This is a genomic window from Mycetocola sp. 2940 (assembly GCF_040548835.1).
Taxonomy (GTDB): Bacteria; Actinomycetota; Actinomycetes; order Actinomycetales; family Microbacteriaceae; genus Mycetocola_A.
In genome coordinates this window covers 56860-114530 of record NZ_JBEPSK010000007.1, presented here as the reverse complement: position 1 = coordinate 114530, position 57671 = coordinate 56860, and the positions used below count along the sequence as shown (strand labels likewise).

Annotated in this window: 50 protein-coding genes (2 of these 50 only partly in view); 25 read left to right on the top strand and 25 right to left on the bottom strand. The window is 67.4% G+C overall.

The features are described from left to right. From ABIE24_RS11725 to ABIE24_RS11715, 3 genes are all read left to right on the top strand, one after another. A protein-coding gene (locus ABIE24_RS11725; RefSeq protein WP_354499838.1) for an adenosine deaminase crosses the window boundary here: on the top strand, positions 1-44 show its final stretch. 1087 nt of this gene lie to the left of the window's left edge; only the last 44 of its 1131 coding nucleotides appear in the window; its start codon lies off the left edge, out of view; its stop codon occupies positions 42-44. A gap of 76 nt (positions 45-120) precedes the next feature. Beyond that, a complete protein-coding gene (locus tag ABIE24_RS11720; protein WP_354499836.1) occupies positions 121-567 on the top strand; it encodes a PTS sugar transporter subunit IIA in 447 nt (148 codons plus the stop codon). Positions 568-587: 20 nt separating this feature from the next. After that, the gene (locus ABIE24_RS11715; RefSeq protein ID WP_354499834.1) at positions 588-860 is read left to right on the top strand and encodes a PTS sugar transporter subunit IIB; all 273 of its coding nucleotides are present in this window, start codon (positions 588-590) and stop codon (positions 858-860) included. A gap of 3 nt (positions 861-863) precedes the next feature. On the opposite strand, the gene ABIE24_RS11710 is transcribed toward ABIE24_RS11715, so the two are convergent. Then, positions 864-2552, bottom strand: coding sequence for a phospho-sugar mutase (locus ABIE24_RS11710; protein ID WP_354499831.1), 1689 nt, complete (start codon positions 2550-2552; stop codon positions 864-866). After that, complete coding sequence (locus tag ABIE24_RS11705) at positions 2552-3385, bottom strand: purine-nucleoside phosphorylase (RefSeq protein ID WP_354499829.1); 834 nt, start codon at positions 3383-3385, stop codon at positions 2552-2554. Before ABIE24_RS11705 ends, ABIE24_RS11710 begins: the two co-directional genes overlap by 1 nt. Positions 3386-3557: 172 nt before the next feature. On the opposite strand from ABIE24_RS11705, the gene ABIE24_RS11700 reads away from it, so the two are divergent. Further along, entirely contained in the window at positions 3558-4994 is a 1437-nt protein-coding gene (locus ABIE24_RS11700; protein WP_354499827.1) for an NAD(P)H-quinone dehydrogenase, read from the top strand. A 429-nt stretch (positions 4995-5423) separates the two neighbouring features. Here ABIE24_RS11700 and ABIE24_RS11695 read toward each other — a convergent pair whose 3' ends face one another. Together ABIE24_RS11695 and ABIE24_RS11690 are read right to left on the bottom strand one after the other, a co-directional pair. Continuing rightward, positions 5424-7193 carry an acetyl/propionyl/methylcrotonyl-CoA carboxylase subunit alpha gene (locus ABIE24_RS11695; RefSeq protein WP_354499825.1) on the bottom strand — a complete coding sequence of 590 codons (1770 nt, stop codon included), beginning with the start codon at positions 7191-7193 and terminating at the stop codon, positions 5424-5426. 79 nt (positions 7194-7272) lie between these two features. Next, positions 7273-7920 carry a Maf family protein gene (locus ABIE24_RS11690; protein ID WP_354499823.1) on the bottom strand — a complete coding sequence of 216 codons (648 nt, stop codon included), beginning with the start codon at positions 7918-7920 and terminating at the stop codon, positions 7273-7275. Positions 7921-7977: 57 nt separating this feature from the next. On the opposite strand from ABIE24_RS11690, the gene ABIE24_RS11685 reads away from it, so the two are divergent. From ABIE24_RS11685 to ABIE24_RS11670, 4 genes are read left to right on the top strand one after another with little or no spacing between them, the layout of a single operon-like run. Then, positions 7978-9246, top strand: coding sequence for a class I SAM-dependent RNA methyltransferase (locus tag ABIE24_RS11685; RefSeq protein WP_354499821.1), 1269 nt, complete (start codon positions 7978-7980; stop codon positions 9244-9246). Positions 9247-9295: 49 nt separating this feature from the next. After that, positions 9296-9952, top strand: coding sequence for a response regulator (locus tag ABIE24_RS11680; RefSeq protein ID WP_502916273.1), 657 nt, complete (start codon positions 9296-9298; stop codon positions 9950-9952). Continuing rightward, complete coding sequence (locus ABIE24_RS11675) at positions 9942-11255, top strand: sensor histidine kinase (protein ID WP_354499817.1); 1314 nt, start codon at positions 9942-9944, stop codon at positions 11253-11255. Before ABIE24_RS11680 ends, ABIE24_RS11675 begins: the two co-directional genes overlap by 11 nt. Further along, positions 11252-12286 (top strand): DUF8320 family protein, encoded by a 1035-nt coding sequence (locus tag ABIE24_RS11670; protein WP_354499815.1) that lies wholly within the window; start codon positions 11252-11254, stop codon positions 12284-12286. The genes ABIE24_RS11675 and ABIE24_RS11670 overlap by 4 nt, the downstream gene beginning before the upstream one ends. Before the next feature lie 208 nt (positions 12287-12494). Here ABIE24_RS11670 and ABIE24_RS11665 read toward each other — a convergent pair whose 3' ends face one another. Both ABIE24_RS11665 and ABIE24_RS11660 read right to left on the bottom strand, forming a co-directional pair. Beyond that, positions 12495-12773 carry an acyl-CoA carboxylase epsilon subunit gene (locus ABIE24_RS11665; RefSeq protein WP_354499813.1) on the bottom strand — a complete coding sequence of 93 codons (279 nt, stop codon included), beginning with the start codon at positions 12771-12773 and terminating at the stop codon, positions 12495-12497. Further along, entirely contained in the window at positions 12770-14386 is a 1617-nt protein-coding gene (locus ABIE24_RS11660; RefSeq protein ID WP_354499811.1) for an acyl-CoA carboxylase subunit beta, read from the bottom strand. Before ABIE24_RS11660 ends, ABIE24_RS11665 begins: the two co-directional genes overlap by 4 nt. A gap of 99 nt (positions 14387-14485) precedes the next feature. Between ABIE24_RS11660 and ABIE24_RS11655 the strand changes: the two genes are divergently transcribed. Continuing rightward, a complete protein-coding gene (locus ABIE24_RS11655) occupies positions 14486-15280 on the top strand; it encodes a biotin--[acetyl-CoA-carboxylase] ligase (RefSeq protein ID WP_354499809.1) in 795 nt (264 codons plus the stop codon). Between the two features lie 247 nt (positions 15281-15527). Continuing rightward, positions 15528-16082: a PH domain-containing protein gene (locus tag ABIE24_RS11650; protein ID WP_354499807.1), complete on the top strand. Its 555-nt coding sequence runs from the start codon at positions 15528-15530 to the stop codon at positions 16080-16082. On the opposite strand, the gene ABIE24_RS11645 is transcribed toward ABIE24_RS11650, so the two are convergent. After that, on the bottom strand, positions 16046-16570 hold the full coding sequence (locus tag ABIE24_RS11645; protein ID WP_354499805.1) for a GtrA family protein: 525 nt from the start codon (positions 16568-16570) through the stop codon (positions 16046-16048). The genes ABIE24_RS11650 and ABIE24_RS11645 overlap by 37 nt on opposite strands. A gap of 151 nt (positions 16571-16721) precedes the next feature. Between ABIE24_RS11645 and ABIE24_RS11640 the strand changes: the two genes are divergently transcribed. From ABIE24_RS11640 to ABIE24_RS11630, 3 genes are read left to right on the top strand one after another with little or no spacing between them, the layout of a single operon-like run. Continuing rightward, positions 16722-17855 (top strand): 5-(carboxyamino)imidazole ribonucleotide synthase, encoded by a 1134-nt coding sequence (locus ABIE24_RS11640; RefSeq protein WP_354499804.1) that lies wholly within the window; start codon positions 16722-16724, stop codon positions 17853-17855. Between the two features lie 17 nt (positions 17856-17872). Then, complete coding sequence (gene purE / locus ABIE24_RS11635; RefSeq protein ID WP_354499802.1) at positions 17873-18382, top strand: 5-(carboxyamino)imidazole ribonucleotide mutase; 510 nt, start codon at positions 17873-17875, stop codon at positions 18380-18382. Then, positions 18379-19743 (top strand): LCP family protein, encoded by a 1365-nt coding sequence (locus tag ABIE24_RS11630; protein ID WP_354499800.1) that lies wholly within the window; start codon positions 18379-18381, stop codon positions 19741-19743. Before purE ends, ABIE24_RS11630 begins: the two co-directional genes overlap by 4 nt. A gap of 24 nt (positions 19744-19767) precedes the next feature. On the opposite strand, the gene ABIE24_RS11625 is transcribed toward ABIE24_RS11630, so the two are convergent. Next, positions 19768-20904: a glycosyltransferase family 4 protein gene (locus ABIE24_RS11625; RefSeq protein ID WP_354499798.1), complete on the bottom strand. Its 1137-nt coding sequence runs from the start codon at positions 20902-20904 to the stop codon at positions 19768-19770. A gap of 250 nt (positions 20905-21154) precedes the next feature. Here ABIE24_RS11625 and rfbA point away from each other — a divergent pair, with 250 nt between their 5' ends. The 3 genes from rfbA to ABIE24_RS11610 all read left to right on the top strand — a co-directional run bounded on the left by rfbA (position 21155) and on the right by ABIE24_RS11610 (position 24762). Beyond that, a complete protein-coding gene (gene rfbA / locus ABIE24_RS11620; RefSeq protein ID WP_354499797.1) occupies positions 21155-22027 on the top strand; it encodes a glucose-1-phosphate thymidylyltransferase RfbA in 873 nt (290 codons plus the stop codon). 66 nt (positions 22028-22093) lie between these two features. After that, on the top strand, positions 22094-24088 hold the full coding sequence (locus ABIE24_RS11615) for a cell wall-binding repeat-containing protein (protein WP_354499795.1): 1995 nt from the start codon (positions 22094-22096) through the stop codon (positions 24086-24088). Positions 24089-24129: 41 nt separating this feature from the next. Continuing rightward, a complete protein-coding gene (locus tag ABIE24_RS11610) occupies positions 24130-24762 on the top strand; it encodes a DUF4352 domain-containing protein (protein WP_354499793.1) in 633 nt (210 codons plus the stop codon). Positions 24763-24773: 11 nt separating this feature from the next. Here the strand turns inward: ABIE24_RS11610 and ABIE24_RS11605 are convergent, their stop codons facing one another. From ABIE24_RS11605 to ABIE24_RS11585, 5 genes are all read right to left on the bottom strand, one after another. Beyond that, complete coding sequence (locus tag ABIE24_RS11605; protein ID WP_354499792.1) at positions 24774-25649, bottom strand: glycosyltransferase family 2 protein; 876 nt, start codon at positions 25647-25649, stop codon at positions 24774-24776. A gap of 43 nt (positions 25650-25692) precedes the next feature. Then, positions 25693-26550, bottom strand: coding sequence for a glycosyltransferase family 2 protein (locus tag ABIE24_RS11600; protein ID WP_354499790.1), 858 nt, complete (start codon positions 26548-26550; stop codon positions 25693-25695). Positions 26551-26553: 3 nt separating this feature from the next. Then, positions 26554-27750 (bottom strand): ABC transporter ATP-binding protein, encoded by a 1197-nt coding sequence (locus ABIE24_RS11595; protein WP_354499789.1) that lies wholly within the window; start codon positions 27748-27750, stop codon positions 26554-26556. 43 nt (positions 27751-27793) lie between these two features. Further along, entirely contained in the window at positions 27794-28696 is a 903-nt protein-coding gene (locus tag ABIE24_RS11590; protein ID WP_354499787.1) for an ABC transporter permease, read from the bottom strand. Between the two features lie 102 nt (positions 28697-28798). Further along, complete coding sequence (locus ABIE24_RS11585; protein WP_354499785.1) at positions 28799-29950, bottom strand: glycosyltransferase family 2 protein; 1152 nt, start codon at positions 29948-29950, stop codon at positions 28799-28801. 239 nt (positions 29951-30189) lie between these two features. Between ABIE24_RS11585 and ABIE24_RS11580 the strand changes: the two genes are divergently transcribed. Beyond that, positions 30190-32157: a LasA N-terminal domain-containing protein gene (locus ABIE24_RS11580; protein ID WP_354499784.1), complete on the top strand. Its 1968-nt coding sequence runs from the start codon at positions 30190-30192 to the stop codon at positions 32155-32157. A 19-nt stretch (positions 32158-32176) separates the two neighbouring features. On the opposite strand, the gene ABIE24_RS11575 is transcribed toward ABIE24_RS11580, so the two are convergent. From ABIE24_RS11575 to ABIE24_RS11560, 4 genes are all read right to left on the bottom strand, one after another. Next, entirely contained in the window at positions 32177-34129 is a 1953-nt protein-coding gene (locus tag ABIE24_RS11575; RefSeq protein ID WP_354499782.1) for a glycoside hydrolase family 99-like domain-containing protein, read from the bottom strand. A gap of 25 nt (positions 34130-34154) precedes the next feature. Further along, a complete protein-coding gene (locus ABIE24_RS11570; RefSeq protein WP_354499780.1) occupies positions 34155-34988 on the bottom strand; it encodes a rhamnan synthesis F family protein in 834 nt (277 codons plus the stop codon). Next, positions 34978-35238: a hypothetical protein gene (locus ABIE24_RS11565; RefSeq protein ID WP_354499778.1), complete on the bottom strand. Its 261-nt coding sequence runs from the start codon at positions 35236-35238 to the stop codon at positions 34978-34980. Before ABIE24_RS11565 ends, ABIE24_RS11570 begins: the two co-directional genes overlap by 11 nt. Before the next feature lie 102 nt (positions 35239-35340). Continuing rightward, entirely contained in the window at positions 35341-36699 is a 1359-nt protein-coding gene (locus ABIE24_RS11560; RefSeq protein WP_354499776.1) for a glycosyltransferase family 4 protein, read from the bottom strand. A gap of 118 nt (positions 36700-36817) precedes the next feature. Between ABIE24_RS11560 and ABIE24_RS11555 the strand changes: the two genes are divergently transcribed. Continuing rightward, entirely contained in the window at positions 36818-38683 is a 1866-nt protein-coding gene (locus ABIE24_RS11555; protein WP_354499774.1) for a hypothetical protein, read from the top strand. On the opposite strand, the gene ABIE24_RS11550 is transcribed toward ABIE24_RS11555, so the two are convergent. Then, entirely contained in the window at positions 38660-40189 is a 1530-nt protein-coding gene (locus ABIE24_RS11550; protein WP_354499773.1) for a DUF2142 domain-containing protein, read from the bottom strand. The genes ABIE24_RS11555 and ABIE24_RS11550 overlap by 24 nt on opposite strands. Positions 40190-40366: 177 nt before the next feature. Between ABIE24_RS11550 and ABIE24_RS11545 the strand changes: the two genes are divergently transcribed. Further along, on the top strand, positions 40367-42853 hold the full coding sequence (locus ABIE24_RS11545; protein ID WP_354499771.1) for a glycosyltransferase: 2487 nt from the start codon (positions 40367-40369) through the stop codon (positions 42851-42853). Here ABIE24_RS11545 and ABIE24_RS11540 read toward each other — a convergent pair. Next, the gene (locus tag ABIE24_RS11540; protein WP_354499769.1) at positions 42825-44429 is read right to left on the bottom strand and encodes a DUF2142 domain-containing protein; all 1605 of its coding nucleotides are present in this window, start codon (positions 44427-44429) and stop codon (positions 42825-42827) included. The genes ABIE24_RS11545 and ABIE24_RS11540 overlap by 29 nt on opposite strands. Positions 44430-44531: 102 nt before the next feature. Between ABIE24_RS11540 and ABIE24_RS11535 the strand changes: the two genes are divergently transcribed. The 4 genes from ABIE24_RS11535 to ABIE24_RS11520 all read left to right on the top strand — a co-directional run bounded on the left by ABIE24_RS11535 (position 44532) and on the right by ABIE24_RS11520 (position 49563). Further along, positions 44532-45929, top strand: a complete 1398-nt coding sequence (locus tag ABIE24_RS11535) for a hypothetical protein (protein ID WP_354499767.1) — start codon at positions 44532-44534, stop codon at positions 45927-45929. A gap of 109 nt (positions 45930-46038) precedes the next feature. Beyond that, a complete protein-coding gene (locus ABIE24_RS11530) occupies positions 46039-47223 on the top strand; it encodes an acyltransferase family protein (protein WP_354499766.1) in 1185 nt (394 codons plus the stop codon). Beyond that, complete coding sequence (locus tag ABIE24_RS11525) at positions 47220-48299, top strand: NAD-dependent epimerase/dehydratase family protein (protein WP_354499764.1); 1080 nt, start codon at positions 47220-47222, stop codon at positions 48297-48299. The genes ABIE24_RS11530 and ABIE24_RS11525 overlap by 4 nt, the downstream gene beginning before the upstream one ends. Beyond that, complete coding sequence (locus tag ABIE24_RS11520) at positions 48289-49563, top strand: lipopolysaccharide biosynthesis protein (protein ID WP_354499762.1); 1275 nt, start codon at positions 48289-48291, stop codon at positions 49561-49563. Before ABIE24_RS11525 ends, ABIE24_RS11520 begins: the two co-directional genes overlap by 11 nt. Here ABIE24_RS11520 and ABIE24_RS11515 read toward each other — a convergent pair. Genes ABIE24_RS11515 through ABIE24_RS11505 form a run of 3 tightly spaced genes read right to left on the bottom strand, consistent with a single transcriptional unit; the run spans position 49463 to position 51521 of the window. Further along, positions 49463-49858, bottom strand: coding sequence for a DUF2304 domain-containing protein (locus tag ABIE24_RS11515; protein WP_354499760.1), 396 nt, complete (start codon positions 49856-49858; stop codon positions 49463-49465). The genes ABIE24_RS11520 and ABIE24_RS11515 overlap by 101 nt on opposite strands. After that, the gene (locus ABIE24_RS11510; protein WP_354499758.1) at positions 49855-50595 is read right to left on the bottom strand and encodes a glycosyltransferase family 2 protein; all 741 of its coding nucleotides are present in this window, start codon (positions 50593-50595) and stop codon (positions 49855-49857) included. Before ABIE24_RS11510 ends, ABIE24_RS11515 begins: the two co-directional genes overlap by 4 nt. 20 nt (positions 50596-50615) lie before the next feature. Further along, positions 50616-51521 (bottom strand): glycosyltransferase family 2 protein, encoded by a 906-nt coding sequence (locus ABIE24_RS11505; protein WP_354499757.1) that lies wholly within the window; start codon positions 51519-51521, stop codon positions 50616-50618. Positions 51522-51684: 163 nt separating this feature from the next. Between ABIE24_RS11505 and ABIE24_RS11500 the strand changes: the two genes are divergently transcribed. Both ABIE24_RS11500 and ABIE24_RS11495 read left to right on the top strand, forming a co-directional pair. After that, positions 51685-52821: a glycosyltransferase family 4 protein gene (locus tag ABIE24_RS11500; protein WP_354499755.1), complete on the top strand. Its 1137-nt coding sequence runs from the start codon at positions 51685-51687 to the stop codon at positions 52819-52821. Positions 52822-52839: 18 nt separating this feature from the next. Beyond that, positions 52840-53826 (top strand): glycosyltransferase family 2 protein, encoded by a 987-nt coding sequence (locus ABIE24_RS11495; RefSeq protein ID WP_354499754.1) that lies wholly within the window; start codon positions 52840-52842, stop codon positions 53824-53826. A 17-nt stretch (positions 53827-53843) separates the two neighbouring features. On the opposite strand, the gene ABIE24_RS11490 is transcribed toward ABIE24_RS11495, so the two are convergent. The 3 genes in view from ABIE24_RS11490 to ABIE24_RS11480 are tightly spaced (each overlapping or abutting the next) and all read right to left on the bottom strand, a layout consistent with a single transcriptional unit that may run on beyond the window. Further along, positions 53844-55160 (bottom strand): O-antigen ligase family protein, encoded by a 1317-nt coding sequence (locus ABIE24_RS11490; protein WP_354499753.1) that lies wholly within the window; start codon positions 55158-55160, stop codon positions 53844-53846. Then, entirely contained in the window at positions 55157-56521 is a 1365-nt protein-coding gene (locus ABIE24_RS11485; RefSeq protein ID WP_354499751.1) for an O-antigen ligase family protein, read from the bottom strand. The genes ABIE24_RS11490 and ABIE24_RS11485 overlap by 4 nt, the downstream gene beginning before the upstream one ends. Beyond that, positions 56518-57671: the 3' portion of a glycosyltransferase gene (locus ABIE24_RS11480; protein WP_354499750.1), read on the bottom strand. 403 nt of this gene lie beyond the right edge of the window; 1154 of the gene's 1557 nt are visible here — the last part of the coding sequence; its start codon lies beyond the right edge, outside the window; its stop codon occupies positions 56518-56520. The genes ABIE24_RS11485 and ABIE24_RS11480 overlap by 4 nt, the downstream gene beginning before the upstream one ends.

The following is a 57671-nucleotide window of genomic DNA, read 5'->3' as shown; positions in this document are numbered from 1 at the left end:
CGATCTCGGCAGGCTTTGAAGATGCCGAAAGATACCGCGCCTGAGCGCAGCAAAGCCGTGGGGCGGCCGGTCGAGCCGGTACTCTGAACTTCTGCCCCCACCCCTGAAGTGAGTCCCACGATGAGCCTGCCCCCTCTCCCGAATGCCGCCATCGATCTCGGCGCCACGGCCGGGAACTGGCGTGACGCCGTGCGGCTCGCGGGCGCAGCCCTCGTGCGGAGCGGGGCCACGGAGGAGTCGTACACGGAGCGGATGGTCGAGGTCATCGACGAGTTCGGCGCCTACGTCGTCATCGCACCGGGTCTGGCCCTGGCGCACGCCCGGCCCGGAGCGGATGTCACCCGTGAAGGACTCTCGGTCGTCACCCTGGCCGAACCGGTCTCCTTCGGGCATCCGCACAACGACCCGGTCAGCGTCATCCTCGGCCTCGCCGTCGCCACGCCCGACAGCCACGTGACCTCCGTCGCCGAACTCGCCAACGTGTTCAACGACGCGTCAGCGATCCCCGCGATCGCGTCAGCCACAACTCCCGACGAAGTCCGCCGGGTGCTATCTGCGCAGGACTGAACTGCAGCCTGGAGGGACAAATGAAGATCGTCGCGATCTGCGGTGCGGGTGTCGGAACATCCGGCATCCTCAAGGTGAACGCCGAACGGGTGCTCAAATCGTTGGACATCGAGGCCGAGGTGACCGCGTCAGACGTGGCGGGCGTCGCCGTCGCCGCAGCTGACGCCCAGGTCATCCTCACATCGCCCGAACTCGTCGACAAGATCGGCAAGACCTTCGCCGACATCGTCGTGATCGAGAACTACTTCGACCTGCAGGAGCTCACCGAGAAGATCGAGAAAGCCCTGGGCTGAGCTCTACGCGGTCGCCGCCGCTGCGATCGCCGCCAGGTCCGCCTTCACCGCGGCGAGAACCTCGGATGCCTCGTCGCGGCGGTCGTTCGGACGCTGGACGTCGAGGTAGAACTTGATCTTCGGTTCGGTGCCGCTGGGGCGCGCCATGACGCGGGAGCCGTCCGCCAGCCGGAACCGGAGCGCATCCGTCGGCGGGAGGCCGTCGAACCCGTCGCGGAGGTCGTCGATCTGCGACACGGCGACACCGCCGAGCCGGCCGGGCGGGTCGGCACGGAGGTAGGCCATGATGTCGGCGATGTCGGAGAGGTTCGTCACGCGCAGCGACAGCTGGTCGCTGGCGAAGTATCCGAATTTCTCGGCGAACGCCTCGAGTGCCCGCTCAACAGTGATGTTCTGCGCCTTGAAGAAGGCGGTCATGGCGAGGAAGTCCAGGGCAGCCGAGATCCCGTCCTTGTCACGCACCGTTCCCGGGTTGACGAGGTAGCCGAGCGCCTCTTCGTAGCCGAAGATCAGGCCGGGCACGCGGGAGACCCACTTGAACCCGGTGAGCGTTTCGACGAAGTCGAGCGAGTATTCGCGGGCGACGGCGGCGAGAGCGGGGGAGGACACGATCGAGCAGGCGAGTACGCCGCCCGGGTTCTCCTGTTCCGCGTTGAGCACCGCCGCGCGCCAGCCGAGAAGCGCACCGACCTCGTTGCCGCTGAGCTGCCGGTAGCCCTCCGGACGGTCCGCGTCGGGAACGGCGATCGAGAGCCGGTCGGCGTCGGGGTCGTTGGCGACGATCAGTTCGGCGCCGTACTCACGGGCGAGTGCGTAGGCGAGGTCGAGGGCGCCGGGCTCCTCGGGGTTGGGGAACGCGACGGTGGGGAACGCCGGGTCCGGCTCCTGCTGTTCGGCGACCGAGTGCGGCGTCGTGAGCCCGGCCTTGTGCGCGACGCGGGAGAAGGTGTCCCAGCCGACTCCGTGCAGGGCCGTGTAGACGACGTTGAGCTCGACCTGATGGACCGGGATGCCGGCGACGGTCGCGTCGATGTAGGCGTCGACGACCGCTTCCGATGCGGTCTCGTAGCCGCTCCTCGGCAGTTCGAGCACGCTGGTGGATGCGGCGACCCGGAGGATGTGCGTCTCGATCTCGGCATCCGTCGGCGACACGATCTGCGAGCCCTCGTCGTCGCCGCCGAGGTACACCTTGTAGCCGTTGTCGGCGGGCGGGTTGTGGCTGGCGGTGACCATGACGCCGGCCGAGGCATCGAGGTGGCGCACGGCGAAGGCGAGCACCGGTGTCGGCAGCAGCCGCGGAAGGAGGATCGCACGGATGCCGGCACCCGCCAGAATCTCGGCGGTGTCGGTCGCGAAGACCTGCGACTTGCGCCTGCCGTCGTAGCCGATGACGACGCTCGGGGTCGTGCCCGGGCTGTGCTCGAGCAGGTAGGCGGCGATGCCGGCGGCGGCCTGGCCGACGAGGACGCGGTTCATCCGGGCGGAACCCGCCTCGATGCGCCCACGGAGCCCAGCGGTGCCGAACTCGAGCCGCGAGTCGAACCGGCTGTGCAGATCGTCGAGGGCCGGTTCGCTTCCGCCCTCCGCGTCGCGGATCAGGGTTTCCAGTTCGGCGCGGGTTTCGGCATCCGGGTCCTGGGCGAGCCACGCGTGCGCGACGGTGAGGATGTGGCCGGTGCTGGCTTCGGTCATCACAGGGCACCGACGATCCGGGCGAGCAGCGCGCTGATGACCGGTTCGGCATCGCGCCCGGCGTCGAGGACCTCGAGGTGGCTGAGCGGTGTCGACTGGATGCCTGCGGCGAGGTTCGTGATGAGGGACAAGCCGAGGACCTCCATGCCGGCCTGGCGGGCGGCGATCGCTTCGAGCGCCGTCGACATGCCGACGATGTGGCCGCCGATCGCCTTCGCCATCTGCACCTCGGCCGGGGTCTCGTAGTGCGGGCCGCGGAACTGGCAGTAGACGCCCTCGTCGAGATCCGGCTCGATGCTGTGCGCGATCGCCCGCAGCCGCGACGAGTACAGGTCGGTGAGGTCGATGAAGGTCGCGCCCTCGAGCGGCGAATCGCCGGTGAGGTTGATGTGGTCGCTGATCAGCACGGGGGTGCCCGGGGACCAGGACTCGCGGATGCCGCCGGCACCGTTGGTGAGGATCATGGTCTCGGCCCCCGCCGCTGCGGCGGTGCGCACACTGTGCACCACCCGGCGGACGCCATGACCCTCGTAGTAATGGGTGCGCGCGCCGATGACGAGGGCCCGTTTGCCGTTCGGCAGCAGCACCGACCGCAGCGTGCCGACATGCCCTTCGAGGGCCGGCCGGGAGAATCCCTCGATCTCGTGCGCGGGGATCGTCGCGGTGGTCTCGCCGATGAGCTCAGCCGCCTTGCCCCATCCCGAACCGAGCGTCAGCGCGATCTCGTGCCGTTCGACCCCGGTCCTCTCCGCGATCTGGGCCGCTGCGCGCAGCGCGATGGCGAACGGATCGGCGGTGGGATCGTCGAGCGGGTTGGGGGGTGCGTCAGACATTCCGACATTCTATTCAGCAGGCCGGGCGTCCTGCCGCACCTTGACAGGATGCCGCGATCCGCCACACGCCTGGGCACGCCGGCGCCGGTCGCGCCCGGATCCGCACGAAGACGCGGTTCTCGTCCATCCCCTCCGTTTTGGTGACGGTGTTATGGGCTGCGACAATGGAGCAATGACCTACGAGTTCGAGCGCAAACACCGGATCGCTGTACTCGGAGGGGGCCCCGGCGGCTATGAGGCCGCCCTGGCAGGCGCGCAGCTCGGCGCCGACGTCACGCTGGTCGAACGCACCGGCGTCGGCGGCGCGGCCGTCATCACCGATGTTGTGCCGTCGAAGAGCCTCATCTCCACCGCTGAAGCGACGAACGCCGTGCGCGGCGCGAGCGAACTCGGTGTGCAGTTCTTCGCCCGCACCGAGACCGGCAAGCCGATCAAGCCGGAGGTCACCGTCAACCTCGCCGCCGTCAACAAGCGGCTGCTCGGGCTGGCCAGGCACCAGTCCGAAGACATGCGGGCCAACCTCGAAGACGCCGGTGTCCGCATCGTCAATGGCGACGGCCGGCTCGACGGCCGGGACGCCGTCATCGTCTCGACCGAGGCCGGCGGCCGCGGCACCGACTTCGACCGGATCGAAGCCGACACGATCATCGTCTCCGTCGGCGGCAGCCCCCGCAAGCTGCCCGCCGCGATGCCCGACGGCGAACGGATCCTTGACTGGACCCAGCTGTACAGCCTCGCCGCTGTGCCCGAACACCTCATCGTCGTCGGCTCGGGCGTGACCGGCGCTGAGTTCGCCTCCGCCTACCGGGCCCTCGGGTCCGAGGTCACCCTCATCTCCAGCCGCGACCAGGTGCTGCCGGGCGAGGACGCCGACGCCGCCGCCGTGATCGAGAAGGTCTTCAAACGCAGCGGGATGACCGTGCTGTCGAAGTCCCGGGCGTCGAGCGTGACGCGGACCGAGAACGGCGTGATCGCGACGCTGTCGGACGGCCGGACGGTCGAAGGCAGCCACTGCCTCATGGCGGTCGGCGCGATCCCGAACACCGCGGGCCTCGGTCTTGAAGAAGCCGGCGTGCAGATGACCGAATCGGGTCACATCCGGGTGAACCGCGTGGCGCGCACCTCGATCCCGAACATCTACGCGGCCGGTGACTGCACGACCTTCATGCCGCTGGCATCCGTCGCCTCGATGCAGGGCCGATCGGCGATCTTCCACGCCATGGGCGACGCCGTGAACCCCACCGAACTGCGCAACGTGGCCGCGAACATCTTCACACAGCCCGAGATCGCGACCGTCGGCTGGACCCAGAAGCAGATCGAGGACGGCATCGCCCAGGGCGAGATCTACAAGCTGCCGCTCAAATCGAACCCGCGCGCGAAGATGCTCGGCATCAAGGACGGTTTCGTGAAGCTGTTCGCCCGCACCGGGTCAGGCACCGTCATCGGCGGCGTCATCGTCGCCCCCAAGGCGAGCGAACTGATCTTCCCGCTGGCCATCGCCGTCGAGCACCGGCTCAACGTCGACGAGATCGCGCGGGCGTTCGCGGTCTACCCGTCGCTCACCGGCAGCATCACGGATGCCGCGAAGGCGATGCACATCGTCAACTGACCGTCGCGGGGCGGGCTCGGTCGGATGGATTGTGTGCCGCGCCGGTGTGGAGTTCCGTGGGGCGGCGTGTCGCCGAATCCATCCGTTTGGCGGGCTCCGCAGCGGCTGGGCGGGTGTTCCGGGATGCTCGGACGGATGGATTGCGTGCCGCGCCGGTGTGGAGTTCCGTGGGGCGGCGTGTCGCCGAATCCGTCCGTTTGGCGGGCTCCGCAGCGGCTGGGCGGGTGTTCCGGGATGCTCGGTCGGATGGATTGCGTGCCGCGCCGGTGTGGAGTTCCGTGGGGCGGCGTGTCGCCGAATCCATCCGTTTGGCGGGCTCCGCAGCGGCTGGGCGGGTGTTCCGGGATGCTCGGACGGATGGATTGTGCACCACGCCGGTGTGGAGTTCCGTGGGGCGGCGCGCCGCCGAATGTGTCCGCCTGGCGCTGTTCAGGCGCTCGTGATGGTGAGCAGCTGGTGCCCGCTCGACACCGTCGCGCCGACCACGACGTTGATGTCGCCGATCGTGCCGTCCTTGTGCGCGGTGATCGGCTGCTCCATCTTCATGGCCTCGAGCACGACGACGAGGTCACCCTTGACGACGTGCTGGCCGTCCTCGACGGCGAGCTTCACGATCGTGGCCTGCATCGGGGATGCGACCGAGTTCCCGGTGGCGGAGCTCACCGTGCCGGTCCCGCCGCGCCGTCGAGGCGCAGGGGCGAGGGAGCGACGGGCGTCGCCGGTGCCTGGCGCGATGTTCGTCGGCAGGCTCACCTGGATGCGCTTGCCTTCGACCTCGACGACGACGCTGTGGCGCGTCGACGTTGTACGGGAGCCGTCGAACTCGCCGTCCCAGGGCTCGATGTCGTTGACGAACTCCGTTTCGATCCAGCGGGTGTAAACGCCGAAGGTGCCGTTCTCGGCGGTGAACGCCGGGTCGCGCACGATCTTGCGGTGGAACGGGATGACGGTCGGCAGGCCCGAGACCTCGAACTCGTCGAGGGCGCGACGTGAGCGTTCGAGCGCCTGTTCGCGGTCCTTGCCGGTGACGATGATCTTGCCGAGCAGGGAGTCGAAGGCGCCGGAGATCTCGTCGCCCGCGGTGACGCCGGAGTCCAGGCGGATGCCGGGGCCCCCGAAGGTCTTGAACACGTGGATCGGGCCGGGCTGCGGCAGGAAGCCGCGACCGGGGTCTTCACCGTTGATGCGGAACTCGATCGAGTGGCCTTGCGGGATGGGGTCCTCGTAGTCGAGGATGCCGCCCTCGGCGAGCCGGAACTGCTCCCGCACGAGGTCGATGCCGGTGATCTCCTCGGAGACCGGATGCTCGACCTGCAGGCGGGTGTTGACCTCGAGGAACGAGACCGTGCCGTCCTTGCCGATGAGGAACTCGCAGGTTCCCGCCCCGACGTAGCCGACCTCCTTGAGGATGGACTTGGACGCGCTGTAGAGGAGCTCGTTCTGCTCCTCAGTGAGGAACGGCGCCGGTGCCTCTTCGACGAGCTTCTGGTGGCGGCGCTGCAGCGAGCAGTCACGGGTGGAGACGACGACGACGTTGCCGTCGACATCCGCCAGGCACTGGGTCTCGACGTGGCGCGGCTGGTCGAGGTACTTCTCGACGAAGCACTCGCCGCGGCCGAATGCCGCGATCGCCTCGCGGGTGGCCGAGTCGAACGCCTCGGCGACCTCGTCGCGCTCGCGGGCGATTTTGAGCCCGCGGCCGCCGCCGCCGAAAGCCGCCTTGATCGCGACCGGCAGTCCGTGCTCGTCGACGAACGCGAGCACTTCGTCGGCGCCGGAGACCGGGTTGAGCGTGCCGGGGGCGAGAGGGGCGCCGACCTTCTGGGCCACGTGGCGGGCGGAGACCTTGTCGCCGAGCTTCTCGATGGCCTCGGGCGACGGGCCGATCCAGATCAGCCCGGCACCGATAACGGCACGGGCGAAGTCAGCGTTCTCGGCGAGGAAGCCGTAGCCGGGGTGGATCGCATCCGCGCCGGAGCGGCGGGCGATCGACAGGATCTTGTCGATGACGAGGTAGGTGTCGGCGCTCGTCGAGCCGTCGAGGGCGAACGACTCGTCGGCCAGTCGTGCGTGCATGGCGTCGCGGTCCTGGTCCGCGTACACCGCGACCGACCCGATCCCGCTGTCGCGCGCTGCACGGATCACTCGGACGGCGATTTCGCCCCGATTGGCAATGAGGACCTTGGATATACGCGACACAGTTCCTTAGCCTATTGCCCCCAGCCCCCGGCTTTTTGGTCAGTGCCCACAGAAATCGTCGGAAAAGCACTGCGGATGCCTACAAAGCGCCGCGGCGGTTCCACAGTGACGGCCAGTCGAAGCCCAGTTGCCGGACCAGCGAGCGGAGGGTCGGGAGCGACAGCCCCACGACGGTGGACGGGTCGCCGGCGATCCGTTCGATGAACGGCGCGCCGAGGCTGTCGATCGTGAACGCGCCGGCCACCTGGAGCGGTTCGCCGGTGGCGATGTACGCGTCGATCTCCGCGTCGGTGATGTCGCTCGCGAAGGTGACGTCGGCGGATGCCACGGCGCCGACCGCACCGCCGGCACTGCCGTCCCGGCGGTGGTCGATCAGCCAGTGGCCGGAGTACAGGCGTCCGGTCCGGCCGCGTTGCTCGTGCCACCGCTCGCGTGCCGCCTCGGGCGTGTGCGGTTTACCGTAGATGGTCCCGTCGACGACGAAGACGGAGTCGCCGCCGAGGATCAGTCCGTCCTCCCCGTCGAGGTCGCGCCAGACTGATTCGGCCTTCGCCCGCGCGAGCAGCGCGACGATCTCCTCAGCGCTGAGCGGCGACCTGGACGCGGTCTCGGCGGCGGCCACGACGGCATCCTCGTCGACGTGAGACGGCATCAGGACCGGTTCGATTCCGCTCTGCCGCAGCAGCATGAGTCGGGCGGGAGAGGTGCTGGCGAGGTAGAGCTGCATACGGGTCCTTCGGCTGCTGCGCGAGCGAGCCTTCCTCATTCGTGGGACGATTTCAGTGTGAACGCACAATCGAACAACCCAGCAGATGTCGAGCTCGAGATAACCAACGTAGCCCACGGCGGTGTCTTCGTCTCACGGCTCGAGGGGCGCGTGGTCTTCGTCGCCGACACGGTGCCGGGGGAGCGGGTTCGCGCTCGGATCACGGAGTCGTCGAAGAAGAGTTTCTGGCGCGCCGAGACCGTCGAGGTGCTGGATGCCTCCCCGCACCGCCAGTCGCATGTCTGGGCGTCTTCCTCCATCGACGTTCCCCCCGCCGATCGTGCGGGCGGGGCCGAGTTCGGCCACATCGAGCTGTCGCACCAGCGCGAGCTCAAGCGCCAGGTGCTCGCCGACTCCCTGCAGCGGTTTGCGGGGGTCGACAGTGACGTCCAGGTCGAGGCCGTCCCAGGCGACGACGAGCGGGACGGGCTGGCCTGGCGAACCCGGGTGAGCCTGCACGTCGACGAGGACGGTTTCGTGGGCCCGTACGCCGCCCGCAGCCACCGGGTGATCCGGGTCGGCGACCTTCCGCTCGCGACCGACGAAGTGGCATCCGCTGCCCCCCTCGAGCAGCAGTTCCGCGGTGCGGAGTCCGTCGACATCGTCGCGCCGAGCAGCACCCGGAGCGCGCGGATCGTCGTCCGTGAACCGGTGAAGAAGGGCGTGAGCCCGGCCAACCGTCGTGAGCAGACCATCATCGAGCGCGTCGGCGACCGTGACTTCTTCCTCGACGAAGGCGGGTTCTGGCAGGTGCACCGGTCGGCGGCTGAACTGCTGACCGGACTCGTGCAGTCCACCATCGACGAGGCCCTGTTCGACCCGCGCGCCGCGAACCTCGACCTCTACGGCGGAGTCGGCCTCCTCGCCGCTGCCGTCGGCGACAAGTTCGGGAGCACCACCCGGATCACGAGCGTGGAGTCCTCTGCCCGAGCCACCGACCATGCCGCCGAGAACCTCTCGGACTGGGTCGGCGCGCAGAGCATCACCGCACGGGTCGACGCCTACCTCCGCGGGCTCGTCGCACAGTCGAGCGCCGCGGAACGCGCACGACTCGCCGCCGGGACCGTCGTTCTCGACCCGCCGCGCTCCGGGGCAGGCAAGGAGGTCGTCGCCAGCCTCGCCGAACTGCGGCCCGCGCAACTGGTCTATGTGGCCTGCGACCCGGTGGCCCTCTCCCGCGACATCGGGCTGTTCGCCGCGGAGGGATACTCCCTGACCGCGCTGCGCGCATTCGACCTGTTCCCGCACACCCACCACATCGAGTCGATCGCGCTCCTCACCCGATGAGGGCGTCACTTCCACCGAAAGCGCCCGCGGGCAGCCTACGATGGGCACTGTGGTGCGAATAGCGGTTATCGATGATCATGAGTCAGTCCGGATGGGCCTGACGGCCGTCTGCGAGTCCGCGGGGCACACCGTCGTGCACAGTGTGTCCAGCGTCCGGGAGTTCGTCACCGAGGCCGCCGGGGTCCCCTGCGACGTCGTGGTGCTCGACCTGAACCTCGGCGACGGCAGCAACATCACCGACAACGTGCGCGCCGTCCACGGCTCCGGCTCCGCCGTGCTCATCCACTCCATCGCCGACCGGGTGGCGTCGGTCCGGGAGGCGCTCGCCGCCGGTGCGGCAGGCGTCATCCCCAAGTCGGCGCCGACGGATGCCGTCGTGGCCGCGATCGAGACCGTCGCGAGCGGCGAGGCGCTCAACAACCTCGAATGGGCGAGCGCGATCGACGCGGACGGCGACTTCAGTCGTGCGCAGCTCGGGCGCCGGGAGCGGGATGTGCTGCACCTGTACGCCTCCGGCCTGCCGATGAAGGATGTCGCGGTGCAGCTCGGCATCGCTCCGTCGACGGTCAAGGAGTACCTCGACCGGATCCGCGGCAAGTACGTGGAGATCGGCCGGCCGGCACCGACGAAGGTCGACCTGCTCCGTCGTGCGGTCGAAGACGGCATCCTGCCCGAACTCAACCCAGGCTCCGGTGATGACCACTGACCAGCAGCGGTCGGGGGCGATCTTCTCGCCCATCCCGCGCGGTCATGTTCTCGACAATCTCGACCGGGTCGCCAGGGACGCCGCCGACACGCAACCACGGTTCAGCGTCGCGCGGATCGAAGGCCTGATCGCCCGATCGATCAGCCTGATGGCGCTTGTCTTCGGCGCGCAGACCCTCAGCATCGCCCTGGGCGGAGCAGTCGTCGCCGGTCCGATGCGCCTGGTCTACCTGGTCACCCTGCTCGGCCTGCTTCTCATCGTCATCGTCTCCGGCATCGACGCGCGGGTGCAGCGGGTCGCCAACATCGTCTTCGCGGCCTGCTACCTGGTGGCCGTGGCCCACTGGCCTGTGGCGACCGGCGGCGTGGGCGCCGCTGACACGACGGAGCCGTGGATCTGGTACCTCTGTGCGATCGCCTGCGGCTGCATCTCTCAGGCGGTCCGGCCGTGGCTCGCCACCGTCTACATCGTGCTGACACCGGCGGTCTACGGGTTCGCGCGGGTCATCGACGAAAACGGCACCGTCGTGCAACTCGACATCGCCGTTCAGAATGCGCTCTACGGCTCGATGATCGGCCTGGTCATCATGGTGCTCATCATCACCTTCCGCCGCGCGGCGCGCGCGGTCGACGACGCCCGCTCCGCCGCCTTCACCCGGTACGACGAAGCTGTCAGGCAGCACGCGCTCGAGGCGGAACGGATCGAAGTCGACGCCCTCGTCCACGACACCGTGCTCGCCTCACTCCAGGCCGCCGATCGGGCGTCGACTCCCGACCAGGCGCGGGCCACCGTCGCGATGGCCAGCGACGCGATCAGCCGCCTGGCCGCGCTCGACGCGCCGATCGCCGATTCCGGACAGACCATCACCATCGGCTGGCTCGTCGACCTGCTGCGGCAGCATGCCGTCCACCTGGAGACGCCGTTCGAGATCACCGTTCGCGGGCCGCTCGCCCACACGATCCCGTTCCGGGTGGCCGAGAGCCTGTACCTCGCGTCGGCGCAGGCGATGACCAACAGCATCCAGCACGCCGGCGAGACCGGCGCCCGCAGCGTCGCCGTCGAGGTGGGAGACGACCGGATCGTGCACGTCTGCGTCCGCGACGACGGCGCTGGTTTCGACCCCGCCACCGTGCACACCGAGCGGCTCGGCCTGCGCGTGTCGATCATCGAACGGGTCGTGGCGGTCGGCGGCACCGTCGATCTTCGTTCCCGGCCGGGAGCCGGAACGGTGATCAGCATCCGCTGGTCCGGTGACGACGCGCCGAAAGACGCGATCGCGGCAGCGGAGGTGACCGGGGCATGATCTCGCTCAACCGTTACACGATGATCGCCCTCGCTGCGGCGTTCTCGTTCTACCACGTCGTCCGCGGCATGCTCACGCTCCCCCAGGCCGATTCGCCGTGGCCCAGCATCGTGGCGATGGTGCTCTACCTGACCGCCACCGTTCTGGCCCTGTGGCCGTCAAGCCCGACCGCGATGCCGCCATGGCTTGCCGCCTTCTCGCTCGCCACCGCCGTCTCCGTTCCGTTACTCGTCACCAGCCAGCTCGACCCGACGGCGAACAACGGGTACGCGACCTGGCACGTGTCGGCCATCGGCACCCTGATGACCATCACCGTGGTTCGGAGGCAGGAACTGTGGGGGTGGATCGGCGTCGGTTTCCTGACCGTCCAGTCGATCGTCTGGTGCGGTCTCGGAACGTCGATGGAGATCGGGATCACCGGCAGCCTGATGTGGGTCGTCGTCGCCGGCGTGCTCACCCGTTCCCTCGCCAAGGTCGGCAACGACGCCCAGACCCTGACCATCGCGGAACAGGAGGCCGCCAAGTGGCAGGCCGCCCAGGACGCCCACGAGCAGGAGCGGCGCGCCCGCCTCGAACAGACCGGCAAGCGTGCCCTCCCCATCCTCCGCGACATCATCCTCGCCGCCGGCGAGCTGAGCGAGGCGCAGCGGATGGAATCCCGTGTGCTCGAAGCCGGGCTGCGTGACGAGATCCGCGGCAGGCGACTCCTCAACGACAGGGTCAGGGCCAGCGTCCTCGCCGCCCGCCGAAGAGGGTCGACCGTCAGCATGCTCGATGAGGGAACCCTCGACCATCTGCAGGAGGGCGAACTCGATGCCGTTCTCGGCGCCGTCGCCGACGCGATCGACGGATGCGACGCGGACCGGCTGATCGTGCGGACCGCTCCCGCTGACTCGGATGTCGCCGTCACCCTGGTCGGGCTCAGCGCCTCGACCGACCCGGCCGAACCGGGCGACTCGGTCCGGCTCTGGCTCGAGATCCCGCGCGCGGTGACCGCCGACGCGGCATCCGCTGCGAAAACGGCACATTAACCGAAGAAGGGCCGACTCTTGCGAGCCGGCCCTTCTGAAGCCCCGGGTCAGGGCACTAACCCGAATAGTGCTCTGACCCGCCCCCAAACGCCGCTGCTACCCTAATTGAGCGAATCGTTCGGTGGTGTAACCCTTTTGTGAGAGACACCTTGCGCTCTTATTCTGAAGGGGAAGTCAAGACGCCGCTAGTCGGCTCTTTGGGGGACCGTCACGCAGAGAAGTTCCGCCACTGGCCTGGGCCGGCCTGAAGGGGCGTGCGCAGGATGCGCTGGCTCCGCTGCCAGGCGGACGGACCGAGCGACGGGACGGCATCCGCTCCCGCGGCTTCCTCGATCACGGCGGCGGTGAGCACAGCGGTGACCGCGGCGATCTCATCTGCCGTCGGTGAGCCGGAAATCACGCGGACGTTGACACCGCGCTCCGATTCCTCCGTCGTGAACGGTCCGGGGCGCGCAGGCCCGCCCTGTCGGGGTTCCTGCTCGGTCACAGTGGGATGTTCCCGTGCTTCTTGGGCGGCAGGCTCGCCCGCTTGCCCTTGAGCGACCGGAGCGCCTTGATGATCGCGACCCGGGTCGCTGCCGGCTCGATGACACCGTCGAGTTCGCCGCGTTCGGCAGCCAGGAACGGGCTGGCCACGTTGTAGGTGTACTCGTTGGCGAGTTTGGTCCGCACCGCCGCGACGTCCTCGCCGGCGGCCTCTGCCCGCTTGATCTCGCCGCGGTAGAGGATGTTCACCGCACCCTGGCCGCCCATCACGGCGATCTCAGCCGTCGGCCAGGCCAGGTTGATGTCGGCACCGAGCTGCTTGGAGCCCATGACGATGTACGCGCCGCCGTAGGCCTTGCGGAGGATCACCGTGACAAGCGGCACCGTCGCTTCGGCGTAGGCGTAGAGCAGCTTCGCGCCGCGGCGGATGACGCCGGTCCATTCCTGGTCGGTGCCGGGCAGGTACCCGGGCACGTCGACGAGGGTGAGGATCGGGATGCTGAACGCGTCGCAGAAGCGCACGAACCGTGACGCTTTCTCCCCCGCCTCGATGTTGAGGGTGCCGGCCATGGCGTTCGGCTGGTTGGCGATGATGCCGACCGTGCGGCCCTCGACCCGGGCGAAACCGATGACGATGTTCGGGGCGAACAGCGGCTGGACCTCAAGGAAGTCGCCGTGGTCGACGACGTGCTGGATCACGGTCGTGACGTCGTACGGCTGGTTCGGGGAGTCGGGGATGATCGTGTTCAGCTTGCGGTCGGCATCCGTCGTCTCCAGCTCCACGTCGCTCTCGTACACCGGGAGCTCGGCGAGGTTGTTGTCGGGGAGGAAGCCGATGAGCGTGCGCGCGTAGTCAAGCGCGTCGGATTCGTCGCTGGCCAGGTAATGGGCGACGCCGGAGCGGGTGTTGTGGGTGAGTGCGCCGCCGAGCTCCTCCATGCCGACGTCCTCGCCGGTGACGGTCTTGATGACATCCGGCCCGGTGACGAACATCTGGCTGGTCTTGTCGACCATGATGACGAAGTCGGTGAGGGCGGGGGAGTACACCGCGCCGCCGGCGGCAGGACCCATGATGATGGAGATCTGGGGGATGACACCGGATGCCGCTGTGTTGCGTCGGAAGATCTCGCCGTACTTGCCGAGGGCGACGACGCCCTCCTGGATCCGCGCGCCGCCGGAGTCGAGCATCCCGATGATCGGTACGCCGGTCTTGAGGGCGTGGTCCATGATCTTGATGATCTTCTCGCCGGCGACCTCGCCGAGCGAGCCGCCGAAGATGGTGAAGTCCTGCGAGTAGACGGCCACCTGGCGGCCGTGGATGGTGCCGGTTCCGGTGACGACGGCGTCGCCGTACGGGCGGGACTTCTCCATGCCGAAGGCGTGGGTGCGGTGGCGCACGAACTCGTCGTACTCGACGAAGCTGCCCGGGTCGAGGAGTTCGGCGATCCGCTCGCGGGCGGTCATCTTGCCCCTGGCGTGCTGCTTCGCGATCGCAGCCTCACCCGAGGCCGTGACCGCCTCGTGGTACCGCTGCTTCAGGTCGGCGAGTTTGCCGGCCGTCGTATAGAGGTCGGGAGCGTCGGATGCGTCGGGCGTTACTGCGTTCTCGGTCACTTATTCACTCTAGTGTGCAGGGATAGGGCCATACCGTTGGCGGATGCCTACAACGCGGCCTTCCCGGTCTTGGAGAATAGCGGCGCGTATCGTGGTGCCATGACATCCGCTTTCCCCCGTTCAGAGGCCCTCGCCGCCCGGCTCGTCGTACTCGACGAGACGCCATCGACCAACGACATGCTCGTGTCGGCCGCCGCGGATGCCGCATGGCCGGATCTCTCGGTCGTCGTCACCGACACCCAGACCGCGGGGCGCGGCCGTCTCGGCCGGGTCTGGGTCAGCCCGCCGGGCACCGCTCTCGCCGTGTCGGTCCTCGTGCGCGCCGACGCCTCGCTCCGGATCGACGCCCTCGGCTGGCTGCCGCTCGCCGCCGGGCTCGCCATGACCCGCGCCGTGCGGAACGAGCTGCCCGGCCGGGACGACGTCGTGCTCAAATGGCCGAACGACGTGCTCGTCGGCGGGCTGAAGATCTGCGGGGTCCTCTCCGAACTCGTCGTGGGAGCGGTGCCGAGCGTCGTCGTCGGCGCCGGAGTGAACCTCACCATGACCCAGGAGCAGCTGCCGGTTCCCACGGCGACCTCGCTCGTGGTGGCCGGGGCGGAGCATCCGGATGCCGATCGCCTTCTCTCCACCTACCTCGGCGAGTTCCGCGGCCTGCTCGACGCGTTCCGGGCCGCAGGAGGAGACGCCGGTGCCAGCGGCCTGCAGGCGGCGGTGACGGATGCCTGCGGCACCGTGGGTTCCCGGGTGCGGGTGGAGCTGCCCGGCGGGAACATCCTCGCAGGAATCGCCCGGGGCATCGACGTGTCAGGGCGGATCCTCGTGCAGGCGGACGGCTCGCCGGACCTCACGCCGGTCTCCGCGGGTGACGTCACCCACCTGCGCGCCCGCTGACCCCTCAGCCGCAGGCGCCCCTCCGGGGCCGTGGTTCGGCCGCGCCGTTGCTCGGACAGGAACGGTGGGAGTTTTTCGATTTCTTCAGCCGTTTTTGTCGGAGCAGGTGTGAACGACCGTTTGCGACCGAGCGCGGCCGCGAACAGCCGTTTGTTGCGGAGCACGCAGAGGGGGCGGATGCCGTCAAACGGCCGGTCCGGCGGCGGTGCGGTCGGGCGTGCTTCCCCGCCGGTGATAAGAATGAAGCATGGTCGAGAATCCAAGTGTCGCAGCGAGCCTGCATTCCGACCCTTCACGACCCGTCGTTCCCACGGAACGTGTCGTCGCCCGCCTGCGCCCCAATGCGCGGGCGCTGTTCTGGCCCGCCCTCGTGCTCATCGCCCTGCCCGGCGCGACGGTCTTCGCGCTGAGCCTGTTCCCGGAAATCTGGCAGCACGTTGCGATCGTGATCGTCGCCGTGCTGCTGTTCGTCCTGCTCGTGCTCTTCCCCTACATCGCCTGGCTCAACCACCGGTGCACCATCACGACCCGGCGGGTGATCGCCCGCCGCGGGTTCTTCGTCCGTGAGCGCAGGGAGATCTTCCACAGCCGTGGCTACCACGTCACGCTCAAGCAGAGCTGGCTGCAGAGCGCCTTCCGCTCCGGCGACCTCCACATCAGTTCAGGCGTTGAGAAGCCGCTCGTGCTCCGAGACGTTCCAGGCGCAGCCCAGGTGCTCGAAGCCTTGCAGGACCTGATCGAGCGCAACCAGGTCGTGCCGACGTATCAGGCCGGGTCCCCGGGAGCGACGACCGCCTTCTGACCGGCGGGAACGGCGTCCGATGCGAGAACGGATGCTCCCCGGCTGGGTGAGAACACCCAGTAACGGTACAGAGAGAACCGGAACACGGCGCCGAGGCCGAGTCCGACGACGTTCGCCGAAATATTGTCGGCGAGGACCGAGGTGAACCCCATTCCGTAGTGGGACACCCAGAGGCATCCCAGTCCGATGCCCATTCCGGCGAGTGAGACGGCGAAGAACTCCGCGCCCTCACGGAGGGTGTTCGACCGGCGGTCGGACGCGAAGGTCCAGTAGCGGTTGCCCAGCCAGTTGGTCACGATCGCGAGCAGGGTCGACACCACCTTCGCGATCAGCGGGCCGGTGTGGATGTTCTCGGGCGCCAGCAGGGTGAGCCGGAGCGCGTTGAACACGGTGAGGTCGACGAGGAGCCCGGCCGCCCCGACCAGCCCGAACTGGAAAATCTGCAGCAGAAGACGACGCACCCGGCCGGGTGGCACGGTACTGGTCATGTCCTGCTCCGATTCGTCGGGGAGGGCCGGTTGGATGCCCGACGCGCCATGCGCGAAGATAGGGCGTACGCAGTTTATGCGACTCCCCGGGAAGAACCGCTGGGAGTTTCCGCTGTGCAGGAGAAAAATCTACCGCTGGGAGGCGACGGCCGTGGTTCGTGTTGGTGTTATTGGCGGCGGGCAGCTCGCACGGATGATGATCCCGGCAGCGGTGAACCTGGGCATCGACCTGCGTGTCCTCGCCGAGGCCGACGGGATGGCTGCTCGGCTCGCCGCCACCGCGGTCGGCGACTACCACGACGTCGACACCGTCCTCGCTTTCGCGTCAGACGTGGACGTGATCACCTTCGACCACGAACACGTGCCGCAGGACGTGCTGCGGGCGCTCGTCGACGCGGGCGTGAAGGTGCACCCGGGGCCGGAGGCCCTGCTCTACGCCCAGGACAAACTGCTCATGCGGCAGAAGCTCAGCGACCTCGGACTCCCGGTCCCGGTGTGGGCGCGGATCGAAACCGAAGCCGACCTGCAGGCGTTCCTCGACGCCAACGGCGGCCACGCGGTCGTGAAGACGCCGCGCGGCGGATACGACGGCAAGGGGGTCCGGGTCGTCACGGCCGCGCACGAGGTGAGCGACTGGTTCACCGTTCTCGCCGAGCCCGGGGCAGGTGACGCCCTCCTGGTCGAGGAACTGGTCGACTTCCGCCGCGAACTCGCCCAGCTGGCCGCCCGCCGGCCGTCAGGCGAACTGGTGCTCTGGCCCGTCGTCGAGTCGATCCAGCGCGACGGCGTGTGCGCGGAGGTAATCGCTCCAGCGCCCGGATCGGCCGGGCCGATCGCGACCGTGGCAGGGCAGATCGCCACCGAGGTGGCCACCGGGCTCGGTGTCACCGGCGTGTTCGCCGTCGAACTCTTCGAAACCAGCGACGACCGGCTGCTGGTCAACGAGCTCGCCATGCGCCCGCACAATTCGGGTCACTGGACGCAGAACGGATCGACCACGAGCCAGTTCGAGCAGCACCTCCGGGCCGTCCTCGACCTGCCGCTCGGCGCGACGGGGTGCACCGAGCCGCACACCGTCATGATCAACATCCTCGGCGGGCCTGCCGAGGGCGCCCTCTCCGACCGGTACGGCAGGGCCCTCGCGTCGCATCCGACGGTGAAGGTCCACAACTACGGCAAGGAGCCACGGCCGGGCCGCAAGGTCGGCCACGTCAACGCCAGCGGCCGCGAACTTGACGTCGTCACCTATGAAGCGCGCGCCGCAGCGGCTTTTTTTCAGGACTGACATTTAGCATGGGGCTCATGCCATTTCACGATTCAGAGCGCCCGCGTGTCGGCGTTGTCATGGGCAGCGATTCCGACTGGTCGGTGATGGCTGCCGCCAGCGAGGTCCTCACCGAATTCGGAGTCGATCACGAGGTCGAGGTCGTGAGCGCCCACCGCACACCCGAGAAGATGATCGCGTACGGTCGGGATGCTTCCGGTCGCGGTCTCAAAGTGATCATCGCGGGTGCCGGCGGCGCCGCGCACCTGCCCGGCATGCTGGCATCCGTCACACCGCTGCCCGTGGTGGGTGTCCCCGTGCCGCTCGCGAAACTGGACGGGCTGGACTCGCTCCTCTCGATCGTGCAGATGCCGGCAGGCGTTCCCGTCGCCACCGTCTCGATCGGCGGCGCGAAGAACGCCGGGCTCCTGGCCATCCGGATCCTGGCCACCGCCGATGACGCTCTGGCGGAGAAGATCGCGTCCTACCAGGTCGACCTCGCCGAGCAGGTCGAGGTGAAGAACCGGGCGCTCAAGCTCCAGCTATGAGCACGTACACCGCGAGCCCGATCCGCAACCCGGACCTCCGGGCTCCCCAGCTCATGACCCGGCGGGCCTGGTGGCTCGTCGCCCTGAATTTCCTCATCCCCGGCTCGACCCAGGTGCTCGCCGGTAACCGCAAGCTCGGGCGGATCGGACTGGCCGCGACCCTCACCATGTGGTTCCTGGCCGCTTTCGTGATCGTGGCCTACCTGCTCTGGCGGACGGCCACCCTCTCGGTCCTCACCAATTCGATCGCCCTGACGGTCGCCCAGATCCTCCTGGCGGCATACGCGGTGCTGTGGTTCGTGCTGACCGTCGACACGCTGCGCCTTGTGCGCCTCGTGCGCGCCGCGCCGGGGTCGCGCTTCTGGATCGCGGCGTCGACCGTGGTGCTGCTCGTCGCGTCGGTCGGCTCCGCGACCGCCGGCGCGTACTACGCCGGCGTCACGAGCGGCACCCTGAACTCGATCTTCGGCGCAGGGGCCGCATCGGTGCCTCCCGTCGACGGCCGCTACAACATTCTGCTCCTCGGCGGCGACGCGGGACCTGACCGTGAAGGTCTCCGCCCTGACAGCATTTCGGTGGTGTCGATCGACGCCGAGACCGGCCGGGTGACGATGATCGGGCTGCCGCGCGACATGCGCAAGGTGCCGTTCGCGGCCGGCTCCCCGATGGCTGAACTGTACCCGGACGGCTACCGCCGCTGCGATGTCAGCGTGTGCAAGCTCAACTCGGTGTACACGGAAGCGGAGCTGCGTCACGGAGACCTGTACCCGAATGCCGCGTCGACCGGTTCGACGCCGGGAATCGAAGCGACGAAGGAAGCCGCAGAGGGCGTCACCGGGCTCGACATCCAGTATTACGCGCTCATCGACATGCAGGGGTTCGCGACGCTCATCGACTCGCTCGGCGGCGTTCAGATCACCGTGAAGGAGCGACTTCCGATCGGCGGTGACGAGAACCTCAAGGGCGTGGTCGAGTGGATCGAACCGGGCACCCAGACGCTCGACGGCTACCACGCCGAATGGTACGCCCGGTCGCGCCACTCGACGGACGACTTCGACCGGATGGAGCGCCAGCGCGAGCTGCAGGCGGCGATCCTGCGGCAGTTCACGCCGGCGAACGTGCTCACCAAGTTCCAGGCGATCGCGCAGGCCGGAACCCAGGTCGTCAAGACCGACGTTCCCCAGGACATGCTCGGGTACTTCACGAACCTCGCCATGAAGTCGAAGGAGCAGCCGATCAGTTCGGTCGAACTGACCCCGGCGAACAACGTCGACCAGGACGATCCCGACTTCAGGCAGATCCGCGCGCTGATCCAGGCCGACCTGAACCCGCCGACGCCGACCGCGACGCCCGAGGGCTAGCAGGCGACGGCACCTCCCGCGGGGCTACAGGTCCGCGTGCAGGTTCCAGACCCGCTCGGCTGAATCCCGCCAGCTGAACGACCGAGCCCGGTCCTGGCCGGCGATCCGGAGTCGCTGCGTGCGTTCCGTGTCGCCGAGAACGGATGCCACGGCGTCAGCGAGCCGTTCGGCGTACCCCTTCTTTCCGCGCTCCACGGCGACTCCCGCTCCTCCGGCGACTTCCATCAGCGCGGGGTCATCGGAGTGGACGACCGGGGTGCCGAACGAGAAGGCCTCGATGAGGGGAAGCCCGAAGCCCTCCTGCAGGCTGGGGTAGACGAACACGCTGGCCCTGGCGAGCACGACGGCGAGGTCGGCGTCCGAGAGGTAGCCGAGCGCGCGGACCCTGCCCTCAGGCAGGCCCGCCTCGTCGGCGACGACGGCCAGGGAGAGCTCACCCCACGTGTCGGGTCCGAGCACGAGGACCGGCAGGTCGGGGGCGCCGGGCTGGCCGAGTCCGCTGATGAGCGAGGTGATCCCGCGACGCGGGTCGAGCGATCCGACGGTGAGGAGGTATTCGTCGGGCAGGTCCAGCTTGCTCGCGCGCCACTCGGCGTCGACCGGCAGCGTGAGGCTCGACGCCACGGCCCCGGGGATGACGCGCACCCTGTCACCGAAATCGACGAACTCGGCGAGCTGCTCCGCGACCGCGTGGGTCGGAACGACGATGGCATCCGCGTGCTTTCTGGCGCGTTTCACCATCGCCTTCTGCCAGGCGACGTGGGTGGGCGTGAGCGACTTCGGATGCGTCCACGGCAGCGTGTCATGGATGGTGACGACCATCTGCGTTGCGTCGAATGCGCGGTCGTGCCGGCGCAGGGGCGCCAGGAGGCTGGGCGAGTGGATCATGCCGGTTCCGAGCGTCGGCACGATTCCCAGTTGCCAGGCTGCGGCGAGTTCGCGTCGGGGGAGGGTCGTCCGGTGGAGTTCCGCAAGACCGGGCAACCGTTCTTCGATCGCGGCGATCTTCTCCGGAGGCAGCGCAGACACGATGCCCTCGACGATGCAGCCCTTCGGAGCCGTCTGCGTCAATGCGCGGGTGAGCTCCTCGGCGTAGCGGGAGATTCCGTTGGGCAGCGGTGTGACCATCTGGTCGACGACAACACGGAGGGTCGTGGTCATCGGGCGGCCGGGAGGTCGGTTCCGAGCATGCCGGATGCTCCGGGAGTGAGATAGCGCACAGTATGTCCTTCGTTCCAGTCGCCTCGATTCTATTTGCTCGAGGTGGCCCGTCCCTGTGTCGCTGATGCGCCGTTGGTAGACTGCCACGGTGCAGATCCGTGAACTGAAGATCCCAGACCGCTACGAAATCCTCCCCAGCCAGGACGCACGGGCGTACCACGACACTCTCCTCCGGAAAGGGAACTGACCCATGCGCGGAATCATTTTGGCCGGGGGATCGGGAACACGCTTGTGGCCGATCACCAAGGGCATCTCCAAACAGCTGATGCCGATCTACGACAAGCCGATGATCTACTACCCCCTGTCGACCCTCATGATGGCCGGGATCAACGAGATCCTGATCATCACGACGCCTGAGTACAACGACCAGTTCCGCGCGCTTCTCGGCGACGGTTCCGAACTCGGGATCCGGCTCGAATACGCGGTTCAGGAGTCTCCGGACGGGCTGGCCCAGGCCTTCATCATCGGTGAGGAATTCATCGGCGACCAGAGTGTGGCGCTGGTGCTCGGCGACAACATCTTCCACGGTTCAGGACTCGGCTCCGCGCTCCGCAACCACGGAGAAGTCGAAGGCGCCCTGATTTTTGCGTACCACGTCGCCGACCCGAAATCGTACGGTGTCGTCGAGTTCGACGAGAACTTCGTCGCAGTCTCGATCGAAGAAAAACCCACCGAGCCGAAAAGCAATTACGCCGTTCCCGGGCTCTACTTCTACGACAACTCGGTGGTGGGAATCGCGAAGACGATCACGCCGAGTGCTCGTGGGGAGCTCGAGATCTCAACGGTGAACGAGCGGTACCTGGACGCCGGCAAACTGCAGGTGAAGGTGCTCGACCGTGGAACCGCATGGCTGGACACCGGGACTTTCGAGTCGATGATGCAGGCATCCGAGTACGTGCGCGTCATCGAAGACCGGCAGGGTTTCAAGGTCGGATGCATCGAGGAGATCTCCTGGCGCGCCGGCTGGATCGACGACGCCCAGCTGGCCCGTCTGGCGCAGCCGCTGATCAAGAGCGGATACGGCACGTACATGAGGTCGTTGCTCGGCGACAAGACGCCCTAGCGCGCATATGCGACTGCGGTCGTTTGGCGTCATCTATGCTGTCGGAGACCGAGGGGGTCTCTGATCGTGAATTTTCTCAAGCGAGCACTGTCGCCGGCATCGCGACGCCGGGCGGGGACGGTGGGGATGGCGATGCTGATGTCGGCGCTCACCGTCGCCGTGCCATCCGTCGCGCAGGCCGATGTCGTCCGGGGCAGCGTGAGCGCCGCTGCGGCGCCGACCGTCAGCCGGGTGAGCGGCGTCGATCGATACGACACGGCCGTGAAGATCTCGCAGAAGGGCTACCCGAGCGCGTCGATCGTCTACGTCGCGACGGGAGCCGACTATCCGGATGCGCTGGCGGCGGCCCCGGCGGCGGCGCTCTCTGGCGCCCCACTGCTCCTGACCACCCCGGATGCACTGCGTGCAGACGTCAGGGACGAGATCATCCGGCTCAAACCGTCGACCATTCGTATCCTCGGAGGAGAGAGGGCGGTCTCTCCTGCGGTTCACAACGCGCTCGCGCTGATCGCCCCGGTCGAGCGCCTCGCCGGATCCGACCGTTTCGAAACGTCGCGGATGATTGCCCAAACCGTCTTCGGGAAAGCCGCGACGGCGTTTCTCGCCACCGGCGCCAACTATCCTGATGCGCTCGCTGCCTCCGCCGCCGCCGGGGCGATGTCTGCGCCGGTGATCCTCGTCGACGGGCGATTCACGGCCGTCGAGCCACGCACCACCGAGGTGCTTGGCGCCCTTGGCGTGACGAAGGTGATCATCGCCGGCGGCGCCGCCGCCGTTCCGCAGCAAACGGAGCAAACCCTGCGGAGTTCTGGACTGACGGTGCAGCGGGCCGCCGGGAGCGACAGGTACGCGACGGCCGTTGCCGTCAACACGATCGCTTTTCCCTCGGCATCGGAGGCGTTCCTCGCCACAGGCGTCGGCTTCTCCGACGCCCTCGCGGGCGCTGCGCTGGCAGGCAAACGAAAGGCGCCGCTGTACCTCAGCCTCGATTCGTGCCTGCCGACCGGCACGGCGACCGACATCAAGACCCGACTGGCTGTCGGCTCGGTGACGCTGCTCGGAGGCACAAGCGTCCTGCGCGACAGTGTCGCCACCCTCGTCGACTGCCCGGCGTGGTACGCCGCCGAGAAACTGCGGTCAGAGAAGGAGCTCACCTCCAAGCTCAACGCCAGGATGTCGTCCCTGGCCGGGTCGTACTCCGTCGCGGTCCGCGAAATTTCGGGCCTGCAGCGATCCGTGTCGATCCGCGGGGCCGACATGAAAGAGCCCGCCAGTTCGATCAAGCTGTTCCCCGCCTACGTGGCGCTCAAGCTCATCGATGACGGCAAGCTGTCCCTGGGTTCCCGGACCTCGTCGGGAACCACCGTCCGGGACTGCCTCCGGGTGATGATCCACATCTCCGACAACCCGTGCCACACCGAACTCATCGCCCTGCTCGGCCAACAGAACCTCAACGACCTGTTCGTGAGGGAAGGCTACACGCGCACCCACTACACCGGGTGGTCGAACGGTGTTCGCTACGACGCCAAGCACAGCACCGCCGACGACCTGGCCCTCCTCCTCACGCGGCTCAACGCCGGAACGTTGCTGAGCCCGTCGGGAACGGAGCACCTGCTGTCGTTGATGAGGTCGCAGATCTGGAGGACCCGCGTGGCGGGCGGCATCCCGCCCGGCGTCGTCCAGGCATCCAAGATCGGCAGCCTGTGGATGCAGGGCTCCGGGATGGTCGACACGGACGCCGCCATCGTCTACGCGCCCAACGGCACCTTCGTCATGTCGGTGATGGGCAGCGCGGGCGCCAGCGCCCCGAGCAACGCCGCACTCGCCCGTGTCGTCTACGAGCACTTCAACGGCGCTTTCGGTGCGGCGGCGAGCTACCCGACCCAGCAGATGTACGCGACGACGAACGTGACGTTCTACTCGGGTGCCGGCACGGGCGCGCTCGCGACGATCCCCTCGGGCACCTGGCTCGAGGCCATCGACAGCGTTCGGGTCTGGTACCGGGTGAAATACAACGGCCGCACCGGCTACGTCAACAGCTATTACCTCGCGAACCGATGACCACGGGGATGGACGGTAACCGCAGTGATGACCAGGATGCCATGACCGAGCGAACGCAGGCGCCCGAGCGACGCAGGCGGACCTGGTGGATCGTCGCCGGGGTCGTCGCGGCGCTCGCCGTCGTGATCGTGCTGCTCACCGTCGTTCTGACACCCACCCGGTCAGGCGTTCCGTTGAGCACACCCGAGCCGACACCCACCTCGACGTCCACAGCATCCCCGTCCACGGCCACCCCGTCGTCGAGCGCTCCGCCGGCGACGCCGAGTGCGAGCCCAGGCGAGCTGCCCGGCATCGGCGAGGAATCGACGACCCCGGCAGGTGTTTCACTTCGGGTCGATGAGATGGAGTGTGGTCTCGCCTCGGCCGGGGCGGGGACACCGCCGCCCACGGGGGAGTACTGCTCGGTGACCTTCACCGTGGCGAACGATGGTGCCGAGGCCATCGATGTGTTGACGACGGATCTCCACGGGCACGTGGGCGACACGACCTACGAGGCCGTGACGGAGTTCGGCAGGCTGGGCGATGACATGTCGACGGCCACCGTCCTTCCCGGTTCAGCGATCGACGGTGTCCTCTTCTTCGACGTCCCAGCCGGATCGGCGCTCGACACCCTGTCGATCACCGGCACCTGGTTCGACGGCGCCGTGGATGTGAGCGCGCCGACGGCCGGCTGACGGCAGGGACGTCAGCGAGCCCAGCCCGGCCTGGCGAGGTAGTCGAAGAATTCGCGTTTCAGGTCGGCGAGGGTGTGGGCCTGGTCGAGTTCGGACATCACGAACGAGATGTCGGTGTCCACCTTCGTCATCCGCCATCCGAGCCGCTGTGCCCAGGCGCTCGCCCAGATGTCCTCGAGGAACCCGTAGCGATACGGCAGGCTCGAGAAGAACCGGTCGTCGGCCACGAGTTCGGAATCGCAGATGGATCCCCCCGTGCCGACGTAGTTCGCCGGCTCACCCGGCTGCACCTCGGTGCGGGCCCAGTACGACCCGTCCATCCGCCAGACCCACCAGCCGGCATAGGTGTGCGGAGCGTACGCGGCAAGGAGGTCGGCCACGAACGTCGGTGAGATGTCCTGGTCGTCATCGAGCATGACGAACGGGCCGCTCTGCCCGGTCGACCGGGCATGCCTCGCAGCGAGGAAACGCGCGATCCCGCCGAGGTTGGTCGGGGAACTGACGTACTCGATCGAGGCGATCGCGCCGGCATCCGTCAGCGCGGAGATGGCCGCCCGATAGTGCGCGTCGTTCGTGGGCTGGTTGTTCCACAACATGACCCGCAGCGGGACCGGGGCCTCCTGGCCGGCGAGCTGGCTGAGCAGGTCCCGGATGCGACTGGGCCGGTTCCAGAGGCACACGACGACGGGCAGGGCTCCAGGGTCGGGAGTGCCGTGGAGGATCGCGGGGGAGATCCCGCGACGAGCGAAGCGGTCGACCGCGCTTCGCCATCGCAGTCGTGCCGGCGTCGAGGTGAGCCCGCGGAGCCAGAGAAGCGAGCGATGCAGCGCCGGGCCGAGGCCGACCCGCTGGGCGGCGCGGACGGCCGTTGAGCGGAAGGCGATCATGCGGGACACCCGGTCGGGCCGCCCGGCACCCGGCAGCGCGTGGTCATCGCAACCTGACCGTCGTCCACCAGCTCCGCACGGACAGGCCCAGCCGGGCAAGCACACGCACGGGGGCGAGGTACCACTGGGGATAGAGCTTCGAGACGAAGAGGTTCGCACTGGCGTGGTGCTGCCTGGCCATGACCGCCGAGGACTGCTCCGTGGAGTGCGCGCCCGTGTGGAGGACTTCGGCAGACGGCACGTACACGTTCCGCCAGCCCTTCGCGCTGAACCGGCGGCCCAGGTCCACGTCTTCGAAATACATGAAGAACGATTCGTCGAACCCGTTCACCGCATCGAAGTACTCCCGGCGAACCGCGAGGCAGGCGCCGGACAGCCAGCCGGCGTCGTGGATGTCATCGCCGAGCGATTCCTCGTTGCGGTACCGACGGGACCAGGGATTCGTCTTCCAGGTGTTGGCGAAGAGGGCGTGTCCCACGCCGGTCGTGAGTGAGGGCAGCCGGCGAGCGGAGGGGTACACGGTCGAATCCGGGTTCAGAATCCGCGGTCCGACCGAGGCGATCCGCCGGTCGGTCCGAAGGGCCTCGACCAGGCGGTCGAGAGAACCGGGAGCCATCTCGACGTCGGGGTTCGAGAGAAGGACGACGTCGATCTCGGGTGAGAGCGCGCGGACGCCCAGGTTCATGGCCGCACCGTAGCCGAGGTTCGATCCCGCTTCGATGAACCGGGCGCCACCGGCTTCGGCGGCGGAGCGCGTCGACGCGACGTCAGTTGACGCATTGTCGACGACGATGATCTCCGGGGTGCCTGCCGAGGCCGACCCGACAGACGTGAGGAACGGCTTGAGGCTCTCGAGTGAGTTATGGGTGACGGTTATGACGCCTACTGATCGAATCTGCACGTATCAGCCCAGGTCAGCCAGCACGGGTTCAGCGTAGAGGACCCCGGCCGACAGGGCGTGGTCGGTCACGTTGAAGCTCGCGGCCTGCGGGAAGTCGTGGAGGTGGCGCCCTTCGAAGTCCATGAGAGAGGCATTGATGAAGTACTTGCCCCCTCCGAAACGGACGTCCTTGAGGGTGAATTCGACGGCACGCTGCCCGCGGAGAACGCCGAGGTCCTTTCCCATCCGCTTGCTCGTGGTCCCGTAGATGACCTGGCCGAGGGCGCTGTCGATCTGGATCGCGCAGACCCAGTTCTCCAGTTCCTTCTCGGCGCTGAGGGTGACGCGGATCTTGAGGTCGTCACCGGCCCGGATGTCGTCCTGTTCGTTCCGTCCTGCGGCGCACACGGTGACCTCCGTCACGGTGTTGTGTGCGGGGGCGGCTTCCTTGGGAGCGGTCGCGAGGTCGGCCTGGCGCCGGTCCTCGAGGATGTCGCGGAACTCGGCGACCGCTTCACGCGGGTCGCCGTCGAAGACGACGTTGCCCTTGTTGAGCAGGATCGCCCGATCGCAGAGCTCCGTCACCTGGCCGAGGCTGTGGGTCACCAGGATGATCGTGCGACCCTCCTGCTGGAACGACCGGATCTTGTCGAGGCACTTGCGCTGGAACGCTTCGTCGCCGACCGCCAGGACCTCGTCGACGAGCAGGAGGTCAGGGTCTGTGTGCACCGCCACCGAGAAGGCGAGCCGGACGTACATACCCGACGAATAGAACTTCACCTGCGTGTTGATGAAGTCCCCGATGCCCGAGAAAGCGAGGATGTCGTCGAATCTCGCGTCGGTCTGTTCCTTCGACAGCCCCAGAATGGACGCGTTGAGGTAGACGTTCTCGCGCCCGGTGAGGTCGGGGTGGAACCCGGCACCGAGTTCGAGCAGCGCGGCGATGCGGCCGCGGCGTTCGACGGTTCCGCCGGTGGGATCGATGATCCCCCCGATGACTTTCAGCAGGGTGCTCTTGCCTGAGCCGTTGTGGCCGATCAAACCGACGGTCGTTCCCGCCTTGATGTCGACCGAGACATCCTGCAGCGCCCAGAACTCGCGACGGTGCTTCTTGCCGACGCGGCCCAGGCTGACGATCCGCTCCTTGAGCGAGTTGTCTTTCCGGACGACAAACCGCTTGGAGACGCCCTCGATGCGAACGATGGTGGGTGCCTGGGTCACTTTTCAGCCTTACATTGCGAGAGGGTGGCGACGGTCGCTGTCACTACAGCTCCTGGGCGAAGTTGCCCTGGAGCCGTGCGAAGACCCGGTGGAAGCCGACGAGGAGCACGAGCCCGACCGCGATCGCGATGCAGAGGCGGAGCATGAGCATGTCGGGGTACTCAGCGACGTCGTGACCGCTCACCCAGAACGATCGTTGGAAACCGAGGACCGCGAGGGTGATCGGGTTGTTCGTGTAGATATCGAGGAGGACCGACTCGCCGAGGATGCCGCGCACCATCTCCCAGGAGTAGACGATGGGAGAGGCCCACAGCGCGAGCAGCAGCAGGACTTCGACGAGGTACTGGATGTCGCGCAGGTACACGTTGACCGCGGCAAGCAGGAGTCCGAGCGCGGTGCCGAAGATCAGCAGCACCAGGAGCGAGGGGATGAAGTAGACAAGTTCAGCGGTGAACGGAGGCGACCCCATCGCGAGCGTTGCGGCTAGCAGGATGATGAGCTGGATGGAGAAGTTGAACAGCGCCGAACCGACGCTCGCGAGCGGGAACACTTCGCGCGGCAGGTAGATCTTCTTGATCAGTCCGGCGTTGCCCACCACCGACGCGGTTCCGCCGCTGACGATCTCGTTGAACAGACCGTACGCCGTCAGGCCGGTGAACACGTAGATCGCGAACTCGGGGATGCCGCGCTCAGCACCGAGGAACTTGCCGATCACGACGTAATAGATCGCGAGCTGCGTCAGCGGCCGGATGAGGGCCCAGATGACACCGAGCGCGCTGTCCTTGTAGCGGGACTTGAGGTCACGGCGTACGAGGAGGGAGAGCATCTCCTTGTGGGCGAAGATCTCGCGGAGTGACGCCCAGGTGCCGGTCAGGCTTCGGGAATTGTCACCGACCGTGATCATCGGCTGGTTGCTGAGGGCGACGAATCGGTCCTGGGCTGACATAGGTATTCACTTCAATCCGAGAGAGGGCTGCACAAGTATAACGTGCGCTTCCGGCGCTGAACCTTCGGCCGGTGGCGTCTGGCCGCGGGTGCGCTCAGGGCTTCAGCGTCGCAGTGCTTTGCGCATCGCTGCTGACAGGCCGTCGGCCAGTCGGAGAACCCGGCGCGAACGGAGGCGCTCGAGCTGGTCGTCCGTATCAGCCACCTTATCGCGGAGCTTGGCGATCCTGGCCTCGAGGGTGGCGTTGCGTTCGCGACGCTGCTCGAGCTCGAGGCGGGCGACGCCCAGTTCGTAACTGAACGTGTCGCGCTCGATCGTGGTCGCGTTGACCTGGTTCTGCAGGCGTGCGATGACCTCGCCGAGGTCGCGGCTGGAGTCCAGCAGCGCCGGCTCGATCGGTACGTCACGGACCGGGCTCTCGACGGAGTCGGCGATCGTCGTGTCGAGGACGAGGGTGCCGGCCTCGATCCCTGCCCGCAGTTCGTCGCCGGCCGGGTGCCTGGCGGCATAGAGAGCGAAGAGGCTTCCCTCCTGGAAGCGTCGGTAGTCCCGCATGCCGTGATGGTTCGGGCTGGGCGTCAGGTCGCTGTTCTCATACGATCGCCCCGCGTTCTCGACCTTCCTGGCGTATTGCGCCCACGAGCGCCACGGGAAATGGAGCACCTCGATCCCGGCGGCGGCATCCGGGGTTCCTCCGCTCGCGATGTCCACGAAATGGTTCCCCTGCGACACGGTGACGTCGGGGGAGCCGATGTGGGCCGCATTCTGGGTCGAGTGGGAGAGGAGTCCGATCTCCAGCAACCGCGCTTCGCTGCGCAGGTCTTTGTAGATCAACCGGTTCAGCCCGGTGCCGTCCAGTGCCGGTTCGCCGATCATGTCGAACACCGGAACGTCGAAACTCCCCACGCTTTCGGGGATCAGCTCGAAAGCCTGCTTGAGCGTCTTCTTCCGGTCTGTGGCCACCCAGAATTCGTCGGCGTCGGCGTTGATCACCCAGTTCGCCGAGTGGAGCCGGTAGGCATCCCTCGCCATCTCGGTGACGGTCGTGCCCTGCTGCTTCTTCTGAACCGGGTCGTGACGCAGGTCGACGAGTCCCCTGGCCGCGTAGTCGGCAAGCAGTTCGGCGGTGCCGTCGACCGAGCCGTTGTCGGTGACGATCACCACGTCGACCCCCTGTCGAAGGTGGTGGTCGAGCATGGCGCCGACGATGTCGATTTCGTCGCGAACCATCAGCGTCATCACCAGTTTTGTCACGGGGGCAGTCCTTTTCGCAAACAGAGCGCGTGCCGGCGCTCGAAAATGTTTCGGCCTATTCTCTCAGAGCCCGTTCGTTCCCTGAAAAATCGGGGGGGATCACCGGGCGCGCCGAGTCGAAAACTGAGACCTCTGCCCACTACGATGTATGGTGTTCTGCCCCGCCGCGGGGACGTATGCCGAGATGGTGTGCCGTCGAAGTCTAACGACATTGTCAGAGCATATAGGGGGGAACACCGATGGCAGTGAAGCGCGTCTGGGCGGCTGTTTTGAGCGTCATTCTGGCGGTGGCCGTGATGGTTCCGGTTTCACTGGCGTCGAGTCCGGAGCCCGCCGCGGCGCTCTCCGGCTCGGAGTTCAATGCCGGCAACATCATCAGCGACGACAACTTCTTCTTCGGATCGGCGATGTCCGAGACGCAGGTGCAGTCCTTCCTCGACGCCCGCGTGTCGAGGTGTGAGGCCGGGTACACCTGTCTCAAGGACTTCGAGCAGACCACGTACTCGCGGACCGCTGACAAGATGTGCGCGTCGTACGCCGGGGGAACGAACGAATCGGCCGCCCGCATCATCGCCAAGGTCGCCCTGGCCTGCAACATCAGCCCCAAGGTTCTCCTCGTCATGCTCGAGAAGGAGCAGTCGCTGGTGACCTCGACGAGGCCGAGTGTCTCGCGCTACAGCATCGCCATGGGATACGCCTGCCCTGATACGGCCCCGTGCGACGCCCAGTTCTTCGGCTTCTACAACCAGGTATACAAGAGCGCGTGGCAGTTGAAGCGGTACGGCAACCCGGAAGGAACGTCGAACCTGTTCTCGTGGTTCCCGGTTGGAAAGCCCTCGCGCATTCAGTACAACCCCAACGCGGCCTGCGGCACCGGTGCCGTCACGGTCGAGAACAAGGCCACGGCGGCCCTCTACTACTACACCCCGTACCAGCCGAACGCGGCGGCCCTGTCGAACATCTACGGCACGGGCGACTCATGCTCGGCCTACGGAAACAGGAACTTCTGGCGTCTGTACACGACGTGGTTCGGTTCGCCCACCACGTCACGGGTCGGCAGTCTCGATTCGGCGGTCGGGGGATACAAGTCCATCACCGTCACCGGCTGGGCGCTCGACCCGTCCTCCAAGGCGAGCACCTACGTGTGGGTGAACGTCGATGGCGTCGGCGGGCCTGTCAAGGCTGACGCCCCACTGTCCTGGTTCGACGCGGAGTTCCCGGGTTACGGACCCAATCACGGCTTCAACGTCACCATTCCGGCGACGCCGGGCTCGCACGAGGTCTGCGTGTACCGGGATCAGACGCTGATCGGCTGTAACACCGTCGGGGTCCCCCAGGGGATCGGCCACCTGGACTCGGCGACAGGCGTCGTCGGCGGCGTGGACCTGAGCGGCTGGTCGGTTGACAGCCTGAGATCCGACTACTCCTACATCTGGGTCAACATCGACGGACAGGGCAGCGCACAGCGCACCAACACGAGCCTGTCCTGGCTGAACACGATGTTCCCGGGGGCAGGCACCGGCCACGGGTTCAACCTTCGGGTCTGGGCGACCCCCGGTAAGCACGAGGTCTGTGTCCACGGTCCCGACAACCTCATCGGCTGTAAAAACGTGACCGTCCCGACCGGGACCGGCTCGTTCGACTCCGCTACCGCCGTCGTCGGCGGCGTGCAGATCACCGGCTGGTCGGTCGACGGCAACCGCCCGGACTCCTCGTTCATCTGGGCCAACGTCGACGGTTCGGGTGGTGCCCACCGCACGAACACCTCGCTGTCGTGGCTTCCCAACTACCTGCCGGGCTTCGGTCCTGGCAACGGCTTCACCGTGAAGCTTCCGGCGAAAAAAGGCGCCCACCGGGTCTGTGTCTTCGGGGCGGACTCCCTGGCCCTGGGCTGTAAGAACGTCACCGTCCTCAAGGCGGCCGACGGCTACGTCGATACCGTGACAGCGGTCCCCGGCGGAATCCGGACCACCGGGTGGTCGGTCGACCTCACGACGAGCGCACCCTCGTACATCTGGGTGAACGTCAACGGGGCCGGCGGCCCGCACAAGGCGGACAAGCCCCTCTCCTGGTTCAACGGCCTGTACCCGGGAAGCGGACCCAACCACGGCTTCGACGTCACGATCCCCAAGCCACCCGGAACGTACGAGGTGTGCGTGCACGGCACCGAGGGTCTTCTGTCCTGCAGGAGCGTGACGGTCAAGTAGCGCGACGCGGGGACGTCCGTCAGCTGAGGAGGACGTCCCTGACCGCGTGCAGGTACGTCTGCCCGTAACGCTGGGTGGGTTCGAGCACGGCGCTTTCAGCCCACTCGTTCCAGGCGTTGATGAAGACGACACGCTGGTCGCGCGGGCGATCGGCGACCGCGGCCACGGCCGCTTCGAGCCACCGACGGAACGTGTACGGGTTGGATCCGTACCAGATGTGAGGCGTCCACTGCCGTCGCGCCGTGTTGTCGAAGCTGACCATGACACCCGGGAACCGGTCGGCGTCGATCTGCCCGCGGAGGCGGTGTTCGGCCACCTTCGCGAGTGCACCGTAGCTGAGGACGTCGCCCTGGAAGCGGGCGTCGATCGGAAGGTCCTGGCGGGGCTGCAGGTCCCACTGCAGGTTGTGCGGGGCGAACTCCATGTAGCCGTCGAACCCGTGGTCCGCCGGCGTTCCGGAGACCCCGTCCATGACCGCTCCCACGTCCACCGAGAGGATGTACAGGTCGTCCAGCCCATGCTCGCGAGCGGTTTCGCGCCACTGTGCCAGCACGGAACGGTAGTCGGGGATCTGGGCGATCTTGTACACGGCGAGCACCGGGCGGGAGTCGATCCTGATGTACCGGTCGTCAAGGAGGAGCGGGAGCACATCGTCGATGAACTGCGACGTGGGAACGTGCTCGTAGTCCTGGGCCATGAGCACGTCGCGGGCGCTGCCGTCCCAGGTCCTCGTCCAGTTCTCGTTCGCCCACATCACGCAGAACGGGTGGTCCGAGTCGCTCGCCAGGAGGTCTTCGATCGGCTTGTTGAGAAGCTTCTTTCCGGCGAACCAGTAGTAGTAGTACATGAAGCCTTCGATACCGGCATCCTGCGCCATCGTGTACTGGCGTGAGCGCACGTCAGGGTTCGCCAGGTCGTAGAAACCCAGCTCGCCCGGGAGCAGCGGCTGTACGTGCCCGCTGAACACGGGTTTGGCGGCGGCGACGTTGGACCATTCGGTGAATCCCTTCCCCCACCACGCGTCGTTCTCCGGGACGACGTGGAACTGGGGCAGGTAGAACGGCACGGCACGGGCGCGCGGGTGCCGGGGGTACCCGGGAGCGAATCGCTCCCAGGAGGATGCGCTGTCCGCCGCGCCGGTCTCGCGCATCACATACCCGGACTCGGTCGTCACGATGCCGATGAGACGCTCGACGCCGTGGGCGGTCGTGCCATCGACCTGGCCGGATTCGTCCTCGAAGTCAGCCGCGCTCAGTTCGAGGGAACGCAGGCCCTGCAGGATGAACGCCCGAACCCAGTAGATCGAACCGGACGGGAACCGCAGGTCCTCGTCGACGAGGGGCAGTTGAATGCGTCGAAGGAGGTCCCGCGTGATGTCGCGATCCCCGCCCCAGAACTCGCTGCCCAGGATGTTTCCCGGTGCGGTGACCAGGCCGAGGGTCGGATCGTCTGCGAAGGCGCTGAGGATCTCCGGTGCGGCACCGAGGACGTCGCGGAGGAGCGACTCCCGCCAGCCGTCACCGCTGCCTCCCAGCTCGGCGTGGTCTTCGCGCCATTCGCTTCGTTTCGTGTGGATCTTCAGGACGAGGTCATACCCGTCGAGGAGTCCGGCATTGACGACGTAGATCAACGGAAGGATGTCGCGACCCTTGTTCGCGACGGGGAGGACACGGACACCCTGCAGCCGCTCGAGTCCACCCAGCTGAAGGTCGAGGTCCTCTCCCGATGCGTTGGTGACGAGGAGGTCGAAGTCGACAGGGATCCGGGCGAGCCCGTCGAGAAGCTCAGGGACGAGTTCCGGGTAGAAGACATGCAGCACGACGGCGACCCGGGACGTGGAGACGGTGCGTTCGCGCATGGCCGACGTCCAGGTCGTCGGGTATCCGCCGTTCATCCGTTCGATCCTGCGGCTCAGCCACTGGGAGTACTCGGACGGACGGATCTGGACTGCAGATGTGGCGTCGGTGTGCATGGGGTGTGGTGCTCCTCGCCGGCCTTCAGAGCCAGTTCAACGGGTCGGTGCCGAAACGGGCTTCGACGAATTCCCGGACCAGGTGCCCGTCCGGGGCCACGGTCGGGTTCGTCAGCAGTTCGCGTTTCACGAAAGGGAATCCGAGTTCGAGCATCGTGCGCCAGCCGCGGATGACCGGGTTGTCTCCGGGTGCGCCGACGATCTGCGAAGGGAACGCCGCTTCAGATGAGAACCCTTCGGAGAACAGCGCCCGGGTGAGGCCGAATTCGTACTTGTCGATGATCGCGTGTTTCGCGGTCTCGTTCGGAAGGTTCGTCCAGAACTCGCGCATGACCGGGGTTGCGAGCGTGCCGTTGCGAAAGCCGGTGAAGAAACTCTGCAGGTGAGGCGAAACCTGGAGGTTCGTCGTGGCCGACCAGGCGTCGCTTGTGGACGACTCGAACAGGTCGACGAGGGGATCGATCGACGCGAACGGGCCGACGATGCTGTCGTTGACGAGCAGGACGTGGGGGCGGCGGCGGATGTCGGGAAACATCGCCATGGCCGCCGACCAGGAACCGAAGTCGTACCCGATGTTCGGTTTACGGATGACCATGAGGTCGGACGGTTTCCCGGTCGGCCAGCGCAGGGGTTCCGTGGACTCGGACGCGCGGATGAGGATGACGAAGTAGCCGCGGCCCTGAAGTTGCGTCACCAGCTCCTCGATCGACCGGGAGACCCGGGCGTCTGCGGAGTAACTGGCGAACAGCGCGACCCGGGATCCGGGCGGAACCGACGACGGCGTCCCTTCGATCGTCACCTGATCGAGTATCTGGCGGAGGACGGTCTGCTTCTTCCCGGCCATCACCCTAGAACTCACCGCGCTGGAACACCTTGCGCCGCAGCATCCGAATCGGCCGGGTCACTCTCCAGGATGTCGAATTCCGCAGCGCCATGAGCTGGTGCCGGTACCGTTCGCTCAGCTCGCGTTCGGCCTGGAGCCGTTTCGCGGCGAGGTCACGCTCCGCTGCGACGCTCTCCAGGCGGCTCCTCGCCGCACGGAGCTCGCGCCGGGCTTCGGAAAGCTCCCACTCATGATTCGGCTCGGCGTTCTCCGGCTGGTCTGGCATGACTCGGACTCCTGGTGATGCGGGTAGTGGACGGGGCGGACGTGGGAACGGCTCTGTCCGGGACCAGATTACCGGACGGCTCCTGAGCGAGAGCACACGGGACTACCGCCGCCGCCGGTTCAGCGCGGTGACGACGGCGCGCAAGGGGGCGGTGACCTTCCATGACGTGCTCCGCTCGATCCCGTCGATGCGTTTCTCGAGGTCCAGCCGCTGTCGCGTCCGGACGGAGACGACGCCGTGCGCATTGTCCGGCGCCTTTCGCGGGGAGGTGCAGAACGCGACGAGCGGCTGGAGCACACTCGTCCAGGTCATGGCGGCTGCGGTCCTCGCCACCCGTTCGGTCATCAGCATCCGGGAATCGTCGTCGTACAGGACCTGGACGAGTGCCCGCTGCAAGGCGTCGACGTCCTCAGGCGGAACCACCAGGCCGAGCCCCTCGCGTTCGACGAGGCCGGCGAAGGTGTCGCCCGTCGTACTGACGATGGGCAGACCTGCCCACAGGTAGTCCAGGATGCGCGTCCGGAAGCTGAAGGCCGTCTCAAGATGGTTGAAGTGCGTGCTCACCCCGACGTCGGCGTCGAGGAGGAAGTCGGCGCGGCTCTCGTACGGGACCCATTCCTCGTGGAAGAACACCACGGAACCGAGCAGGCCGAGCTCGTCGGCGAGGCTCCGTGCCTCGGCGGCCATGCGCATCGCGGGGACGTTGGCGTTGGGGTGCTTGCCTCCGAGGAAGAAAAGCCGGAGGTCGCTGTGTTCTTCCGACAGTCCCGCGACGGCACGAAGAAGCGTCAGCGGGTCGAACCAGTTGTAGAGCCCGCCGCCCCACAGGATGACCTTGTCCGATTCCCGGATGCCCGGCACCGCTCCCTTGATGCCGTGGACCCTCTGTACCGGCCGTTCATCCGGAAGGCCGAACGGGACGACGTCGAGAAGAGTGCGGAGGCTCACGTCGTCGTCGTAGGTCAGCGGGTTGATCCGGTTCATGGCGGCCAGCTGTCCCAGCCAGAAATCCCGTTGCTTCTCAGAGGCGCAGAGCATGTAGTCGGCGCGTTCGATCTGGACGTTCAACACCTCGGCCGTGTGGGCGGAAATCCACACGCGGTCCTCGAACTTCTCGGCTTTGGCCTGTTCGAGAACCTCGAGGTGCATGGGGTCGTAGATGTCGGCGACGAGCACGTACCGGGGATCGGTCAGCCACGGGTGGCTGTCGAGGATGTGGCCCTGAAAGATGACCACGTCAGCCCAGTCGGCGTGCTCCCGAAGCTCACTGTCCGACGCATGATGAACCGGGAACGGTGCGCCGATCGGTTCCGTGCGCTGCGTCGACACCAGGCGGACGTCGGCCGTGGAGTCCAGCGCCCGTGCCATCTCGAACGCACGGATCGCGGGGCCCGCCATCTGCCGGGAGATGACATCCGGCGTGAGAATCAAAACCCGTGATCGGGCAACGTCGGTCGTCATATCGGGGGTTCTCCGCCTTCGTCGCGATGGTTGAGCCTGGGCACACAACTAGGTGACCCTAACATGCGCGAAATCGGCCGCTCCGTGTGCAGTGTTCGAGGGGCTGGATAATCATTGGATGCCTTACACACAGCCCACGGACCTGCAGCGACCGTCATGGAGTGCTCGCCTGGTCCCCGGAGGTCTCGCCCTCGCCGGTGCAATCGGAGCGATCGGGGCCGTGGGGCTGGGCGCGTCGACGGTCCTCGTGTGGCTGGTCGGCATCGTGGGCATCTCAACCGTCCTGGCCCGGTTCATGCCGGTGGCCGTGTCCGTCGCATCCGCTGTGATCTTCGGGTTGTTCTACTCCCTGATGCTGATTCGCCTTGTTCCTTTCGGGCCCGACAGCCTGTCCTGGACCTGGCTTCCCGCGATGGCGGCGCCCGCGATCGTGGCGGCCGTCCTCCTCTTCACAACGCCGCCCCGTCCCCGCCGCGGCTGGAACCGGAACACGGTGGCGACCGTCGTGGCTGTCGGTCTTCCCGCCCTGATTGCTGCCGCAAGCGCGATCGCCATCGTGCTGAGGTTCGGGCTGACCCACCTGTCCTGGAGCATGAACCGGGACGCCGTCACCAGCATGATCTTTTCCCGATTCCTCGTGGAGGATGGCGGTGCGAGTGCTGAGCGTGCCAACCCGCTCCTGCTCCCGTACGGGCTGATTGCGGCGGTTCTTGTTCCAGGCCGGAGCGCGAGCCCTCCCGAGGGGCTGCTCGAGCACGACATCGTGCGGATGGCGGGCCTGTGGCTGGTCATCGTTCTGGCCACGAGCGTCCTCGCCGCCCTGGTCGCGGTGACGACCATCCCGGCGCGCCGCTGGGGCACCAGGCTCGTGTTCGGCCTGGTCGCGGGGATTCTCCCGGTCTCGTGGTTTCTGGCAGGTTCGGCGTTCGCCTTCGGGTTCTTCAACGCGACCCTGACCGTCCTCATCCTCCTCGCTTCCTGGCTGGTGTGGAGACGGTCGAACGCGACGCCGGCCTGGTCGGTCTGCCTCTTGCTTCTGGCATCCACGACGCTGCTCGCAACGTGGTCTCCGTTCGCCGTCGTCACCGCGGCACTGGCCGCTGCGGCCACGGCCTTGAACTGGCGTCGGCTCGTGAGCCCCGCCGCACTGTTCTGGGTCGCGCTGTCCGCCGCTCAACTGCTCGCGTGGGGATGCCTCGTGACGGTTCCCGACTTCCTCAGGGACGGCCAGCACCTGGGAAGCGGGGGAGGGATCTTCGACTCGTCGCCGCTCGCATTCGCCCTCATCGCCCTGCTCGCCGTCGTGATCGGTTTCGTGAGCCGGGCCCGGGAGGGTGAAGCACTCGACAGAATCGGAGTGATCGTCATCCTCGCCGCCTCAGCACCGCTTCTGGTCTACTTCCTCTCGTTCCGGTGGGGCACGGATGACGTCTGGACGTACTTCCCGGCCAAGTTCAGCTGGCTGGTTTCCAGCGTGCTCCTCATCCTGATCGTGGCCCTCTCCGGGCGGGTGGTGGCCGACCTCGATCGTGGCGCCTCAGTGCGAGCCGTCGTCGCCACCACGGTCCTCGGGCTCCTCGGCGGGCTCATGCTGTGGGCGGTTCCCCTCACGAAACAGGCCTCGGACGCCTATCCGGCGTTGTCCGTCTGGCGCAGCGTGTCGATCAGCGAGCACGATCCGTTTCTTCGAACCGCGTTCGACCTCTCCAGCCCTGAAGAGAACAACCTCGCGGTCAGGTACAACGGCGTCGCCGGGGACTACTTCGTGAACGCGTGGCTGCTGCAGGTCAACGTCGAGAGCATGCAGGACCCGATTCGCCAGTACGCGTATTCGTACTTCGCCTGGGATGCCGCGGACACGTGCGACGTCGTGGAGGAGATCGGCCGGCCGGTGACCATCTGGACCAGGGACAGCGCCCTGCTCACCGAACTCGATACCGTGTGCCCCGACGGCGATTACTCAGTGCGGCTGCAGCAGGGGTAAGTTCGCCGACGTCCGGGGGAGAGATCGCACAGCGACCGCCGTCGTCGCCGTCAGGACGAGAAGGAAAGCGATGGTCAGCGGGACCCAGCCGAGGGGAGGCTGCCAGTGCGGGGCGCCGATCATGTCGCTCCACGAGCCGGCGCCCACGACATAACTGCGCAGCACGGCGAGAAAGCTCGCGGCGTGAGCACAGGACATGAGGACGATGAGGACGATCCCGATGCGCCGCGCCGGCGCGACCACGTTCTCACCGGCACGGTCGTCGATCGCCAGCCCGCAGGCCAGGAGGAGACAGGTGTAGACCGCCAGCATGTACCTGCCCTGCCAGATGTAGCCGAATTCGGTCACCAGGGCGCCCTGGACGATGGGCGGGATCAGGACCGCGAGAACCACGAGCGTCACGATCACGATCCGGTGCGCGCCCGTGGCCAGCGAGAGCCCCGCGACGACGACGATTCCGATCGCGATCGTCCAGACGACGACGGTGAACGCAGGCGCCGGACGGTCGAGCCAGCCGAACAACCCGATCCACCCCGTGCCGAAGTCGAAGGTCGCGTTCATCATGCTGGTGAAGCCGTCCGCGAATGTCTGCCCTCTCCCTGCAAGCTCCACCGCCTGTCCTGACGGCTTGGGAATGAGTTGCCACACCACCGCGGCGCAACCGGCTGCGGCGCATCCGAGCAGCGTCAGCCAGGCCGCCGGTTGGCGGCGGAGTGTTTCGAGCACCGGTCGCCTGGCGAGCAGGAGGGCGACCAGGAGGACGATCCCCAGCCAGAGCAGGGAGATGCTCCGCGTGTTCACCAGAAGGAGAACGCTGCCGACGCAGATGGCGCCGCGTTCCCAGAGCATCCCTCGCGAAGACCGCGTCCGCAACGCGAGCACGAGGGTGACCAGAAGCGCGCCGGCCGCGAGTGCTTCAACCGCGTTCGGGTTCATCGATCCGGAAAGGAAGAAGACCATCGGGGTCAGCGACGTGACAGCCGCGACCAGCAGGGCGCCATTGGGGCGGAACTGGCGAACGCCCATGAACAGGAACCCGACCAGCACCGCGCAGAGTGCGACGTTCATGGCCCGCATCGCATACAGGGCGGGGGTTCCCGAGAGGACGAGGGTCGGCGCGCCGATGACGGCGTAGTAGAACGGGCTGTTCGGGCCGGAGGACGTGCGCGTCTCGACGATCTGGTCGGGGTCCCCGGCCAGCGGCGGTTGGCAGGAAGCATCCTTGACCGGGTCGAAGGCGAAGCATCGGAGCGCCGTGACGTGTGCGATGTAGCGGGGAACGAAGGCCACGGACTCGGATGGGTGTGCCTCTGAGATGGGCATGACGATCTGCCCGCGAACGACGGCGGCGGCTCGGATGGCGTGGGGTGGTTCATCCGGGACCGCCGTCATCGGCGTGGCCAGCGCCCAGATGCCCGCGAGGACGCCGAACAGAACGGCAGCAACGAGGAAATCACGCCAGCGCCGTGGATGGTTCTCGTTTCGAATGCTCGCCTGGTCCGTCATCGTCGTTGTGCTGGGCCCGTCGGTTCTCTCGGTCTCGTGCGCTCTGCTGAGGTCGATACAGTCTATGTTGTGGTAAAGCCTGGCACGGGCGCCCTGCGCTGACGTCGGTCTCCGCGGGAGCGCCGCAGACAGATTGCTAAAGTTGGCTGCCGCCGTTTGGCTGAAGAAAGGCTTTGCATGTCTAAAACGCGACCTGGCGTCGTATCCGTTGTCCTGGTGAATTTCCGCGGGACGGACGACACGATCGAAGCGATCAGCCACCTTCGCAAGATGGACTGGCCCGAGGACAAGCTGGAGATCGTCGTTGTCGAGAACGCCTCCGGCGACGACAGCGCAGCGCGCATCTCCGCAGCCGCCCCCGACGTCACCCTGGTCGTGTCGAAGGAGAACCTCGGTTTCGCGGGCGGCTGCAACCTCGGCGTTCGATCGAGTTCCGGCGAGTTCGTCGCATTCCTGAACAACGACGCCAAGCCGGACCCATCGTGGGTTCGCGCAGCGGTCAGCCGTTTCGGCTCGTCGCCGAGAATCGGCGCCGTCGCCAGTCGCGTCCTCGACTGGGACGGCAAGAATGTCGACTTCATCGGCGCCGCCATGACCTGGTTCGGCATGGGATACAAGCCGTTCACGGGTCAGCCGATCCCCGTCAAAGCGGACGAGCCCCACGACGTCCTGTTCGGGACCGGCTCCGCAATGTTCGTGCGTCGGAACGTCTTCGACATCCTCGGTGGCTTCGATGAGCGGTACTTCATGTTCTTCGAAGACGTCGACCTCGGCTGGCGGCTCAACCTGCGGGGATACCGGTTCGTCTACGAGCCCGCGTCCCTCGCGTTCCACAAACACCACGCGTCGATGAGTGCGTTCGGGAACTTCAAGGAAACCTACCTCCTCGAACGGAACGCGCTGTTCACGCTGTTCAAGAACATGGGCCAGGAGAACCTCCACGAGTCGCTCGCGGCGGCCCTCGCCCTCTCCGTCCGCCGGGCGGTCGCGCGGGGCAAGCTCGACTCCACCTCGCTCGACATCCGGCGCCCCGGAGGGGACCGGGAGCCGGACATCGCTGTGCCCAAAGACACGGTCGCCACCCTGTTCGGTATCGACCAGTTCGTCGACGAACTTCCCGGCCTGCGGGCGGCGCGGGCCGAAATCCAGTCCAGTCGCGTGCGTTCCGAAGCCCAGGTCTGGCGCCTCTTCGGGGAGACCGACGCGCCGTCCTTCGAGGGTTCGCACTTCCTCGAGGGATACGACAAGATCCTCGATACCTTCGCCGTGCTCGGCGTGCCGGCACAGACGAAGGTGCTCGTCATCACCGGCGATCCGATCGGCGCGAAGATGGCCGGCCCGGCGATCCGGGCCTGGAACATGGCCGCAGCGCTGTCGGAGGACAACGAGGTGACCCTCGTCAGCCTGAGCGGTGTCGAGAAGGTCGATGCTCCGTTCGCGGTGGTCCACGTCGAGCCCGGTTCGGAACGCGACATGCGAAAACTCGAGCAGTGGGCCGATGTGATCGTGTTCCAGGGGCTCGCAATGGCCCTGTTCTCGTGCATCCGCAAGACGACGAAGATCGTCGTCGCCGACATCTACGACCCGATGCACCTGGAAGGACTGGAGCAGGGGCGGGAGAACGGGACCGAGCTGTGGAACCGGCAGGTGCGCGACGCCACCGACGTGCTCAACGAGCAGCTGCTTCGCGGTGACTTCTTCCTCTGTGCCTCAGAGCGGCAGCGTCACTTCTACCTGGGCCAGCTCGCCGCCCTCGGCCGGATCAATCCGGCGAACTACGCGGACGACCCCGACCTCACCGGTCTGATCAGCGTCGTCCCGTTCGGTCTTGACCGCACACCTCCCGCCCACGAACGCACGGTACTCAAGGGCGTCCTGGACGGGATCGACGCCGACGACAAGCTTCTCCTCTGGAGCGGGGGGCTCTACAACTGGTTCGACCCCAAAACCCTGATCACAGCCGTCGCGCGACTGGCCGAGCGCCACGACAACGTGAAGCTGTTCTTCCAGGGGACGAAGCATCCCCACCCCGGCGTTCCCGAAATGGCGATCGTCGCGGAGTCGCGTGCGCTCGCCCGCGAACTCGGGGTGCTGAATTCCCACGTGTTCTTCAACGACTCGTGGGTCGACTACACCGACAGGCAGAATTACCTCACCGAGGCCGATGCCGGAGTCAGCACGCATTATTCGCACATCGAAACGACCTTCTCGTTCCGGACCCGAATCCTCGACTACCTCTGGGCCGAACTGCCGATGGTGGTCACCGAAGGCGACCACTTCGCCCAACTCGTCGAGGAAACCGGTATCGGCGTCGTCGTCCCGCCGCAGGATGTGGATGCGCTCGTCGCCGCCCTCGACCGTGTCCTCTTCGACGACGAATTCGTGACATCCGCCCGGACGTCGCTTGCCCGTGCGCGTGAGCCCTACTTCTGGGACAACGTCCTTGCCCCGCTCGTCGGATTCGTCAGCAGCGCACATTTCGCTCAAGACCGGGTCGAGCGAGGCGAAGCCTCATCGCCGAAGGAACTGAGCACCAGGCCCGCCCGCCCGCCGAAGAAGCACGGGATCCGGCACGACGTCGACCTCGTGCTCTTCTACCTGAAGAACGGTGGAACGCGGGTCCTCGTCAACAAGGTCAGAGGCCGGCTCTCCCGGCGACGGTGACCTGTCCGGCGCGGGGCACGTCCAGGCCCGGGCTGGGCGTGCCCGCGGGAACAGACGTGTTGTCCGCGAGGGTTCGGTTCTCCGTGCGAAAGGCTGCGAGGACGTAGCCGGCGGTCGCCAGTGCGAGCGCCGTGAAGACGAACACGAGCACCAGGTTTCCGCCCGGCGCGCTCCACAGCGGTCGCACGAAGGTGTCGCTCCAGGTGCCGCTGACGCCGACCGCGTATCGCCTGAGCGTCGTCGCGAAGCTGAGCGACTGGGCTGCGACCCACAACACGAGGACGAGGAGTGCCAGACGGTTCAGCTGCGGTGTCCTGGCACCGGAGCCCGGGCGTTCCAGGAAGCTCGACACCAGCGCAGCGAGGCCGAACATCAGGCAGAGGTACAGCGGCAGCGTGTAACGCCCCTGCCAGATCAGGCCGCCGCCGGTGATGTACGCGCCCTGGATGAGAGCGGGAACGAAGAGGACGGCACCGACGAGTGCGAGGGCAACGACCAGGGGGCGTCCTCTCAGCACCACCCATGCGGCGCCGATGAGCGACGAGGTGAACGCCGCCCAGATGAAGTACACCGAATCATTGGCCGGCGTATCGAGCCACCCGAACAGGCCCACGAGTTCCTCACCGGAGTCGAAGGTGCCGGAGAGCACGAGCCAGAACCCGATGAGGGGGGCGGCGCCCGCTTGCGGGACGACGCTGGGCTTGTCGGGGGTGGCGAGTCCGGCGAACAGGGAGCTCGAGCCGAACAGCCAGAGAAGCGACAGGGCCGTTGCGACGGCGACGACGGCAACGGCTACCTGCACGGAGCGGCGGGAGAAGAGGTCCCGGAGGACTCGGCCACCAGGGATCAGCAGCGGCAGGCCGATCGCCAGGAGGACCCAGATCAGGGCGAGGCCTCGCGTGTTCACCGCCACGGAGGCTGCGAGAGCGAGAACGGCGCATCGCCGCGCCAGGGTCTCGGGACGGGGATCGAGCACGATGCTGAGCATCGCCGCGAGGACGGCGACCGTTGACGAGGCCTCGAGCGCATTCGGGTTCACCGAACCGGAGAGGAACAGCATCATCGGGGTGACGCCTGCGACCAGTCCGAGCGCGGCCAGAAGCGGGCGCCTCCATGCAGACACCAGCAGGAAGGCGAGGGCGAGGAACAGCGAACTGAGAGCGCCGCTCACGAACCGCATGGCGTAGAGACCGGCATCCCCCTCGAGGACGAGGCTCGGCCACCCCACCGCGGCGTAGTACAGCGGGTTGTACAGCCCTGCCGTCGTCGTGCCGTCCACGATGTCGCCCGGGTCCCCGGTCGTCTCTGTCTCACAGCTGCCGGGCGTTTCGGCGTTGAAGGCGAAGCACGCCCGGGCATGCGTATCGGCCACGAAACGGGGCACCTGCACGACGGAACCGAGCGCCGATGGCTCGCCACCGACCTGCCCGTGAGCGACGGCAGCCGCCTTCACGAAGTGCGCCGGCTCGTCAGGCGACGCCGCGATCGGTGTCGCCAGCGACCAGGCAGCCGAAAGTGCCGTCAGGAGAACCCAGAGAATGACGAAGACGCGCCAGCGCCCGAGTTTCGACGGCATGAGGAGGATCCTATCAACGCAGGGTCCGGCCGGCCGATGTCCCTCCCCGCCGCCCGGGTAGAGTGGCAGGACGCCTCGACCGTGACGGAACTCCTCTCCACCATGACCACAACCAGTGCAGCGCCCCGAAAGCTCCCGCGGCCGTCCCTCTTCGCACTTCGCCCCTCCTGGCTGAGTTTGGATTCGGTGGCGATCCTGCTTTTAGTCCTTCTCAGCAGTGCCTTCGTGATCTCGGAGGTGCCGGCCAATCCCGCGTTCTCGCCTTTCGATGAATACGTTTACGCCGACTATCTCGACAAGGTGCCGTCCCAGCTCGTCGTCCGCGCCGGAGACGAAACCGGCGAGCTGGCGCGGAACGAACTGTCCTGCCGTGGGGTGCGTTTTTTCGAGACGATCGGCGAGAGCTGCAACGCCGGAACCCATGACCGGGATGAGCTTTATCCATACGCGGGAACCACGGCGGCCGACATCTACGCCCCGGTGTACTTCGTCGCGACCTGGACCCTGGCGCAGCCGCTCGTCGCGACCGGCGTGGGTCTCGTTGACGCGGGCAGGCTGGTCGGTGTCCTCTGGCTCTCGCTCGGGCTGTCGCTGTTGTTCATCCTGCTCAGACGCCTCCGCGTCGACAAGGTCCTTGCGCTTGCGTCGGCCCTGCTGGTGTTTGCCGCCCCCGTCAGTTTCTGGAACTCCACCTACCTCAGCACCGACGCGCCCACGCTTGCCCTGTCGGCGGCCATGGGGATCCTCGCGGTCGACGCCATCCGAGGTCGGCGGAGCGTCTGGTGGCTCGTCCCCGTTGCGATCGTCGCCGTCCTGACCAAAGTGCAGAACCTCGGCAGCGTCGCCCTGGTGGCGCTCGCGATTCTCATCGCCGCTGTGCACCCCGCCGTGCGCGACGTGGTCCGTGCCGACCACGACCAGCCGGACGACCTCACGGTGCGTTCCCCCGCCGGGCCACGACTGTCGATGGTTCTCGCTGCCTGCGCCATCGCCGGCGTGGCGCTGGTCACCCAGGTGGCCTGGCTGGCTGTGCGGGCGTTCCTGCGCGCCCCCGGCTACGTCGCCACGCCGATCGACTTCAACAATCCGGACCTGACTCCCGCGGCCATTCTCGGCGAAGCCTTCCGGTTCCTGCTCAACGTCGGCGATGCCGGAGTCGACCACGATCTGGTCGATGCGGTGACCGTGACCGTGCTGACCGCGGTCTGCATCACCGGCACGCTCGGCCTCGCGCTCTCGAGCAGCGCCACCGGAGTCGGGCCGGTCCGGCGGTGGCTGGTCGGTGTGCCCACCCTGGTGACCGCGCTGATCTTCGGGCCGATGCTCGCCATCGGCTCCCACGTCATCGCCGGGTACTACTTCGAGCTGCCGACACGGTACGGGGTCGTCCTGCTCCCGTTCCTCGTGTGCTGCGCCGCGGTGTACTTCACCCGGGTCCCGTGGATCCGCTTCCCCGCGCTCGCATTGGGCGGGATTCTCGCCCTCGCGACCTTCCTCTGAGCGGCTCCGTCCGGGCGTTCAGCTGATGGCCGGTAGAGTAGCGTCGTCCTCCCATCTCCTACCGAATGCGATCAAACCTATGGTGAGCACGGGCGAAACCGCTGGCGTGGTGCCTGAGAAACGCCAACTGGCCGCACCGGAAACCGGAATCTCGATCCGCGCAGGACTCGGCGGACGATCCAACGCGCTGAATTTCATCCGGCTGCTGCTGGCCGCCGCGGTCATCGTCTCGCACGCTTTCCCACTCGGGGGGCTGGGCGAAGATCCGTTCTTCACCTTGTTCCGGGGCCAGGAAAACCTCGGCGGGGTCGCCGTGATCGGGTTCTTCGCCATCAGCGGCTACCTGATCACCCGCAGCGGCATGCAGAAGGACATCGTCCAGTACCTGTGGGCGCGGGCGCTGCGCATCTTCCCGGCGTTCTGGCTCGTCCTTCTCGTCGCGGCGGCGATGGTCGGGCCGGCACTCTGGCTCGTCGAAGGGCGTGCGCTCGACGACTACGTGAGCCGGGCCAGCGACGGCCCGGTCGCGTACCTCCTGGAAAACGGGGGGCTGAGAATCGGCCAGTGGGGAATCTACGACCTGCTGACCGGGACTCCATACGGCCAGGTCGCCGGAAGCGTCTTCAACGGCTCGCTGTGGACGCTGATCTACGAGTGGAACTGCTACCTCCTCATCGGCGCTCTCGTCATTTTCGGGTCGCTCAACCGCACGCGCTTCGCCGTCCCGATCCTCACAGCCGTTGTCTTCAGCCTGCAGGTCGCGAGGTTCGCGGCGCCGGACACACTCGGCGCGCTTGTGCCGTGGTTCGCCGACCCGCTCCAGATCAACCTCGCCATGGCGTTCCTCTGGGGTGCCTGCATCGCCATGTACGCGGACCGCATCCTCGTCGACGACCGCATCGGACTGATGTGCGGTTTCGTCGTCGTCTTCACGTTGCTCCAGGGGGGATTCGCGCTCATCGGCTTCCCGGCGTTCGCCTATGTCCTGTTCTGGCTGGCGATCCGCCTGCCGGCCCGTGTGAAGAAGATCGGTGCCGTCAACGACTATTCCTACGGTGTCTACCTCTACGGGTTCCTCGTGCAGCAGGTACTGGCGTACGCGGGGGTGTACGAATTCGGGTACGTCCCGTACACCGTGAGCGCACTCGTCATCACCTTCGCGCTCGCCTGGCTCAGCTGGCACGCACTGGAGAAGCGGGCGCTCATGCTCAAGGACTGGGGTCCAGGACGCGGAATACGATGGTGGTACGACCGCGCCAGACGGCTGGTCACAACCCGAAGGAAAACACAGTGACTGATCTGACATCCCAAACCGTGCTTGTCACCGGTGGGGCCGGCTTCATCGGGTGCGCCCTGTCGCAGCGTCTGGCGGGCAGGGCGGGCAGATGGGTCGCTGTCGACAACCTCCACCCACAGGTGCACGCCGGGCAGGGCCGGCCGGCGGACCTGTTCCCTGCCGCGGAACTGATCGTCGGGGATGTCACGGACCCAGACACCTGGGATTCGTTGCTGGCGGACGTGAAGCCCGATGTGGTCATCCACCTCGCCGCGGAGACCGGGACGGCGCAGTCGCTGGCCGAGGCGTCGCGCCACGCCAAGGTCAACGTCGTCGGTACGACCGAGATGCTCGACGCCTTCAGCAGGTTCGGTCTGGAGCCCGACCACATCCTGCTGAGCAGCAGCAGGGCCGTCTACGGCGAGGGGGAGTGGCAACGTGCCGACGGCGAGCGTTTCCTGCCCGGCATGCGCACCCACGCACAGTTCGAGGCCGGGCAGTGGGATTTCCCTGACGCCACACCCGTTCCGAGCGGCGCCCTCTCAACGGTCCCGGCGCCCACGAGCGTCTACGGTGCCACCAAACTGGCGCAGGAGGGCATCCTCAGTGCGTGGGCCGGTGCCCGGAACACGCGGCTCACCGTTTTGCGGCTGCAGAACGTCTACGGCCCCGGCCAGTCGCTCATCAACTCGTACACCGGAATTGTCTCGCTGTTCTCGCAGTGGGCGGAGGAGGGGAAGTCGATCCCCGTGTACGAAGACGGCCGCATCACCCGCGATTTCGTCTACATCGACGATGTCGCGTCGGCCTTCGTCGCCGCCCTGGATTCCCCGGACCCCGGGAGCCCGAAGACCTTCGACGTCGGCTCGGGAATCGCCACCACCATCTCCCAGATCGCGGCGTCGATCGCGAGCTACCACGGTGCCCCAGAGCCCCATGTGACAGGCGCCTACCGCGACGGTGACGTGAGGTTCGCGGCCTGCACGATCGACCGCACCGTGCAGGAACTCGGCTGGCAGCCCGAATGGGACGTCGACCGGGGGGTCGCGGGGCTCCAGGAATGGATAGCGTCGCAAACCGATCGTGTCAGCTGACGAGGCGGTGGCCGGCAGCAAACCGAGCGGTCTGACACCGATCCTCGTCGCAACCGCGGTCGCAGGCGCGACCGGGTACGCGATCCAGTTCCTCGTGCCGTTGTCGGTGACCCCGGAGCAGTACCTGCGATTCAGCGTGTTCTGGGCGGCGCTCTACCTCGTCGTCTCGGGGCTCAGCGGGATCCAGCAGGAAATCTCGCGGGCGACGTCTCCCCTCCGGGCCGCACCCAGGGCCGGTTCCGCCAACGCGCGTCGGTTCAGCGGGGTGGCGGTGCTCCTCGTTCTCGTCTGCGCGCCCGTCTCCGCCCTGCTCTGGGGAAGCACCGTCTTCCCGGAGAACACCTGGCCGCTGGTCGCCGCACTGACGCTGGGCTCGGCCGGCTACGTCCTCGTCGCCGTCCTCAGCGGCCTGCTCTACGGGCTCAGCGAGTGGAAGGTGATCGCGTTCCAGACGATGCTCGACGCCGGCATCCGCCTGGTTCTCGTTGCCGCGGGGGTCGCGTTGGGCGCCGACGTGGATGCCCTCGTGTGGGCTGTCGTTCTGCCCTTCCCGCTGACGGCGGCCTGCGTGTGGCTGGTCGTCAGCCGCCGGGTCCGCGGCCGGTACACCGTCGATGTCAGCGTCGGCCGCCTCGGCTGGAACTCCGCCAGGACGGTGGTCGGGGCAACAGCGACCGGGGTCCTCATCAGCGGGTTCCCGCTTCTCCTGAACGCCACCTCGAAAGACGAATCGCAGGCCGCCGTCGGCGTGCTGGTACTCGCGATCACGCTCACGAGGGCACCGCTGGTGATCCCGCTGCTGGCGCTCCAGAGCTTTCTGACGGTGTACTTCCGGGACCGGAATGCCCACGCCTGGCGCCTGGTGTGGCTGGCGCTGGCCGGGACCGCAGGAATCACGGCGGTCGCCAGCGTCCTCGCGTTCCTCCTGGGCCCTGTGCTCTTCCTCACCCTGTTCGGAGCGGACTACGCCATCGACGCGCCGGCGATGGCGGCCGTTGTCGCGTCGGCCGGGCTCACCGCCGCTCTGTGCGTGAGCGGACCCGCCGTTCTGGCCAGGGGGAACCATGCGATCTTCGTCTACGGATGGGTCGCATCAGCGGTTGTCCTGATCGGGGTCCTGCTGCTGCCCCTCGACCTCGTTCCGAGGACGGTGGGCGCCCTGGTCATCGGCCCGCTTGTCGGCCTCGCGATCCATCTTCTTGGCCTGGCGTTCGTCGTTCGATCCCTTCCAGTCGCAGATCGAGGAGCGCAGACTCCTCAGTGAGCACCCGCACCTTCTCCTCGAGCGTCGTCAGTTCGGCGCTGTGCTGCAGGCAGACGAGGAACAGGATGGCTGAGCTGACGAAGAACACCAGGTTGACCGGGACCTCGACTCCGACCAGCCCGGCGAACCATTCGAGCGTCGCGGGGAACACGCTGATGACGAGGGCCAGGAGTCCGGCGATGAACCACCAGACTGCGTGCCGCTCCTTCAATCGTCGGCGCCGGAGCATTTCGACGACGACTCCCAGGGTGAACAGCGCGGCGAAGATGCCGAGAGCGTAGCTGGCGAGGCTCATGCGGGAGCCCCCTTCCTTTCGGGGAGCAGAATCGGCGGGCGTGAGAGTGCGAAGAGAAGGGCGAGAATCGCCCGTCCGAGGTACGCAGCCGCCTTGAAGGGATTGTGGGACGGAGTTCCGCCGACGCGCGCGCGCATCGACACAGGAACCTGCCGGATCACGCACCCGGCGCGCGCCGCGATCACCAGCGACTCGATCGTGTCGCCCAGGTACTCGGCCGGGTAGTGCACAGCGAACAGCCGCAGGGCTCTCGGCCCCGTGGCCTTGAATCCGCTCGTGGTGTCGGTGAGGGGTGTCCTGCAGATTCTGCTCAACACCGTCGAGAGCACGACCATCGCCCACCGGCGTGGACCACGCACGCGATAGTCCCCCTCGCCGGCGAACCGGGCCCCGAGCACGATGTCGGCTTCGCCGAGCTGCTCGAGGAGGAGCGGGACGGACTCCGGATTGTGCTGGCCGTCCGAATCGACCTGGACGACACACTCGTACCCGTTGTCGAGCGCGTACTTGAACCCGGCGCGCATCGCCCCTCCGACGCCGAGATTCAGGGGGAGCCGCAAAACCGCCGCTCCGGCGGCCTGCGCCACCGCTGCGGTGCTGTCAGACGATCCGTCGTCGACGACGAGGCAGCTCACGCCGGGGAGCTTGGCCTTCACCTCCCGGACAACGTCGGCCACCGAGGCTTCCTCATTGAGCGCCGGCATGACGATCAACGTGTGTTCGAGGGTGACCGTCATGAACTCGAGCCTACCAACCGTCATGCGGTCGAACGCTCGGCGGACGGCCCGAAGACATGGCGGAGCAACGACCTCAGGCCGCTGCGATTCCGGGCCAGGAGAGCTGCAGGAAGCTCGGACAGGGCGTTCAGGCGAGACGTGACGTGGAGCCGCGCGGCCCGCGCTGCCCCGTGCCAGCCCAGCGCTGTGAGGTCGCGTTCCGCTTCAGCGAACAGGACGCGCTCCTGGGCGAACTTCGACCCGTCAGGGCCTGTGACCGCAGAGACGCTCTCGGAGTGGCGGCGGTAGGTGAAGACGACCTCGTCATCGAGGACGAGTCGCCCGCCGTCCTTGGTGATCTCGAGAAGCATGGCCAGGTCCTGCACGACATCGAGGTCGGTGCGGAAGGTGTGCTGCCGGAGCGCGTCCACCCGCCAGCACAGCGACGGGAAGTAGGTCCAGTTGCCGCGCAGGAGGCTCTTGGCGAGCGGCTGCCCGCCGAACGAACGGGGGCCGTGCCCGCCGAACCGATACAGCCGCTTCACCCGGTCGGCCAGCGGAGAAGACGGATTCCCGTTGCCGTCGATCACGGCCACACCCGGCTGGATGATCGACGCATCGGGGAACCGACCGATGAGTTCCTTCACCCGCGCGACGTACCCGGGGAGCATGATGTCGTCGCATCCCATGAGCACCGCGAACGGGGATTCCATGAGACCGACACATTTCATGTAGTTGCGGCTCGGCCGGAGGTTCACCTCGTTGCGGATGTAGGTGACGCGCTCGTCCTCGAGAGCGGCGACCCACTGCCCGGGAGCGAGGTCCGGGTAGACGTCGTCGACGACGACGAGCCGCCAGTCGGGGTCGCTCTGGGCGAGGACGCTCTCGACCGCGAGTTTGAGGTGGTCGAATCGTCCATAGAACGGCATCATGATGTCGAGGGTCATTTGGTTTCGCGTTTCCTTCTGGACGGCGGTGCTCCGTCCATCGTCCCACACACGCGGTTCGGCCCTGTCGAGCCGACCGGACGCGGCTGCCCGCCGGAAGGGCGGATCCGGGATCGTCTAGGCTGTTCGAGAGCCGCTGGACAGGGGATTGGGCAACGCATACATGGACAACAACGCCACCGGTGACCCGCTGAAGGTGACCCTGTCGATGCTGACACTCGCCCCGGGAGGCATGGGTGGCGGCGAGACCTTCGCTCGCGAACTCACCGCACGACTCGCGACGTCATCCGTTGTGGACGCGGAGGTCCTTCTCCCCGAATCGGCTCGGGGCGCCATGGGCGGGACGAACGAGGTCATCGTGAACGGCCTCCACTATGGTTCCTCCACGCTCGCCCGGATTCTCGGGCTGCTTGCCGCGCGCATCAGGACCAGGCAGGTGCGCAGGCTGACCCGCGCCGCCGAGGTTCTGCACTTCCCGTTCACGGTGCCGACGGTGAAAGCCGCGCGGGGCCAGGCGATGGTGATGACGATCGCGGACATCCAGCACCGCGACCTGCCCGACCTGTTCAGCCGGCTAGAAAAGATTTTCCGCTACTTCACCTATGAGCGTCCGGCCAGGAAGGCGGACAGGATCATCACGATCAGCAACTTCTCGAAGGACAGCATCGTCCGGCACCTGGGTGTCTCACCCGATCGCATCAGTGTGGCGCTTCTCGGCGTCGACACGACGATGTTCACGCCGAACGTCGGTGCGCGAGAGGAATTCGTCTTCTACCCGGCGCGCGGCTGGCCGCACAAGAACCACAGGGCCCTGATCGAAGCGGTCGGCATCCTCCGCCGGACGCGCCCGGCCATGCGGCTCGTGCTGACCGGGGGCGGCCTCGGCGACCTGGGCGAGGTTCCCGACTGGGTCGACAACCGCAGTCTCGTGCCGCTGGAGGAATTGCGCGAGCTCTACCGCACCGCGGCGGTCCTGGGTTTCCCGAGCCTGTATGAAGGATTCGGGCTTCCGCCGCTGGAAGCGATGGCGTCAGGGTGTCCGGTCGCTGCGGCCAACACGGGTTCCCTGCCCGAGGTATGCGGGGAGGCGGCCGTTCTCTTCGATCCGCATCGTCCCGAGTCCATCGCGGCGGGTCTCGAGGAGGCACTTGTTCGCGCGAGCGAATTGGTGCCGCTCGGCATCGAGCAGGCACGGACCTTCACCTGGGAGCGCTGCGCGGCCGAGCACGTCGCGGCGTATCAGGCGGCCGCCAGGGACAAGGGCTCCCGGCGCGCCCAGGCGTCGAGTCCCCGCACGTAGACTCGTCGGGTGGAATCGATGAGCGACACACCCCCGGCGTCGGTCTCCGTCGCCCTCTGCACCTACAACGGTGGCGTGTTCATCGAGGACCAACTGCGAAGCATCCTGGACCAGACGATCCGACCGGACGAGATCGTCGTCTCGGATGACGGATCGACCGATGACACGGTGCGGCGGGCCGAGGCGGTTCTCGCACCGGGCGGCATCCGATACCGGGTGCTCAGGAACCCGAGCGCGCTGGGCGTGAGCAGGAACTTCGAGCAGGCTGTTCTGGCGACATCGGGTGCCATCGTGGTGCTGTGCGACCAGGACGACATCTGGCACCCGCAGAGACTCGAGAAGGCCCTCCACGAGTTCGGGTCCCGCCCTGACCTGACCCTGCTCTTCTCGAACGCCCGCATGGTCGATGCGGCGGGCGCGCCGCTCGGCTACTCGCTCTTCGACGCGCTCGAGTTCAGCGCCGCCGACCGTGAGGCGATCCGTGCGGGGAAGAGCTTTCCCACCCTTCTCCGGCGCAACGTCGCCACCGGCGCGACCATGGCCTTCCGGCGGTCCCTGCTCGATGTGGCGACTCCGTTTCCCGTCGAGTGGGTGCATGACGAGTGGCTCACGATCATCGCCGCCGCGGTCGGGCAGGTCGACCAGCTCGACGAGCCCCTCATCGACTACCGGCAGCACGGCGGCAACCAGATCGGCGCGCGCGAGCCGAGCCTGACCCACAAGATCAGCCGGGTCCTCGAGCCACGCGGTGACCGCAACAGGAACCTCGCCGTTCGTGCCGGCATCCTCGTGGACAGGCTCGCTTCGCTCGGCGACGCCGTGAAACCCGCTGATCTCACGGCGGCACGTGGCAAACTCCGGATCGAGAGGATGCGGGCACGGCTGCCGGCGAATCGGATCGCCAGGGTCCTGCCCGTCCTGAACGAGGCGCGAAGCGGGGACTATGCGCGCTTCACCAGCCAGGGAAACACGGAGATCCTCCGCGACCTGTTCCAGCCCCGGTAGCGAAGCGCGGCGAGCGTCTATTCGACAGGGACAGGCGGGGCCGGGTCGTTCCTGCTCCGCAGGCGCGTGCGCCAGCTCATGTTCTGCGAGGCTTTCACCGCGCAGACGACGAGCAACAGCCAGCCGCCCTCGATCAGGATGAAGCTCTCGGCCGCGCTCGTCGCGATCAGCGCCACGAGAACAAGGGCGGGCCAGGTGTAAGTGACCGTCCGCCGGTTCGACGCGAGCAGCCACGAGCGCACGAAGGCCAGCACCAGCAGGGCGGTGAACGCGACGAGTCCCACGGCGCCGACCTGCAGGTAGAGGTCCACGAACGCGTTGAGGCCGGATTCATGGTCGCGCACCAGCACGTTGTTGATGTAGGTGTACGGCGGGACGTCCTGCCACAGCCCCGACCAACCCCACCCCTCCATACCGCGGATCGGCGCGAGGGTCCACGCCTGGAACCAGAGCGTGTAACGGTATTCGAACTCGCTCCCGGCGTTGAGCAGGGCGAGCACCCGGGTGCGGGCCAGCCAGGTGGAGAACAACGCGACGGCGGTGAGGCCCGCAAGGACCCACTGGAGCGCCCGCCTGGTGTCTGCCGGCGCCCGGCGCAGTCCGTACAGCGCCAGGGCGGCGAGCCCGAGGGCGACGGCAACGAGGAACGTGACGGGGGACTGGCTCAGCACGAGGCACGCTGTACCGACCGCGAGGGAAAACACCGAGACGCCGCGCGTCGTCGAACGGGTTCGCCACTCGATGATGAAGGTGAGGATTCCGATCAGCGCCATGAAGCCGAGGGTGTTGCGGGTGCCGAAGATCCCCTGGATCGGGCCGCCGAACGCGATGTTGCCCTCCACCCCCAGAAACCCGAACGGGACGTCGAGGATCAGCCCCGACAACACCTCAACGGCGAGCGACGCCGACAGCAAGACCCGGAGGACCGTGCCGACGGAGCGCACGATCTGGATCATGTCCCGCGTGAGCGCGACGGTGAGCCCGAGGAACGCGAAGGCGATCTGGTACAGGGCGCTCGACAGGGTGATCCACTGGTGGTCGGTCCACAGGGTCGACAGCAGGCACCAGCCGAGAAAGATGAGGATGGAAATCGGCAGGAGCCCCTGCCACTCGATGGTGTCCCACCGTGCGATCACGACGAGGACGGCGACCGGCACGAGCGCCGCCACCACTCCGATGAGACCGCTCCACCCGAGAACGGAACGGATCAGCGGAGTCGCGAAAGCGACCCCGAAAATGGTGAGGCTGAGCGCTGCGGCGGCGTGCGGGCTGCCGAGTGCGCGGACCAGCGAGGCCAGAGCCGGATGGTTCTCTCCGGGGCGGGGAGCCGTCATCGGCCCGGTTCAGGAACGCGGGATGCTTCCGGCCGAGCGTCCAGGACGATCGTCGGGTGCTGTTTGGTCTTGAGGCAGAACAGGACGACGAGGACCCAGCCGGACTCGATCAGGATGCGGCTCTCGGCGACGGACTGCACGAGGAGCACGACCAGAAGGAGGAGGGGCACCAGGGACAGGACCGTGTACGGGCGATCGTCGCGGAGGTCGAACCGCGGCCGGTCGACGGCCGCGAACCAGCTCCGCCACAGTGTGGAGACGAGCACAGCGGTGAACAGCACCAGGCCGACGATGCCGAGCTGAAACCAGACGTCGAGCCAGGCGTTGTGTGCGTGCAGCTGAAGGAAGCCCCGGCGGACGACGAGATCCTGGAAGGGCTCCACCCACGGAACCCAGGGGCTCGAATAGCCCCAGCCAACCCACGGACGCTCGCCTGCGGTCTCGATCACCGTCTGCCAGATGTCCAGCCGGCCGGTGAGGTCCTCGCTTTTGCCCAGCAGGGCCAGCAACTGTCGGTTGAGCAGCGACACGGCGGCGGCCGCGGCGAGGAGAAGGACGAGACCGCCGAGATACACCGGGGTCCGCCGCGACGGGCTCGGGGCGTTCCGCACGAGGAGCGCGCCGGCGAGGACCACGGCGACCACGACGGCGGCGATGATCATCGTGCTGGACCGGGTGAGGAGGAACATTCCCACGGCGAGGACCAGCCAGACGATGGCGGAGACTCTCCGCACGGTGCCTGCCGCCCACTGCGCAGCGAACAGGATCACACCGAAAAGTGCGAGAATCCCGAGCAGGTTCGAGTTGCCGAGGATGCCCTGGATCTTTCCCCCGTCGAACAGGAGATTCCTGGACCAGTAGGCGAGCAGGGGAGGCTCGCTCCCGAAGTCGACCCACAACGGGAGCACCCGGTCGCGCACGACGACGGACACCCAGAGTTCGAACAGGATCGACAGTGCGAGCACCCACTTGATCGCGTTCGCCAGCAGGCGGACGACCTCGGCCCAGTCGAAACAGAGGGCGAGGAACACCCCGGCGACGACGCACAGGAGCATCCCGGTGAGCGTGAACAGGCTGGCGCCCGGGTACGCAGACCAGGCCACGGAGAGGAGGGCGAATGCCGTGAACGCAAGCAGGGCCTTCGGCGTGCGACGACGGAGGTACGTCGGTCGCAGGACGGCGAGAAGGACCAGGCACGCGATCCCGGCGAGGATGCTGACCGCCACGAAGCCCCACAGGCTGAGAAGGTGACGGATGCCGTCGCCGGCGAAGGCGACGAACAGCGCGAAGGTGGCGACGCCCGATGCCCAGAGCCTCGGCGTCGAAAGCGCTGCGGGCGGCGCGACGGTCGGCGAGGTCATGCAGTCAGGCTATCGCGCGGGGGCTCCGCCTGACGGCCGGACGGGCGGATTCCGTCCCGCCTCGGCAACTTTCGCCACCGCCGTGCCAGTCCCCGCCTCAGCCGAAAGGCCAGCGCCCGTGCCGGCGCCGACGGCGCGAACCCGCGCTCGACGGCCGCGCGGTCGATCTCCCGCGCCCAGATCCGGGTGACGGTGTCGTCCGAGTACCGTCCGGCCGTGCGGACGGCGTTCCTCCGAAGCGCGGCCACCCGCTCGGCCGGAAGGGCGAGCAGGTCCTCGATGGCGGCGGTGAGCGCGGGGACGTCTCCCGCGGGCACGAGGAAGCCGTTGGAACCGGTGCTGATGATGTCGGCGGGTCCGTACGGGACGTCGTAGGCGATCGGAAGGCATCCGTGAGCCATCGCCTCGACGAGGACAAGCGGCAGGCCCTCGCTTCGCGACGTGAGGAGGAGGAATGATGCGTCGGCGAGTTCCCGGCTGGCCCCGGCACGATGCCCGTGCAGGGCGACGTGCGCCGGTGCTGCGGGTGCCTGGGCCACCACCCGTTCGATTTTGGCGCGGTTCGGCCCGTCCCCGAAGACGTCGAGGCGCACCGGCTGCTGCAGACCGAGGACGGCCTGCACCGCGTGCTCGACGCGTTTTCTGCGGTCAAGCGTGGCCAGCACGATCCCGCGGAACGGGCTCCGAACCCGGGTCGCCGCGTCGCGTGAGGAGACCGTCCGCCCGTTCGGGATGACGGCCAGGCGCGCGTGCGGGCCGAGGAGAGGGCGGGCGTCGGCGCGCTGGCGCTCGGTGAGGAACACGATCCTGTCGAAGCCGTCAGCGGCGGAGAAGACCTCGGCGCGGGAGGCGCGCACCCGGAACGGGTCGCCGGCGCTGTGCCGATGCGAGGCGTGGACGACGTGGAAGGTCACGAGGTCTTTCCGCCGGTAGCCGAGAAGAAACCGTGCGCTGGTCTTGCTGTCGACGATGAGGGTCGTCGGCCGCCCGTCGCGCAGGCGGTCGAGCCACCACCGGTAGAGCGATCGGACGGTCGACCAGCGGCGGCGGGGCATCCCTTCCGCGTCGCACCAGGCGATCACCCGCCCGCCGGCCGTCCCGCGCTCGCGGGCATCGCGGCGGTCGGACACGGCAAGGGTGCCATCGGAAC

Bases quoted from the DNA above. Each gene is read 5' to 3' on its own strand.
- ABIE24_RS11720 (WP_354499836.1), top strand. From the start codon at position 121: ATGAGCCTGCCCCCTCTCCCGAATGCCGCCATCGATCTCGGCGCCACG.
- ABIE24_RS11715 (WP_354499834.1), top strand. From the start codon at position 588: ATGAAGATCGTCGCGATCTGCGGTGCGGGTGTCGGAACATCCGGCATC.
- ABIE24_RS11710 (WP_354499831.1), bottom strand. From the start codon at position 2,552: ATGACCGAAGCCAGCACCGGCCACATCCTCACCGTCGCGCACGCGTGG.
- ABIE24_RS11705 (WP_354499829.1), bottom strand. From the start codon at position 3,385: ATGTCTGACGCACCCCCCAACCCGCTCGACGATCCCACCGCCGATCCG.
- ABIE24_RS11700 (WP_354499827.1), top strand. From the start codon at position 3,558: ATGACCTACGAGTTCGAGCGCAAACACCGGATCGCTGTACTCGGAGGG.
- ABIE24_RS11690 (WP_354499823.1), bottom strand. From the start codon at position 7,920: ATGCAGCTCTACCTCGCCAGCACCTCTCCCGCCCGACTCATGCTGCTG.
- ABIE24_RS11675 (WP_354499817.1), top strand. From the start codon at position 9,942: ATGACCACTGACCAGCAGCGGTCGGGGGCGATCTTCTCGCCCATCCCG.
- ABIE24_RS11670 (WP_354499815.1), top strand. From the start codon at position 11,252: ATGATCTCGCTCAACCGTTACACGATGATCGCCCTCGCTGCGGCGTTC.
- ABIE24_RS11655 (WP_354499809.1), top strand. From the start codon at position 14,486: ATGACATCCGCTTTCCCCCGTTCAGAGGCCCTCGCCGCCCGGCTCGTC.
- ABIE24_RS11650 (WP_354499807.1), top strand. From the start codon at position 15,528: ATGGTCGAGAATCCAAGTGTCGCAGCGAGCCTGCATTCCGACCCTTCA.
- ABIE24_RS11645 (WP_354499805.1), bottom strand. From the start codon at position 16,570: ATGACCAGTACCGTGCCACCCGGCCGGGTGCGTCGTCTTCTGCTGCAG.
- purE (WP_354499802.1), top strand. From the start codon at position 17,873: ATGCCATTTCACGATTCAGAGCGCCCGCGTGTCGGCGTTGTCATGGGC.
- ABIE24_RS11630 (WP_354499800.1), top strand. From the start codon at position 18,379: ATGAGCACGTACACCGCGAGCCCGATCCGCAACCCGGACCTCCGGGCT.
- ABIE24_RS11625 (WP_354499798.1), bottom strand. From the start codon at position 20,904: ATGACCACGACCCTCCGTGTTGTCGTCGACCAGATGGTCACACCGCTG.
- rfbA (WP_354499797.1), top strand. From the start codon at position 21,155: ATGCGCGGAATCATTTTGGCCGGGGGATCGGGAACACGCTTGTGGCCG.
- ABIE24_RS11610 (WP_354499793.1), top strand. From the start codon at position 24,130: ATGACCGAGCGAACGCAGGCGCCCGAGCGACGCAGGCGGACCTGGTGG.
- ABIE24_RS11605 (WP_354499792.1), bottom strand. From the start codon at position 25,649: ATGATCGCCTTCCGCTCAACGGCCGTCCGCGCCGCCCAGCGGGTCGGC.
- ABIE24_RS11590 (WP_354499787.1), bottom strand. From the start codon at position 28,696: ATGTCAGCCCAGGACCGATTCGTCGCCCTCAGCAACCAGCCGATGATC.
- ABIE24_RS11580 (WP_354499784.1), top strand. From the start codon at position 30,190: ATGGCAGTGAAGCGCGTCTGGGCGGCTGTTTTGAGCGTCATTCTGGCG.
- ABIE24_RS11575 (WP_354499782.1), bottom strand. From the start codon at position 34,129: ATGCACACCGACGCCACATCTGCAGTCCAGATCCGTCCGTCCGAGTAC.
- ABIE24_RS11565 (WP_354499778.1), bottom strand. From the start codon at position 35,238: ATGCCAGACCAGCCGGAGAACGCCGAGCCGAATCATGAGTGGGAGCTT.
- ABIE24_RS11560 (WP_354499776.1), bottom strand. From the start codon at position 36,699: ATGACGACCGACGTTGCCCGATCACGGGTTTTGATTCTCACGCCGGAT.
- ABIE24_RS11555 (WP_354499774.1), top strand. From the start codon at position 36,818: ATGCCTTACACACAGCCCACGGACCTGCAGCGACCGTCATGGAGTGCT.
- ABIE24_RS11550 (WP_354499773.1), bottom strand. From the start codon at position 40,189: ATGACGGACCAGGCGAGCATTCGAAACGAGAACCATCCACGGCGCTGG.
- ABIE24_RS11545 (WP_354499771.1), top strand. From the start codon at position 40,367: ATGTCTAAAACGCGACCTGGCGTCGTATCCGTTGTCCTGGTGAATTTC.
- ABIE24_RS11540 (WP_354499769.1), bottom strand. From the start codon at position 44,429: ATGCCGTCGAAACTCGGGCGCTGGCGCGTCTTCGTCATTCTCTGGGTT.
- ABIE24_RS11535 (WP_354499767.1), top strand. From the start codon at position 44,532: ATGACCACAACCAGTGCAGCGCCCCGAAAGCTCCCGCGGCCGTCCCTC.
- ABIE24_RS11515 (WP_354499760.1), bottom strand. From the start codon at position 49,858: ATGAGCCTCGCCAGCTACGCTCTCGGCATCTTCGCCGCGCTGTTCACC.
- ABIE24_RS11510 (WP_354499758.1), bottom strand. From the start codon at position 50,595: ATGACGGTCACCCTCGAACACACGTTGATCGTCATGCCGGCGCTCAAT.
- ABIE24_RS11505 (WP_354499757.1), bottom strand. From the start codon at position 51,521: ATGACCCTCGACATCATGATGCCGTTCTATGGACGATTCGACCACCTC.
- ABIE24_RS11500 (WP_354499755.1), top strand. From the start codon at position 51,685: ATGGACAACAACGCCACCGGTGACCCGCTGAAGGTGACCCTGTCGATG.
- ABIE24_RS11495 (WP_354499754.1), top strand. From the start codon at position 52,840: ATGAGCGACACACCCCCGGCGTCGGTCTCCGTCGCCCTCTGCACCTAC.
- ABIE24_RS11490 (WP_354499753.1), bottom strand. From the start codon at position 55,160: ATGACGGCTCCCCGCCCCGGAGAGAACCATCCGGCTCTGGCCTCGCTG.
- ABIE24_RS11485 (WP_354499751.1), bottom strand. From the start codon at position 56,521: ATGACCTCGCCGACCGTCGCGCCGCCCGCAGCGCTTTCGACGCCGAGG.